52 protein-coding genes (1 of these 52 running past the window's edge) are annotated in these 57,671 nt (G+C 70.1%); 32 read left to right on the forward strand and 20 right to left on the reverse strand.

All coding sequences use genetic code 11. From position 1 onward, the window contains the following. Nucleotides 1–466: 466 nt before the first annotated feature. Both E3O32_RS12625 and E3O32_RS12630 read left to right on the forward strand, forming a co-directional pair. Nucleotides 467–1,966, forward strand: coding sequence for a sensor histidine kinase (locus tag E3O32_RS12625; protein WP_134510042.1), 1,500 nt, complete (start codon nt 467–469; stop codon nt 1,964–1,966). After that, nucleotides 1,963–2,619 carry a response regulator transcription factor gene (locus tag E3O32_RS12630; RefSeq protein WP_134510044.1) on the forward strand — a complete coding sequence of 219 codons (657 nt, stop codon included), beginning with the start codon at nt 1,963–1,965 and terminating at the stop codon, nt 2,617–2,619. The genes E3O32_RS12625 and E3O32_RS12630 overlap by 4 nt, the downstream gene beginning before the upstream one ends. Nucleotides 2,620–2,655: 36 nt before the next feature. Here the strand turns inward: E3O32_RS12630 and E3O32_RS12635 are convergent, their stop codons facing one another. Together E3O32_RS12635 and E3O32_RS12640 are read right to left on the reverse strand one after the other, a co-directional pair. Further along, nucleotides 2,656–3,162: a hypothetical protein gene (locus E3O32_RS12635; protein ID WP_134510046.1), complete on the reverse strand. Its 507-nt coding sequence runs from the start codon at nt 3,160–3,162 to the stop codon at nt 2,656–2,658. Nucleotides 3,163–3,296: 134 nt separating this feature from the next. Further along, entirely contained in the window at nt 3,297–3,806 is a 510-nt protein-coding gene (locus E3O32_RS12640) for a hypothetical protein (protein ID WP_134510048.1), read from the reverse strand. A gap of 279 nt (nt 3,807–4,085) precedes the next feature. Here E3O32_RS12640 and E3O32_RS12645 point away from each other — a divergent pair, with 279 nt between their 5' ends. From E3O32_RS12645 to E3O32_RS12720, 16 genes are all read left to right on the forward strand, one after another. Then, nucleotides 4,086–5,267 carry a 4-hydroxybenzoate 3-monooxygenase gene (locus E3O32_RS12645; RefSeq protein ID WP_134510050.1) on the forward strand — a complete coding sequence of 394 codons (1,182 nt, stop codon included), beginning with the start codon at nt 4,086–4,088 and terminating at the stop codon, nt 5,265–5,267. Between the two features lie 37 nt (nt 5,268–5,304). Then, on the forward strand, nt 5,305–6,132 hold the full coding sequence (pcaH, locus tag E3O32_RS12650; protein ID WP_134510052.1) for a protocatechuate 3,4-dioxygenase subunit beta: 828 nt from the start codon (nt 5,305–5,307) through the stop codon (nt 6,130–6,132). Continuing rightward, nucleotides 6,125–6,721: a protocatechuate 3,4-dioxygenase subunit alpha gene (gene pcaG, locus E3O32_RS12655; RefSeq protein WP_134510054.1), complete on the forward strand. Its 597-nt coding sequence runs from the start codon at nt 6,125–6,127 to the stop codon at nt 6,719–6,721. Before pcaH ends, pcaG begins: the two co-directional genes overlap by 8 nt. Beyond that, nucleotides 6,714–8,204, forward strand: coding sequence for a lyase family protein (locus E3O32_RS12660; protein ID WP_134510056.1), 1,491 nt, complete (start codon nt 6,714–6,716; stop codon nt 8,202–8,204). Before pcaG ends, E3O32_RS12660 begins: the two co-directional genes overlap by 8 nt. Further along, a complete protein-coding gene (pcaDC, locus tag E3O32_RS12665) occupies nt 8,201–9,430 on the forward strand; it encodes a bifunctional 3-oxoadipate enol-lactonase/4-carboxymuconolactone decarboxylase PcaDC (protein WP_134510058.1) in 1,230 nt (409 codons plus the stop codon). The genes E3O32_RS12660 and pcaDC overlap by 4 nt, the downstream gene beginning before the upstream one ends. A gap of 119 nt (nt 9,431–9,549) precedes the next feature. Beyond that, nucleotides 9,550–10,377 carry a CoA transferase subunit A gene (locus E3O32_RS12670; RefSeq protein WP_134510060.1) on the forward strand — a complete coding sequence of 276 codons (828 nt, stop codon included), beginning with the start codon at nt 9,550–9,552 and terminating at the stop codon, nt 10,375–10,377. Between the two features lies 1 nt (nt 10,378). Continuing rightward, nucleotides 10,379–11,059: a CoA transferase subunit B gene (locus E3O32_RS12675; protein WP_134510062.1), complete on the forward strand. Its 681-nt coding sequence runs from the start codon at nt 10,379–10,381 to the stop codon at nt 11,057–11,059. After that, complete coding sequence (locus E3O32_RS12680; protein WP_134510064.1) at nt 11,056–12,267, forward strand: acetyl-CoA C-acetyltransferase; 1,212 nt, start codon at nt 11,056–11,058, stop codon at nt 12,265–12,267. The genes E3O32_RS12675 and E3O32_RS12680 overlap by 4 nt, the downstream gene beginning before the upstream one ends. 42 nt (nt 12,268–12,309) lie before the next feature. Then, a complete protein-coding gene (locus tag E3O32_RS12685) occupies nt 12,310–12,768 on the forward strand; it encodes a molybdenum cofactor biosynthesis protein MoaE (RefSeq protein WP_241974918.1) in 459 nt (152 codons plus the stop codon). An 88-nt stretch (nt 12,769–12,856) separates the two neighbouring features. Continuing rightward, nucleotides 12,857–13,183, forward strand: a complete 327-nt coding sequence (locus E3O32_RS12690; RefSeq protein WP_134510066.1) for a DUF2249 domain-containing protein — start codon at nt 12,857–12,859, stop codon at nt 13,181–13,183. Between the two features lie 26 nt (nt 13,184–13,209). Then, complete coding sequence (locus tag E3O32_RS12695) at nt 13,210–14,349, forward strand: hypothetical protein (protein ID WP_241974919.1); 1,140 nt, start codon at nt 13,210–13,212, stop codon at nt 14,347–14,349. After that, a complete protein-coding gene (locus E3O32_RS12700; protein WP_134510068.1) occupies nt 14,346–16,958 on the forward strand; it encodes a multicopper oxidase domain-containing protein in 2,613 nt (870 codons plus the stop codon). The genes E3O32_RS12695 and E3O32_RS12700 overlap by 4 nt, the downstream gene beginning before the upstream one ends. A 344-nt stretch (nt 16,959–17,302) precedes the next feature. After that, nucleotides 17,303–19,666: a nitric-oxide reductase large subunit gene (locus E3O32_RS12705; RefSeq protein ID WP_241974921.1), complete on the forward strand. Its 2,364-nt coding sequence runs from the start codon at nt 17,303–17,305 to the stop codon at nt 19,664–19,666. Then, nucleotides 19,663–20,481 (forward strand): hypothetical protein, encoded by an 819-nt coding sequence (locus E3O32_RS12710; RefSeq protein WP_174776514.1) that lies wholly within the window; start codon nt 19,663–19,665, stop codon nt 20,479–20,481. Before E3O32_RS12705 ends, E3O32_RS12710 begins: the two co-directional genes overlap by 4 nt. Continuing rightward, nucleotides 20,478–21,338: a slipin family protein gene (locus E3O32_RS12715; RefSeq protein WP_134510072.1), complete on the forward strand. Its 861-nt coding sequence runs from the start codon at nt 20,478–20,480 to the stop codon at nt 21,336–21,338. Before E3O32_RS12710 ends, E3O32_RS12715 begins: the two co-directional genes overlap by 4 nt. After that, complete coding sequence (locus E3O32_RS12720; RefSeq protein WP_134510074.1) at nt 21,331–21,618, forward strand: hypothetical protein; 288 nt, start codon at nt 21,331–21,333, stop codon at nt 21,616–21,618. The genes E3O32_RS12715 and E3O32_RS12720 overlap by 8 nt, the downstream gene beginning before the upstream one ends. Before the next feature lie 96 nt (nt 21,619–21,714). On the opposite strand, the gene E3O32_RS12725 is transcribed toward E3O32_RS12720, so the two are convergent. Then, nucleotides 21,715–22,914 carry a TIGR04053 family radical SAM/SPASM domain-containing protein gene (locus E3O32_RS12725; protein WP_241974923.1) on the reverse strand — a complete coding sequence of 400 codons (1,200 nt, stop codon included), beginning with the start codon at nt 22,912–22,914 and terminating at the stop codon, nt 21,715–21,717. A 161-nt stretch (nt 22,915–23,075) separates the two neighbouring features. Here E3O32_RS12725 and E3O32_RS12730 point away from each other — a divergent pair, with 161 nt between their 5' ends. The 7 genes from E3O32_RS12730 to E3O32_RS12760 all read left to right on the forward strand — a co-directional run bounded on the left by E3O32_RS12730 (nt 23,076) and on the right by E3O32_RS12760 (nt 32,253). After that, nucleotides 23,076–23,879: a helix-turn-helix transcriptional regulator gene (locus tag E3O32_RS12730; protein ID WP_134510078.1), complete on the forward strand. Its 804-nt coding sequence runs from the start codon at nt 23,076–23,078 to the stop codon at nt 23,877–23,879. A gap of 7 nt (nt 23,880–23,886) precedes the next feature. After that, nucleotides 23,887–24,597, forward strand: a complete 711-nt coding sequence (locus E3O32_RS12735) for a helix-turn-helix transcriptional regulator (RefSeq protein ID WP_134510080.1) — start codon at nt 23,887–23,889, stop codon at nt 24,595–24,597. Nucleotides 24,598–24,675: 78 nt separating this feature from the next. After that, nucleotides 24,676–28,464 carry a nitrate reductase subunit alpha gene (locus E3O32_RS12740; RefSeq protein WP_134510082.1) on the forward strand — a complete coding sequence of 1,263 codons (3,789 nt, stop codon included), beginning with the start codon at nt 24,676–24,678 and terminating at the stop codon, nt 28,462–28,464. Further along, on the forward strand, nt 28,465–30,147 hold the full coding sequence (narH, locus tag E3O32_RS12745) for a nitrate reductase subunit beta (protein WP_134510084.1): 1,683 nt from the start codon (nt 28,465–28,467) through the stop codon (nt 30,145–30,147). Then, the gene (gene narJ / locus E3O32_RS12750; protein WP_134510086.1) at nt 30,144–30,836 is read left to right on the forward strand and encodes a nitrate reductase molybdenum cofactor assembly chaperone; all 693 of its coding nucleotides are present in this window, start codon (nt 30,144–30,146) and stop codon (nt 30,834–30,836) included. Before narH ends, narJ begins: the two co-directional genes overlap by 4 nt. Then, nucleotides 30,833–31,606, forward strand: coding sequence for a respiratory nitrate reductase subunit gamma (narI, locus tag E3O32_RS12755; RefSeq protein WP_134510088.1), 774 nt, complete (start codon nt 30,833–30,835; stop codon nt 31,604–31,606). Before narJ ends, narI begins: the two co-directional genes overlap by 4 nt. Before the next feature lie 161 nt (nt 31,607–31,767). Then, entirely contained in the window at nt 31,768–32,253 is a 486-nt protein-coding gene (locus E3O32_RS12760) for a DUF2231 domain-containing protein (RefSeq protein WP_134510090.1), read from the forward strand. 203 nt (nt 32,254–32,456) lie between these two features. Here E3O32_RS12760 and E3O32_RS12765 read toward each other — a convergent pair whose 3' ends face one another. From E3O32_RS12765 to E3O32_RS12810, 10 genes are all read right to left on the reverse strand, one after another. Further along, a complete protein-coding gene (locus E3O32_RS12765) occupies nt 32,457–33,782 on the reverse strand; it encodes an MFS transporter (protein ID WP_134510092.1) in 1,326 nt (441 codons plus the stop codon). Between the two features lie 147 nt (nt 33,783–33,929). Beyond that, nucleotides 33,930–34,169, reverse strand: a complete 240-nt coding sequence (locus E3O32_RS12770; protein ID WP_134510094.1) for a MoaD/ThiS family protein — start codon at nt 34,167–34,169, stop codon at nt 33,930–33,932. After that, nucleotides 34,169–34,456, reverse strand: coding sequence for a DUF6457 domain-containing protein (locus E3O32_RS12775; protein ID WP_134510096.1), 288 nt, complete (start codon nt 34,454–34,456; stop codon nt 34,169–34,171). Before E3O32_RS12775 ends, E3O32_RS12770 begins: the two co-directional genes overlap by 1 nt. Continuing rightward, on the reverse strand, nt 34,453–35,277 hold the full coding sequence (mobA, locus tag E3O32_RS12780) for a molybdenum cofactor guanylyltransferase (protein ID WP_166790849.1): 825 nt from the start codon (nt 35,275–35,277) through the stop codon (nt 34,453–34,455). Before mobA ends, E3O32_RS12775 begins: the two co-directional genes overlap by 4 nt. 2 nt (nt 35,278–35,279) lie before the next feature. Beyond that, complete coding sequence (gene moaC / locus E3O32_RS12785) at nt 35,280–35,777, reverse strand: cyclic pyranopterin monophosphate synthase MoaC (RefSeq protein ID WP_255455520.1); 498 nt, start codon at nt 35,775–35,777, stop codon at nt 35,280–35,282. After that, nucleotides 35,759–37,117 (reverse strand): molybdopterin molybdotransferase MoeA, encoded by a 1,359-nt coding sequence (locus tag E3O32_RS12790; protein WP_241974925.1) that lies wholly within the window; start codon nt 37,115–37,117, stop codon nt 35,759–35,761. The genes moaC and E3O32_RS12790 overlap by 19 nt, the downstream gene beginning before the upstream one ends. 3 nt (nt 37,118–37,120) lie before the next feature. Next, a complete protein-coding gene (locus E3O32_RS12795) occupies nt 37,121–38,332 on the reverse strand; it encodes a ThiF family adenylyltransferase (RefSeq protein ID WP_134510100.1) in 1,212 nt (403 codons plus the stop codon). Between the two features lie 366 nt (nt 38,333–38,698). Next, the gene (locus tag E3O32_RS12800; protein WP_134510102.1) at nt 38,699–38,971 is read right to left on the reverse strand and encodes a type II toxin-antitoxin system RelE family toxin; all 273 of its coding nucleotides are present in this window, start codon (nt 38,969–38,971) and stop codon (nt 38,699–38,701) included. Further along, nucleotides 38,968–39,252, reverse strand: coding sequence for a type II toxin-antitoxin system Phd/YefM family antitoxin (locus E3O32_RS12805; RefSeq protein WP_198417570.1), 285 nt, complete (start codon nt 39,250–39,252; stop codon nt 38,968–38,970). The genes E3O32_RS12800 and E3O32_RS12805 overlap by 4 nt, the downstream gene beginning before the upstream one ends. Nucleotides 39,253–39,278: 26 nt before the next feature. Further along, nucleotides 39,279–39,752 carry a DUF1877 family protein gene (locus tag E3O32_RS12810; protein ID WP_166790850.1) on the reverse strand — a complete coding sequence of 158 codons (474 nt, stop codon included), beginning with the start codon at nt 39,750–39,752 and terminating at the stop codon, nt 39,279–39,281. Nucleotides 39,753–39,950: 198 nt separating this feature from the next. On the opposite strand from E3O32_RS12810, the gene moaA reads away from it, so the two are divergent. Together moaA and fdhD are read left to right on the forward strand one after the other, a co-directional pair. Then, nucleotides 39,951–41,069 carry a GTP 3',8-cyclase MoaA gene (gene moaA, locus E3O32_RS12815; protein WP_134510106.1) on the forward strand — a complete coding sequence of 373 codons (1,119 nt, stop codon included), beginning with the start codon at nt 39,951–39,953 and terminating at the stop codon, nt 41,067–41,069. 39 nt (nt 41,070–41,108) lie between these two features. Further along, on the forward strand, nt 41,109–41,972 hold the full coding sequence (fdhD, locus tag E3O32_RS12820) for a formate dehydrogenase accessory sulfurtransferase FdhD (protein ID WP_134510108.1): 864 nt from the start codon (nt 41,109–41,111) through the stop codon (nt 41,970–41,972). Here fdhD and E3O32_RS12825 read toward each other — a convergent pair. Next, nucleotides 41,954–42,487, reverse strand: coding sequence for a dihydrofolate reductase family protein (locus E3O32_RS12825; protein ID WP_134510110.1), 534 nt, complete (start codon nt 42,485–42,487; stop codon nt 41,954–41,956). The two genes, fdhD and E3O32_RS12825, sit on opposite strands and share 19 nt — an antisense overlap. Nucleotides 42,488–42,497: 10 nt before the next feature. After that, on the reverse strand, nt 42,498–44,813 hold the full coding sequence (locus tag E3O32_RS12830) for an FdhF/YdeP family oxidoreductase (protein WP_134510112.1): 2,316 nt from the start codon (nt 44,811–44,813) through the stop codon (nt 42,498–42,500). A 233-nt stretch (nt 44,814–45,046) separates the two neighbouring features. Between E3O32_RS12830 and E3O32_RS12835 the strand changes: the two genes are divergently transcribed. Continuing rightward, a complete protein-coding gene (locus E3O32_RS12835) occupies nt 45,047–47,284 on the forward strand; it encodes a glycosyltransferase (protein ID WP_134510114.1) in 2,238 nt (745 codons plus the stop codon). Between the two features lie 30 nt (nt 47,285–47,314). After that, nucleotides 47,315–48,628 carry a nucleotide disphospho-sugar-binding domain-containing protein gene (locus tag E3O32_RS12840; RefSeq protein WP_134510116.1) on the forward strand — a complete coding sequence of 438 codons (1,314 nt, stop codon included), beginning with the start codon at nt 47,315–47,317 and terminating at the stop codon, nt 48,626–48,628. Between the two features lie 86 nt (nt 48,629–48,714). Here the strand turns inward: E3O32_RS12840 and E3O32_RS12845 are convergent, their stop codons facing one another. From E3O32_RS12845 to E3O32_RS12860, 4 genes are all read right to left on the reverse strand, one after another. Then, on the reverse strand, nt 48,715–49,263 hold the full coding sequence (locus E3O32_RS12845; RefSeq protein WP_478213461.1) for a DUF2017 family protein: 549 nt from the start codon (nt 49,261–49,263) through the stop codon (nt 48,715–48,717). Then, nucleotides 49,263–49,547, reverse strand: a complete 285-nt coding sequence (gene clpS / locus E3O32_RS12850; protein WP_241974927.1) for an ATP-dependent Clp protease adapter ClpS — start codon at nt 49,545–49,547, stop codon at nt 49,263–49,265. Before clpS ends, E3O32_RS12845 begins: the two co-directional genes overlap by 1 nt. A 76-nt stretch (nt 49,548–49,623) precedes the next feature. Next, the gene (locus tag E3O32_RS12855) at nt 49,624–50,313 is read right to left on the reverse strand and encodes a YoaK family protein (protein ID WP_338145199.1); all 690 of its coding nucleotides are present in this window, start codon (nt 50,311–50,313) and stop codon (nt 49,624–49,626) included. An 81-nt stretch (nt 50,314–50,394) separates the two neighbouring features. Further along, nucleotides 50,395–51,123, reverse strand: a complete 729-nt coding sequence (locus E3O32_RS12860) for a nucleotidyltransferase family protein (protein ID WP_338145200.1) — start codon at nt 51,121–51,123, stop codon at nt 50,395–50,397. Nucleotides 51,124–51,217: 94 nt separating this feature from the next. Here E3O32_RS12860 and E3O32_RS12865 point away from each other — a divergent pair, with 94 nt between their 5' ends. Together E3O32_RS12865 and E3O32_RS12870 are read left to right on the forward strand one after the other, a co-directional pair. Continuing rightward, nucleotides 51,218–51,703 (forward strand): SixA phosphatase family protein, encoded by a 486-nt coding sequence (locus tag E3O32_RS12865; protein ID WP_174774785.1) that lies wholly within the window; start codon nt 51,218–51,220, stop codon nt 51,701–51,703. Nucleotides 51,704–51,751: 48 nt separating this feature from the next. After that, the gene (locus E3O32_RS12870) at nt 51,752–52,000 is read left to right on the forward strand and encodes an SHOCT domain-containing protein (RefSeq protein WP_134510122.1); all 249 of its coding nucleotides are present in this window, start codon (nt 51,752–51,754) and stop codon (nt 51,998–52,000) included. A 59-nt stretch (nt 52,001–52,059) separates the two neighbouring features. On the opposite strand, the gene E3O32_RS12875 is transcribed toward E3O32_RS12870, so the two are convergent. Then, nucleotides 52,060–53,538, reverse strand: a complete 1,479-nt coding sequence (locus E3O32_RS12875) for an amidohydrolase family protein (protein ID WP_134510124.1) — start codon at nt 53,536–53,538, stop codon at nt 52,060–52,062. A gap of 382 nt (nt 53,539–53,920) precedes the next feature. Between E3O32_RS12875 and pulA the strand changes: the two genes are divergently transcribed. Further along, nucleotides 53,921–57,671, forward strand: partial view of a pullulanase-type alpha-1,6-glucosidase gene (gene pulA / locus E3O32_RS12880; RefSeq protein ID WP_134510126.1) — the 5' portion only. 1,991 nt of this gene lie beyond the right edge of the window; the window shows 3,751 of its 5,742 coding nt (coding positions 1–3,751); its start codon is at nt 53,921–53,923; the stop codon falls past the right edge of the window.

Raw genomic sequence — 57,671 nt, forward strand, 5'->3', positions numbered from 1 at the left:
TGATTATGCCGACAACATCCACTCCGATGCCAACAGCCACAAGGGACCCACCCTCAACATCGGCATAATCCGGACATCGGAATAATGCAGACCCAACCATGCGTTGAAGACACAGACCCGGTGGACCGTCTCGCAACAACCGGGCGGCATCCTCACCTGGACGTCACCGACCGGGCGGGAGTTCATCACCGAACCCGCCACGATACTGCCGACCGTGCTCCCCACCGGCCCGCCGACAGCCGGCCCGCCGACGGCCGGCCCGCCGCCAGTCGGACCACCGACGGCCGGCCCGCCGACAGCCGGGCCACCGACGGCCGGCCCGCCGACAGCCGGGCCGCCGACGGCCACTGCCCCAGACCTCCCCGACGACCCGCCATTCTGACTCATCGTCTTCTGCTCGATGCGGAATGCGTCCGCCGAAGCGCGCCGGGTATCCGGGACCAGCGGGCCGCGCCCATAATGAGGCATGCCCGCCGAACGGTCCCCGCGCCGCACCCCGTGGTTCCCGGCGGTCTCGGTGCGAGTGCGCATCCTCGCCTCGATCCTGCTGGTCGCAGCGGCCGGCATGGTCGCCGCCGGCACGACCGCCTATTTCGTGCAGCGCGACAGCACTCTCGACAGCATTGACGCCGCTTTGGTCGGAGCGGTCAACGACGCTCGCTTCATCGCCACGGACTCGAAGGGCACGACCCTGAACGCCGTGCTCGAGGCCGTGGTCCAGCAGATCCGGCCGGGCACGAATGAAGCCACCCTGGCCATCGTCAACGGCGCCGCAGCCCTCGCACCCGGCGGGGACGTCGACTTCCGCCTGGAGGAGAACCGGGGGTTCGTCGCCCGCGTCGTCGGTGAGACCGCCACCGGGAAGGTCGTGCTCGGCAACGTCCGCACGGACGGTCGCGCGGTGCGCTACGTCGCCGCACCCGTCAGCGTCGCCGGCGACCCTGCCGCCGGCGTCTTCGTCGCAGCATTCGACCTCGACGCCGCGCTGAGGCCGGTGACGGACGCTCTCCTCACCTCGCTCAGGGTCACCCTCGCCGCCCTCGTCGTGCTGGGCCTGGTCAGCTGGCTGGTCTCCGGCCGGCTGCTGAGGCCCATCCGGGCGCTGCGGGAGGCGGCAGCCCGGATCACCGCCTCGGACGTGAGCGAGCGCATCCCCGTGGTCGGCCGGGACGACGTCTCCGAGCTCACCCGCACCGTCAACGACATGCTCGATCGTCTCGACGGCGCCCTGACCGGCCAGCGACGGCTGCTCGATGACGTCGGCCACGAGCTCAAGACCCCGATCACGATCGTTCGCGGACACCTCGAACTGATGGACGAGGACGACCCGGCCGATGTGGCGGCGACCCGCGCCCTCGCCATCGACGAGCTCGACCGGATGAACGGGCTCGTGCGCGACATCTCGGCCCTCGCGGAGGTTCAGCGCCCGCTCGGCGTCACCCGCGCGCCGGTCGACATCGCGGTGCTCACCGAGCTCGTGCGCACGAAGGCGGCCGCGCTGTCCGGCCACCGCTGGGTGACGACCGAGACCGCGGACCTCGTGGTGCCGGTCGACGCCGGCAAACTCACCCAGGCTCTCCTGCAACTCGCCGCGAACGCCGTCAGCCATGGCAGCGCGGACGGGACGATCGAGATCGGGAGCGCCACCGGTCTGGACTCGACCGGCAACCCGAGACTGCGATTCTGGGTGCGAGACGAGGGGCCCGGGATCAGCGCCGACGCGCAGGAGCACATCTTCGAGCGGTTCCGGCGCGGGGCGACCGGGCGAGGCTCGACCGGATCGGGCCTCGGACTCGCGATCGTGCGGGCCATCGCCGAAGCCCACGGCGGAACGGTCTCGGTCGCCTCCGCACCGGGACGCGGGGCCACCTTCACGATCGACCTGCCGCTCCCTCCGGTCGACGGGGCACCAGAATCAAGCCGGGCCGAAGCAGGCCGGGCCGAACCGATGGAGACAACGCTGTGAGCCGAATCCTGATCGCCGAAGACGAACTGCGCATCGCGTCCTTCGTGGAGAAGGGGCTGGCCGCGGCCGGCTTCACCACCGTGACGGTGGGAACAGGCACCGACGCCCTCGACTTCGCGTTGACCGGCGGTTTCGACCTGCTCGTGCTCGACATCGGGCTGCCGGGCCTCGACGGCTACGAGGTGCTCCGCCGGTTGCGGGAACAGAAGTCGGTGCTGCCCGTGATCGTGCTCACGGCGAGGGACTCGGCCGAAGACACCCTGGCGAGCCTGCAGGGCGGGGCGAATGACTACATGGCGAAACCGTTCCGGTTCGACGAGCTGCTCGCGCGCATCCGGCTTCGCATGACGGATGCCGCGCCCGCGACGCAGCCCGACCTCGCGGTCGGGGGCCTTCGGCTCGATCTGCGCACGCGGCGGGCGCAGGTCGGGGACCGCCAGGTCGACCTCTCGGCCCGGGAGTTCGCGCTGGCGGAGGAGTTCCTGCGCAACCCCGACCAGGTGCTCAGCCGGGAGCAGCTCCTCAGCCGGGTCTGGGGCTACGATTTCGACCCCGGCTCGAACATCGTCGACGTCTATGTCGGGTACCTGCGGGCGAAGTTCGGCGCCGAGCGGATCGAAACGGTCAGAGGAATGGGCTACCGGCTGCGCTGAGCCGGTAGCCCATTCCCTGCTGCGGGGGAGTGCTCGCTAGTCGTCGCTGCCGTGGTCTGAAGAGCCGTGGTCGTCGCTGCCGGAGTCGTCGCTGCCATGTCCGGATTCGCCCTGGTCGTCGTTCACGTCGTGGGTCGCCGGCACGGCAGGGGTGGCCGGAGTGGCCGCGTGGTCTTCGCCGTCCTCGTGGTGTGCGGGGGTTGCCGGGACGGCGGGGGTGGCGGCGTGTTCGGCGCCCTCGTGCTCGGCGTCTTCGCCGTCTTCGTGCGTCGCCGCGTCATCGTCGCCGACCTCGGGAGTGGCGGTGCTGTCGTCGCTCGGGGCGTCGGTGTCCGTGCCGTCGGTGTCGTTGTCGTCCGCGTCATCGTGGGTGGCCGGATCGTCGACCGAGTTGTCGTCGACCGTCACGCTCGACGTGGGCGTCGTGGTGGGGTCGACGCCGTGACCGGGGTCGGCCTGGGCGGCGACGATGCCGATCGACATCAGGCCGGCGAGACCGAGGGAGGCAAGGACGATGGAGCGCTTCTTGGTCATCTTCAACATGAACGGGCCTTTCGTTGGCGCCGGGTGGGCCGGCGGCTGGAACTGGAGGAATCTTGATACGCCTTTTACTCTCGGGTGCCGGGATAAGGCGTGCACGAGAGATCGGTGAGAGGTCTCTTAGGTTTGCGAGGGAGTCAGTCCTTGCCGCCGGACGTGCCGTCGCCGGAGCTGCCACTGCCGGAGCTGCCGCTGGAACCGCTCGTGCCGTCGCTGCCGCCGTCGTGACCCGCGTCGTCCTTCGAGGCGTCGCTGCCGCCGTGGTCGTCCACAACGACCGGGGCCGGGGCGGGAATGAGCTCAGGCTCCGGTTCTGCCCCGGGCGAGGACGAACCCGAGCCGGAGGAACCCGACCCGGACGACGAACCCGAGTCCTCACCCGGCGTGCCCGGCAGCTCGGCCGGACCGGACGTTGCTGCGGGTGACGGTGACCCCGCTGGTGTGCCGGCGGCCGGCCCCGTGTCGAGTTCCACGGTCACCGCCGGCACCTCGAGGACCCGGCCGGGCTGGTCCGCCAGGGCGAGGGCGCTGACCATCGAGGCCGCGGCAGCCGCCGCGACCAGGATTCCCAGCCCGCCGCCGACCGCGAACAGCGCGCGGCGGCGCCGGGCGGGACGGATGCCGGGTGTCGGTGTGTTCTCGCTCATTGTGTCCTCCACGGGTCGTGTCCTCCACGGGTCGGCACGCACCTCGGCCAGTCGTGGCCGGGGTCGGTGTCTGAGCGCAAGCCTGGGCTGATCCTATGAGAAGCCGGCAAGGAGCGCATGAGAAAGTTCTTATCCGGCGCCGCTGGGGACCGGCGGGGAATGCGGCCGGAGCAGGCCGGCCCGGGCATTGCCTTCCACTGAGTGAAAACATCTGCTACCGAAGGTCGGTCGACGCCGCATGATGAGGCCATCACCTGTCATCGTCGCTAGGAGAAACCCGTGTCCCCAGAAAACACCCGTGTCGCCATTATCGGTGCCGGCCCTGCAGGGCTTCTCCTCAGCTGGGCGCTGCGCGATGCCGGAATCGACTCGATCGTGGTCGAGAACCGCTCGCAGGAGTACGTGCTGGCCCGCATCCGTGCCGGTGTGCTGGAGCAGAGCGCGGTGGAGACCCTCACCCGGCTCGGCCTCGGCGATCGCCTCGCCGCCGAAGGGCTCGAGCACGACGGCATCTACCTGCAATTCGCGGGGGGGCGCCACAACATCGACTTCAACACGCTGATCGGCCGCACCGTCACGGTCTACGGGCAGCAGGAGGTCGTGAAAGACCTGATCAAAGCCCACACCGACGCCGGCTCGACGATCTACTACGAGGCGGCGGATGTCGCGGTGCACGACGTCGAGTCGACGTCGCCCCGGGTGACGTTCCGCCACGACGGCGAGGCCCACGAGATCACGGCCGACTTCATCGTCGGCGCCGACGGGTTCCACGGCGTGTGCCGCGCTTCCATCCCCCCGAAGGCGATCACCCTGTACGACCGCAGCTACCCGTTCGCCTGGCTGGGCATCCTCGCCGACGTGCCACCCTCGACCGACGAGCTGATCTACGCGCTGCACGAGGACGGCTTCGCCATGCACTCGATGCGCTCACCGCAGGTCTCCCGCCTCTACCTGCAGGTGGACACTGCGGACTCGATCGACCAGTGGCCGGACGAGCGCATCTGGGAGGAGCTGCAGACCCGGCTCGGCGTTCCCGGCTGGACCCTGCACGAGGGCGCCGTCACCGACAAGTCGATCACCCCGATGCGCAGCTTCGTCGCGTCCCGGCTCTCCTACGGCAACCTGTTCCTGGCCGGGGACGCCGGCCACATCGTGCCGCCCACCGGCGCGAAGGGACTGAACTCGGCCATCGCCGACGTCGTGCTGCTCGGCGCCGCACTGGTCGGCCACTACGCCGGGGACGACGCACCGCTGGCCGGCTACGGGGAGGCGGCCCTCCGCCGCCAGTGGAAGGTGCAGCAGTTCTCGCAGTCGATGACCGAGATGCTGCACCGCAACCCGGGTGACCTGCAGTCGGCCGCGTTCGACTACCGCAGCCAACTCGGCCGGCTGGACTACCTCACCGGGTCGCTGCTCGCCCAGCGCGAACTCGCCGAGCAGTACACCGGCCTTCCGTTCTGACCGCCCGCCCAGCCGACTCCCGAGAGGATTCACCGTCATGACAGATGAGACAGCCCCGGCTCCGGCCGTGCACCCCCTGGCCGACCGGGCGCCGACGCAGGCCTCCCAGGCCGAGATCTCCGACGAGATCCGGGCGATCGAGGCGGAGGCGCGCGCCCGGGTGGCAGACGGCGGTCAGCCGGAACTCCACCCGCGCCGCAACTACCCGCCCTACCGCAGTTCCATCCTGCGCCACCCCACCCACGCCCTCGTGCGGGTCGACCCGGAGGAGGTCGAACGCGTCTCGCCGGCCTTCGGGCACACCGACGTCAACCCCCTCGAGAGCGACCTCACCATCCAGCACAACGCGGAACCGCTCGGCGAGCGGATCACGGTCTCCGGCCGGGTGCTCGACGGTGAGGGCCGCCCGGTGCGCCACCAGCTGGTCGAGATCTGGCAGGCCAATGCCGGCGGGCGCTACGTGCACAAGCGCGACCAGCATCCGGCCCCGCTCGACCCGAACTTCACCGGCGTCGGCCGCGTGATCACGGGGGACAACGGCGAATACTCGTTCACCACGATCAAGCCCGGCCCCTACCCGTGGCGCAACCACCTCAACGCCTGGCGGCCGGCGCACATCCACTTCTCCCTCTTCGGCACTGCGTTCACCCAGCGGTTGGTCACCCAGATGTACTTCCCGGGCGACCCGCTCTTCGCACTCGACCCGATCTACCAATCGATCACCGACCCTGCCGCCCGCGCGCGCCTGGTCGGCAGCTACGAGCACGAGCTGAGCGTGCCGGAATGGTCGCTCGGCTACCGCTGGGATATCGTTTTGACCGGCCCCAAATCCACCTGGATGGAGAGCGAAGAAGCCCATGACTGATAAGTCCGTGACTGAGCAGCCGGCACCGGGATACGTCCAGACGCCGGCCCAGACGGTCGGACCGTTCTACGGTTTCGCCCTGCCCTACGAGCGTGGCCCCGAACTCGTGCCCGGCCACCACCCGCATGCGATCCGGCTGCACGGCACCGTGACGGACGGCGCGGGCGAGCCGGTCCCTGACGCGATCCTCGAGATCTGGCAGGCCGACGAGAACGGCGTGCTCAGCCGCGAGCAGGGTGCGCTCGACCGCGACGGCTTCACCTTCACCGGATTCGGCCGGGCGGCCGTCAACCTCGCCGGGCACTACACCTTCACCACGGTGAAACCGGGCCAGGTCGGTGACGCCGCCCCGTACATCGTCGTGACGGTGTTCGCCCGCGGCCTGATCCACCACCTCTTCACCCGTGCCTACTTCCCCGAGGATGCCGCGGCGCACGCCGGCGACACCGTGCTCGGCGCTGTGCCGGCCGAGCGCAGGCAGACCCTGGTCGCCGTCGCCGACGGCACACCGGGCGGCGCCGCCTCCTACCGGTTCGACGTGCACCTGCAGGGCGACGCGGAGACCGTCTTCCTGGACTTCGATGCCTGATCCGTCCGGGCCGGACCGGCCCTTCGATGTGGGACTGCTCGACCCGCTCGGCCACGGCAGCCGCGCGGCCGAGCTGACCGGCGATTCCGCCTGGCTGCAGGCGATGGTCGACGCCGAACTCGCGCTCACCCGGGCCCTGGTGGCCGCCGGTCTGGCCCCTGAGTGGATGGGCGCCGTCTGCGACGACCTCGCCGATGCCGGCCGGCTCGACCTCGCCGCGATCGCCGCCGAGGGCCAGGGCGGCGGCAACCCGGTCATCCCGCTCGTGAAGCACCTCGCCGCCGCCGCCGAGACCCTGCGCACCGGCGCCTCCGACCACCTCCACGTCGGTGCGACCAGCCAGGACATCCTCGACACCGCCGCGATGCTGGTGGCCCACCGGGTGACCGGAGAGGTCAGCGCCCGGCTCGGCGACTACGCGGCCACCCTCGCCGGCCTGGCCGGCGCCCACCGCGGCACGGCCATGGCCGGCCGCACCCTCGGCCAGCAGGCCTCGCCGACCAGCTTCGGCTTCGTCGTCGCCGGCTGGCTCGACATGGCCCTGACCGCGATCGAGACCATCGACCGGCTGCGCGCCCGGCTGCCCGTGCAGCTCGGCGGCGCCGTCGGCAACCTCGCCGTGCTGCACCAGATCGCGACCCTCCGCGGCACCGGGGGGGATCCGGCGCACACCGTGGACCTGGTCCTGCGGCGGTTCGCGTCGGGGCTCGGCCTGGCGGCGCCGTCCATCGCCTGGCACACCAACCGGCTCCCGGTCGTCGACCTTGCCGCCGGGCTCGCCGCCGCGACCGGGGCCGTGGGCGCCTTCGCGCTCGACGTGACGGTGCTCGCCCGCACCGAGATCGCCGAGGTCGGCGAGCACCTCGGCCAGGGCCAGGGTGGATCCTCCGCCATGCCGCACAAGCGCAACCCGGTCACCGCCGTGCTGATCACGGCCGCGGCCCGGCAGGCTCCCGGCCTCGTTGCGACGCTGTTCGGCAGCCTGCTCGCCGAGGACCAGCGCCCCAGCGGCGCCTGGCACGCCGAATGGCCGGCGCTGCGCGGGCTCGAACGGCTCACCCTTTCCGCGGTGGCCGGCGCCGCCGCACTCGCGGGCCGCCTCGACGTCGACCCCGAACGGATGCTCGCCAACCTCGAGATCACCGACGGGCTCGTGTGCAGCGAACGGGTCACCACGCTCCTGGCCGAGGCGCTCGGGAAGACGGCGGCCTTCGCCCTCGTGCAGCGGGCCTCGGCGGAGGCCGTCCGCACGAACCGTCCGCTGCGGGTGGTGCTGTCCGGCCTGCTCTCCGCCGACGGCCACGACGAGCAGCTCCGGGCCGGCGTCTGGGCGGCCTTCGACCTCGACCCGGGGCAGGACGGCCCCGGCATCGACCGGGTGCTCGACCGATTCCGGCTGGCCGCCGTCGCAGTGAATTCCCACGGGCTCGGCACGGCCGCCGCGCCCGGCTCCATCGATGCCGTGAGGACACCCGCACCATGACCCAGCCCCGCATCCGTTGCACGCTCGAACCGGTCAGCGGCGATCCCGGTGCCGCCCTGGTCGTGCTCGGCCCCTCGCTGGGCACCACGACAGCGCTCTGGGACGAGGTGGCCGCGCGGCTCGCCCAGGGTTTCCGGGTGCTCCGCTTCGACCTGCCCGGCCACGGCTTCAGCCCGGCCGCCCGCGACCCGTTCACCATCACCGAACTGGCGGATGCCGTGGTCGCCCTGGTCGACTCGGTCGGCGGCGGAGCATTCCACTACGCCGGCATCTCCCTCGGCGGCACGGTCGGGCTCGAACTCGCGCTCCGCCACCCCGACCGGCTGCTCAGCCTCGCCGTGATCTGCTCCGGCGCCCGGATCGGCACCGCCGACGGCTGGCGGGAACGCGCCGCGCAGATCCGGGCGAGCGGCACCCCCTCCGTCGTCGCGGGCAGCGCCGACCGCTGGTTCGCCCCCGGCTTCCTCGACCGCGACCCCGCCGCCGGCTCCGCGGCCCTCGAGAGGCTGCTCGACGTCGACGACGAGTCGTACGCGCTCGCCTGCGAAGCCCTCGCCGGGTTCGACGTCACCGACCGGGTGGCCGGCATCCGCGTGCCCACCTTGTGCGTCGCCGGCGAACTCGACCAGGTCACCCCGCTCGCACTGCTCGCCGACCTGGCCGCGCGCATCCCCGGCGCCCGCCTCGCCACGGTCGACGGCGCCGCCCACCTTCCCTCGCTGGAGCGGCCGGTCGACGTGGCAGCCCTCCTCGCGGCGCACCTCGCCGATCGCGAACCGGCCGAGGCGCCCGCCCGCACCACCGCCGATGTCTACCGGGCCGGGATGACCGTGCGCACGGCGGTGCTCGGTGAGGCCTACGTCGACGCCGCGACGGCGAAGATCACCCCCGAAACCGCTGATTTCCAGGATTTCATCACCCGCTACGCCTGGGGCGAGGTCTGGACCAGACCGGGGCTCGACCGGCGCACCCGCAGCTTCCTCACCATCGCCTGCCTGGTCACCGGCGGCCACGAGCAGGAACTCGCCCTGCATGTGCGGGCCGCCCTGACCAACGGGCTCGGCCGGGCCGAGATCGGCGAGGCGATCCTGCACACCGCGATCTACGCCGGGGTGCCGGCCGCGAACTCCGCGCTGGCCGTGGCCAGGGACGTCTTCGAGTTGCTGGACGCCGAGCCGGCCGCCGACCCGGATGCCGCCTCCCGGGCACCGACCGACCAACCTTGAACGACCTTGAACGCCCCTGAACGACTCTGAACGACTCTGAACGACTCTGAACGACTCTGAACGACCGAACCTGAACGACCGAACCTGAACGACCGAACCGACAGTCGAAGGACGATTCCATGGACAAGAGCTTTTCCTCCGCCGCGGCCGCCGTCGCGGACATCCCCGACGGGGCGTCCCTCGCCGTCGGCGGCTTCGGGCTGGTCGGCGTGCCGATCGTGCTGATCCGGGCGCTGCTCGCCCAGGGCACCGCCGACCTCCGGGTCGTCTCGAACAACTGCGGGGTCGACGGCTGGGGTCTCGGCGAGTTGCTGCGGGAAGGACGGATCAGCCGGGTCATCGCCTCCTACATCGGCGAGAACAAGGACTTCGCCCGCCGCTACCTCGGCGGCGAGCTGGAGGTCGAACTGACCCCGCAGGGCACCCTGGCCGAACGCCTCCGGGCCGGCGGCAGCGGCATCCCCGCCTTCTACACAGCCAGCGGCGTCGGCACCATGGTCGCCGAGGGCGGGCTGCCCTGGCGCTACGGCCCGGGCGGCGAGGTCACCGTGAAGTCCCCGCCCAAGGAAACCCGGGTCTTCTCCTCGCTCGGCAGTCCGAAGGAATATGTGCTCGAGGAGGCCATCGTCACCGACTACGCGCTCGTGCGCGCCGCCCGCGGCGACCGGCACGGAAACCTCGTCTTCGAGAAGTCGGCCCGCAACTTCAACCCGGTCGCCGGGATGGCCGGCCGGATCACCATCGCCGAGGTCGACGAGCTGGTCGAACCCGGGGAGCTGGACCCCGACGCGATCCACCTCGCCGGGATCTACGTCGACCGCATCGTCGAACTGAGCCCGGACGAGGCCAGGGACCTGCCGATCGAGAAGATGACCACCCGGCCGCGGCCGGCTGCCGCGGCATCCGCTGCCCCGGCACCCGCCGGCACCGACCGGAACGAGAACTGAGATGCCGTTGACCCGGAACGAGATGGCCGCCCGCGCCGCGCAGGAACTCACCCCCGACAGCTACGTGAACCTCGGGATCGGGCTGCCAACGCTGATCCCCAACTTCCTGCCCGACGGGGTGCACGTCATCCTGCACTCGGAGAACGGGGTGCTCGGCGTCGGCCCGTACCCGTGGGAGGGCGAGGAAGACCCCAAGCTGATCAACGCCGGCAAGGAGACCATCACGGTCAACCCCGGCGCGAGCTACTTCGACTCCGCCCAGAGTTTCGGCATGATCCGCGGTGGCCTGATCGACGTGGCCGTGCTCGGCGCGATGCAGGTCTCCGCGGCCGGCGACATCGCCAACTGGGCTGTGCCGGGCAAGATGATCAAGGGGATGGGCGGCGCGATGGACCTCGTGCACGGCGCCGACACCGTGATCGTGGTGATGGAGCACACCGCGAAGAACGGCGACTTCAAGATCGTCACCGAATGCTCCCTGCCGCTGACCGGCCGGAAGGTCGTCACCCGCATCATCACCGACCTCGCCGTGATCGACGTGACTCCGGAGGGTCTCGTGCTGAGCGAGATCGCCCCCGGCCTCACCGTCGCCGACGTGCAGGCCGCCACCGAGGTGCCGCTCCTCGTGCCGGCGGAACCGGCGACCATCCGCACGATCCTCTCCGAGGACCCGGCCCGATGAGGCAGGTCGTGATCTGCGAGCCGCTGCGCTCGCCGATCGGCCGGTTCGGCGGGGTGTTCGCGGCCGTCGCCCCGGCCGACCTCGCCGCGACCGTCATCGCGGCGCTGCTCGCCCGCACCGGCATCGACGGTTCAGTCGTCGACGACGTCATCCTCGGCCAGGGCTACCCGACCGCCGAGGCTGCCTCGGTCGCCCGGGTCGCCGCCCTCAACGCCGGACTGCCCGTCACCGTCGGCGGGGTACAGGTCGACCGCCGCTGCGGTTCCGGACTGCAGGCCATCCTCGACGCGGCCATGCAGGTGCAGACCGGGATCAGCGACCTCGTCATCGCCGGCGGCGTCGAATCGATGAGCCAGGCCCCGTTCTACACCGTCGACTCCCGCTTCGGAGTCGGCGGCGGCCCGGGGATCCTGCTGCGCGACGCGCTCAGCCGCGGCCGCGAGACGGCCGGCGGCCGCAACCACCCGGTGCCCGGCGGCATGATCGAAACCGCCGAGAACCTGCGCCGCGAGTACTCCATCGGTCGCGCCGAACAGGACGAGCTCGCCCTCAGGTCCCAGCAGCGGGCATCCGCCGCCGTGGCCGACGGCCGCTTCGCCGACGAGATCGTGCCGGTCACCGTGCCCGGCCGCAAGGGCCCGACCGTCGTCACCGCCGACGAGACGCCCCGCGCCGACGCCGGCCTCGCCGCCCTCGCCGCACTGCGCCCGATCATGCTCAAAACGGATGCCGACGCCACCGTGACCGCGGGCAACGCCAGCGGCCAGAACGACGCGGCTGCCGCCTGCATCGTGACCACCCCCGAACGGGCGGCCCAGCTCGGCCTCGTGCCGCTCGTGCGCCTCGTGACCTGGGCCCGGGCCGGCGTCGAACCGTCCCGGATGGGCATCGGCCCCGTGCCGGCAACCCGGAAGGCGCTCCAGCGGGCCGGCCTGACCCTCGCCGAGATGGACCTGATCGAACTCAACGAGGCCTTCGCCGCGCAGGTGCTCGCCGTCAGCCGGGAGTGGGCCTTCACCGACGCCGACTGGGACCGCACCAACGTGAACGGCTCCGGCATCTCGCTCGGCCACCCCGTCGGCGCGACCGGTGCCCGGATCCTCGCCACCGCCGCCCGGCACCTGCACCGCACCGGCGGCCGCTACCTGCTCGAGACCATGTGCATCGGCGGCGGCCAGGGCCTCGCCGCGATCTTCGAACGGGTGTAGCGGCGCGGCCGTCCTCCGCCCGCCCGGGCGTACTCTGGTCCTGTGGATTCAGGACAATCGATCGAACCGGCCCCCGCGGCAGTGCGGATCAACGAGGTCACGGGGGAGCCGCTCGACCTCCCGGCGCATGTGGCCGCCGTGTCGACCGGCTCGTGCGGGGCCGTGGTCACCTTCATCGGCCAGGTCCGCGACCATGACCCCGACGCGGCCGGCCAGGTCACCGGGCTCGACTACAGCGCGCACCCGGATGCCGGGCGCATCCTGGCCGGGATCGCCGACCGGTTCCGCACCGAATTCCCCCAGGTGAACCTCGCGGTCAGTCACCGGATCGGCCACCTCGACGTCGGCGACCTCGCCCTGGTCGCCGCCGCAGCGAGCGCCCACCGCGGCGTGGCCTTCGAGGCCTGCGAACGCCTGGTCGAGGCCGTCAAGGCCGAGGTTCCGATCTGGAAGAAGCAGTACGAGGTCGACGGTTCGCACGCCTGGGTCGGACTGGCCTGAGCGGGCTGCCGGCGCATCCACTTATTAAAAGTACGTGTATCCTCTAAAATAGAGTCGTGGCAATGCCACGCCGATAAGGAGGACCATCATGACCGCCGAGCCGATCACCCTAAGCGACCTGCGCCCCGGACACCCGGAAGCCGCCGCCGCACCGGGGCATGACTGCCAGTGCGGCCACGATGACGCCGAGACGATCGTGCTCGACGGCCGCACGATTCCGCACGCGGTGCGCCACGCGGCCATCTTCGGTGCGCTCGAGGCGATCCAGGTCGGTTTCGCGCTCGACCTGATTGCCCCGCACGACCCGCTGCCGCTGATCGCGCAGTTGGAGACGGCCCGCCCGGGCGCTTTCGCCGTGTCCTATGTCGAACGCGGGCCGGAGGCCTGGCAGGTGCGTTTCACCCGCGTCGCCTAGCCGACACCTCTCGACCCGACACCACAGTGACACGCTCCACCCTCGCACCGACGGATGCCGCACGCCCCGCACGCCGGGCAGGCGCGGTCGCTCCGCGGCGCACCGCCGGCCGGCTGGCCCTGCTGCTGGCCGGCGGGATCGCCCTGCTGGCCGGGCTCGACGGCGCCCTGCTGCTGCTCGGCCTGTCCGCGCCGATCATGAGCGCGCGCCTGGCCGATGTGCACGGCCCGCTGATGGTCTTCGGCTTTGTCGGAACGGTCGTGGTGCTCGAGCGGGCCGTCGCCGTGCGGAAGAAATGGGCCTTCCTGGCCCCGGCTCTGCTCGGCGCGGGAGGGTTGGCCCTGCTCTCGCCGCTGCCGCTTCCGGTCGGCCAGCTCTGCTTCGTCGCCGGCTCGGTCGCGCTGCTGCCGATCTACCGGGTGATCTGGCGCCGGGCGCCCTCCACCTCCACCGCGGTGCAGGCCCTCGGAGCGATGCTCGGCCTGATGGCCGCCGTGCTCTGGTCGGCCGGGGTTCCCGTTCCGCACCTGGTCCCGGCGATGACGCTCTACCTCGTGCTCACCATCGCGGGGGAGCGGCTCGAACTGGCCCGGATCTCGCCCTCGGTCGATCAACGCGCAGAGACCCGGCTGCTCGGGCTGTCCCTCGCGCTGGTGGCCGGCGCCGTGATCGCCCTGTTCTGGCCCCCGATCGGTTACCCGCTGCTCGGGATCGGAACGCTGGGCCTCGTCGCCTGGCTGCTCCGGCACGACGTGGCGACCCGGCTCATCCGTTCGCACGGACTGCCCCGGTACATGGCCGCCTGTCTGCTGGCCGGTTATGGCTGGCTGGTCGTCGCCGGTGGCTGCTGGCTCATTCTCGGCCCGATCGTCTCGGGACCGGCCTACGACGCCGTGCTGCACGCGGTGTTCCTCGGTTTCGTGATGTCGATGATCATGGCGCACGCCCCGACGATCCTGCCCGCGGTGCTGCGCCGGCCGCTGCCCTACCGCGCGGTGATGTACGCCCCGGCGGCGCTGCTGCACACGTCCCTCCTGGTCCGCATCATCGGCGATGCCCGCGGCGTGCCCGGGCTGGTGGAGTGGGGCGGCGTGTTCAACATCGTTGCCGTGCTCTCCTTCGTGCTCGTCGCCGTGGTGTCGGTGCTGCGGGGAGCATCCCGATGAGCCGCAGGCTGTGGCACATTCTCACCGGCGTCCTCGTTCCGGCCTGGCTTTTCCTCACCCTCGTCGCCGTGCTCATCCACCGTTTCCTTCCCGTGGCTCCCTGGCTGATGGTGCATCTGCTGCTGCTCGGTGCCGTCAGCAGCGCCATCCTGATCTGGAGCCAGCACTTCGCCGACACCCTGCTCCGGCGCCAGGCCCTCGGCGGGCGCACCTCACTCGGCGCCCGGCTCGCGGCGCACACCATCGGGGCGATCCTGGTGATCACCGGCATCGTCGGCGGATGGTGGCCGGTGGTGCTGGCCGGCGGCATCCTGGTCGGCGGCAACGCACTCGCCCACGCGGCGATCCTCCTGGCCCAGTCGCGGGGGGCGCTGCCGGCCCGGTTCGCGCCGCTCGTGCGCTACTACATGGCCGCCGGCGTCGCGCTGGCGCTCGGGGTGACGGCGGGAGTGCTGATGGCCCGCACCGACATCGACGGCGAACCCTTCGAACGGCTCTTCATCGCGCACATCGGCCTCAACCTGCTCGGCTGGGTCGGGCTGACCGTGGTCGGCACGGTCGCCCTGCTCTGGCCGACCGTGCTGCACGCCCGGGTGCAGAGCACCAGGGCCGCCGCTCGCGGAACCCTGACCCTGTTCATCGCCGGTCTCATCCTGCTCGTGGCCGGTTGCCTGACCGACCTGCGCCTGGTCACCGCGCTCGGCGTCGCCGTCTACCTCGTCGGCCTCGGCCTGGTCCTGATCGAGGTCGTGAGCCTCGGACGCGCCTCCCCGCCGGTGACCTTCGCCGGTTGGAGCCTCGGCGCGGCCCTGGCCTGGTTCGCCCTGTGTGTGCTCGGCTTCGGCCTGCTCGTCGCCCTCGCACCCGACTGGGTCGGCGCGGCGGACCGGCTCGAGCAGCTCGTCCCCGTCTTCGCGGTCGGCTTCGCCGCCCAGATCCTGCTCGGCGCCCTGAGCCACCTGCTGCCCGTCGTGCTCGGCGGCGGCCCCCGGGTGGCGAAGGCCACCGCCCGCGAGCTCGATCGCGGCGCACTGTTCCGGGTGATCGTGACGAACCTGGGCCTGGTCGTCTATCTGCTCCCGGTCACCAGCCTGGTCAAGGTCGCCCTCTCCCTCCTCGTCGTCGGCACCCTCGCCTCCTTCCTGGTGCTGATGACCCGCGCCATGAAGGTGAACCGGCGGCTGCGGGCGGATGCCGTCCCGCCGGTCCCCGGCCGGCCTGCCCCGGCCACGACACCACCCCCGCGACGCACCGGTGCCGTCCTCGCCGCGACCGCCGCCCTGCTCCTCGCGGTCACGGGCGGGGTGGCCCTCGACCCCGCGGCCGTCGGCCTCGCCGGCGCAGCGGCATCCGTGCCGGCGACCGGCCACACGACCACCGTCGACGTGGTGATGAAGAACACCCGGTTCACCCCGGACACCGTCAGGGTGCCCGTCGGCGATACCCTCGTGCTCCACCTGAGCAACGCCGACCAGATGGTGCACAATCTCGTCTTCGAGAACGGTGTCGTTTCGGGATCGGTCGCCCCCGGGGCCGCCACGACGATCGATGTCGGCGTGATCGGCGCCGACATCGACGGGTGGTGTTCGATCGCCGGGCACAAGCTGCTCGGCATGGTGCTGGACGTCGTGGCGGTCGGTGCCCCCGCAGCGGGCTCCACGGACGCGGCGGCATCAAAGGGACAGGGGACGATGGGCCACTCCGCGCCCGGCGCGCCGTCGGCGGCCGGGGACGTCGACCTGATGAAGGCGCCTGCTGCCTCGTTCGCCGCCCGGGACGCAGCCCTGCAGCCGGCGCCCGCCGGCACGGTGCACACCCTCACCCTGACGGTGAAAAACGTGGAGACCGAGGTGTCACCCGGGGTGCGCCAGACGCTGTGGACCTACAACGGCAGCGCTCCAGGGCCGACTCTGCACGGCCGGGTCGGCGACGTGTTCGACATCACCTTCGTCAACGACGGCACGATGGACCACTCGATCGACTTCCACGCGGGTGCGCTCGCCCCGGACAAACCGATGCGCAGCATCCGGCCGGGGGAGAGTCTGTCCTACCGCTTCACCGCCACCCGCTCGGGCATCTGGCTCTACCACTGCTCCACCATGCCCATGTCGGTGCACATCGCCAACGGGATGTTCGGTGCGGTGGTCATCGACCCGCCGGGCCTCGCCGCGGTCGATGAGGAATACGTGCTGGTGCAGTCGGAGCTCTACCTCGGCGCGCGGGGCGGGGAGGCAGACGCCGACCGGGTGGCGACCCGGAAACCCGACCTCGTGGTCTTCAACGGCTACGCCAACCAGTACGCGTCCCGGCCCCTCACGGCCAGGGTCGGCGAGAAAGTGCGCATCTGGATCCTCGATGCCGGCCCCAACGTCGGAAGCTCGTTCCACGTCGTCGGAGGCCAGTTCGACACCGTGTTCAAGGAGGGCGACTATCTCCTCCGCGACGGCGGCAGCACCGGAACGGGCGGCTCCCAGGTGCTCGACCTCGGCGTCGCGCAGGGCGGATTCGTCGAGCTCAGCTTCCCCGAGGCCGGGCACTACCCCTTCGTCAGCCACATCATGTCCGACGCCGAGAAGGGCGCTCGCGGTGTCGTCTCCGTGCAGCCGTGATCTTGCCCGAAATTCGCTGGGAGAACCTTGACTGCGGCGTGTCGCACGCGTCGGTGAAATAGTCGCACCTTGGGCCGGTCGATCGATTTCCCCTGCAGAATGTCGCTCTCGCCTGCATCTTTCAGTTTCTAATAGGCGGCGCGAGCGGCGCTCATCCATATTTAAGATGAGGATCATAATTTTTAAACTGTGGTAGCTTTCAACCACCCCGCGTGACCCATCTGGGGGAGGAAACCCGGCCGCGTCCATTCGGCAGCCACGGTGACTTTGAACCACGCAACATGGAAAAGAGGCCCACCGTGGTCCGATTGATATCCAGTGCACAGAACCTGCGTTCGGAGCTGATGGTTTCCAAGGGGTGGCTACAGGGCGTCGCCCTGGTGATGATCTTCGGCTTCGCCGTGATGGGGTTCCTGGCGGCGATGACCTACACAGACTCGATGCCCCAGCCGAAGCAGGTGGTCGACGAGCAGGGTGCGGTCCTCTTCAGCGGCGCCGAGATCACTGCCGGCCAGCAGACCTTCGTGGGACGCGGCCTGCAGGAATACGGCTCCATCGTCGGGCACGGTGGCTATCTCGGTCCCGACTACACCGCCGATTACCTGCGACGATCCGCGACCTTCGTGCTCGACGCCCTTACCGAATCCGGCGTCCAGGACCCGCACGGAGCGCTTGTCGAGATGATGCGCACCAACCGCTACGACCCCGCCACGGGAACCCTGGTCTTCACCGACCTGCAGGTCAAGGCGTTCGACTCAGTGCAGCAGCACTACGCGGACTTCTTCGGCACGCCGACCACCAAGAACGGCCTGCTGCCGAGCGTGATCACCGACCCCGCGGACATCCACAACCTGACCGCGTTCATCGCGTGGACCTCGTGGGGTGCCTCCGCTGACCGGCCGGGACACGACTACTCGTACACCAACAACTGGCCCGCCGAGCCCCTCGTCGACAACGGCCCGACGGCCGACATCATCGTCTGGAGCGGGCTGTCCCTGATCTCCCTGATGGTCGCCCTCGGCGCCCTCTTCGCCCTCTATGGACGCTGGAGCAAGAGAATGGGCTGGCAGCACGGCGAGGAAACCCCGCCGCTTTCATTCCGCCAACCCGGGACCGTCAAGGTGACGCCGGCCCAGTCGGCGACCGCCTGGTTCTTCCTCGTGGTCGCGCTGATGTTCCTCGCGCAGGCGTTCCTCGGCGCCGCCGTCGAGCACTACCGGGTCGACCTGGAGGGCTTCTTCGGGCTGGACCTGGCCCAGCTGCTGCCGATCAACCTCGCCCGCACCTGGCACGTCCAGCTCTCGCTTCTCTGGACCGCCGCCTCGTTCCTCGCCGCCGGCATCTTCCTGGCCCCGTACATCTCGGGCCACGAACCGAAGCGGCAGCACTGGCTCGCGTACGCGCTGCTCGGCGCCCTGGCTCTCGTCGTTGCCGGGTCGCTGACCGGCGAGGCCCTGAGCATCTTCGGATTCCAGGCCGGAAAGGACTCGCCGTTCTGGGGCATGCAGTGGGAGTACATCGACCTGCCGAAGTTCTGGCAGGGTTTGCTCACCGTGGGACTCTTCCTCTGGATCGCGATCATCTACCGGGGCATCCGCGCCCGACTGAAGAGCGAACACCGCTTCAACCTGCCGTGGCTGTTCTTCTACTCCGGTCTCGCTATCCCGGCTTTCTACGCCGTCGGCATGCTCGCCGGCACCGAGGTCACCCTGAGCGTCGCCGAGTTCTGGCGCTTCTGGGTCGTGCACCTCTGGGTCGAGGACTTCCTCGAGTTGTTCACCACCGTGATGGTGGCCTACATCTTCGTCATGCTCGGGGTCGTGCACCGCAAGATCGCAATGCAGATCATTTTGCTCGACGTGATCTTGTATTCCGCCGGCGGAATCCTCGGCACCATGCACCACCTGTACTTTTCCGGCACGCCGGTCGAGCACATGGCGCTCGGCGCGTTCTTCTCCGCCCTGGAGGTCATCCCGCTGACCTTCCTGACGGTCGAGGCCTGGAGCTTCCTCCAGCTCGGGGCGCGGCAGCAGTCGCGCAGCTCCGCTCCGTTCCCGCACCGGTGGTCGGTCATGTTCCTGGTGGCCGTCGGCTTCTGGAACTTCCTCGGCGCTGGCGTGTTCGGCTTCCTGATCAATCTGCCGATCGTTTCCTACTACGAGATCGGCACGGCGCTCACGGCCAACCACGCCCATGCCTCCATGATGGGCGTCTACGGCATGATGGGGGTCGGCCTGTCGCTGTTCGCCCTGCGCTACCTGATTCCCGCCGACCGGTGGCCGGACAGGCTCGCGAAGATCTCGTTCTGGTCACTGAATATCGGGCTGGCCTGGATGACCTTCGCCACCCTGCTGCCCCTCGGCGTGCTGCAACTGTGGCACTCCGTCAGCGACGGCTATTTCGAGGCCCGCAGCATGAACTTCATCACGGGCACGGGCAACACCGTACTTGAATGGCTGCGGATGCCCGGAGACCTGGTCTTCATCTTCGGCGGCGTGGTCCCGTTCGTTTGGATCGCCTGGCTCGGTGTGCGCTACCGGATCAAGGGAACGACCCAGGACGTGCCGATGGAGGCATTGTTCGTCGAGGCGCAGCCGGTACCGGCATTCGGCGCCGACGACCCGGCGCCGGATGCCGGCTACGGGACGGGCTACCGGCCGCGCGCCACGGACGAGGGCGACGGGACCGGCAGGATCGGAGGCGCATGATGGGCCCGATCGATCCTGAGGTCTGGTTCGCGCTGGCCTACGGCGGGTTCCTGCTGCTCATCGCCCACGTGCTGGACATCCTCGCCCGGCGCACGGCGACCAGCACGAGCAACGCGCGCTCCGGCGGGTTCAGCTACCACGAAGACCACGACGCGTGGACGTGTTCGGAGGACCAGTGGCTGTGGCCGATCTCCTTCGACCCCGACAACCGGGTGACCCGCTACCGCGCGTCGCCCACGGTCTGCAACCCGTGCCCGGTGAAGCACAACTGCACCACCGGCCACTCCGGCCGGGAGGTCGTGCGCAACATCGACTCATGGCCCAGTTCGGAAGCCGAGCGTTTCCACCGCGGCATCGCCTGCGCCGTGGTGGTGCTCGGGTTCGTGTGGCCACTAGCCGTCATGCTCCAGGGCCGAAGCATCCTGGAGCTCGCGGTGCTCGGATCGGCATCGGCGGCAATCGCCGCGGGAAGCTGGCCGCTCTGGTCTCACCTGCGCCGCGCCCCCGCGCGCTTCCCCGACCATCTCAAGTCCGAGGGCCTCGACGAGAGCGTCGCGGCCCGCGCGGTCACGGCGGCGGCCGAGCTCGCCCGGCAGGGCGGCTACGGCAGCATCCGAAAGACCGGACCCCGGCCGGTGCAGATCGAACCCTATGCGAGCTCCCGGCCGGCGCCGGAAGTCGATTCCGCCCCAGGCACGACGAAAGGAAACACCGTGCGCGCCTCATTCTCGGCCCGATGGGCCGAACTCGAGAAGGAAGCCGACCCGGGCGGCACGTCACCCGGCGACGGCTGGACCCGACGGGTCAACCCATGACGGCCTGGCTGATCGTGCTGGTCCTCCTCGTGGTGCTCGTGGCCGTCTGGCTGCTCGCATCCGTCAAGATCCTGCAGGAGTACGAACGCGGAGTCAGCTTCCGCCTGGGCCGCCTGCGGCCCGTGCTGGAACCCGGCCTGCAGATGATCTTCCCCGGAATCGACAAAATGGTGCGGGTCGACCTCCGGATCGTCACCCTGACGATCCCGCCGCAGGACGTCATCACCAAGGACAACGTGCCGGCCAGGGTCAACGCGGTGGTGCTGTTCCAGGTCACCGATCCGGTCCGGTCGGTGATGGCGGTCGAGAACCACGCCGTCGCCACCTCGCAGATGTCGCAGACCACTCTGCGCTCCGTGGTCGGCCGTGCAGACCTGGACACGCTCCTGGCGCACCGGGCCGACCTGAACGAGGACCTCGCCCGCAGCATCAACGCCCAGACCGAACCCTGGGGGGTTCAGGTCAAGGTCGTCGAGATCAAGGACGTCGAGATCCCCCAGGCCATGCAGCGGGCCATGGCGCGTGAGGCCGAGGCCGAGCGCGAACGCCGGGCCAAGATCATCAACGCGCACGGGGAGCTCCAGGCGTCGGAGGAGCTCGGCCAGGCCGCGGAGATCCTCAGCCGCAACCCGGCCTCGCTCCAGCTCCGCTACCTTCAGACCCTGCTCGAACTCGGCGCCGACCACAACTCCACCGTGGTCTTCCCGCTGCCGATGGACATCATCGGCCCGTTCTTGAACAAGGTCCCGCAATGGCTCGACCAACAGGGTGCCTCCAGGCAAGGGCCCGGCGCCGACCAGAACGCCACCGACCAGAACGCCACCGGCCAGAAAACGGATGTGAAGACCCATGACTGACACCTCGGCCCGGAACGGCCCGCGCAGGGAGACCGCGCCCGCTGCGTCTGCAGACCGCACCCGGTGCATCCGCTGGATGCTCATCGGAGCCTTCGTGGGCATTTTCGGCCCCATCGCCGGCTTCCTGGGTGGCACCATCGTCGACGCCGACCAACTCATCGGCGGCCTCGAACCGCTGTTCGTCTGGCTCTTCCTCGGCATGATGGTCGGGGGAGTGGGCGTCTGCGTCGGCATCATCGGCGCCCTGCGCTGGGTGAAGGGCAACTACCACCTCGAGTGAGCCGTCCCGCCCGTCGAATTCGACGGAGATTTTCGCATTCTGTTGCTGCATGGCCCGGTTTCGGGCTGGAAACGGGAAAATGTCCGTCGAATTTGACTAGGGGGAGGGGGAAACCGCCCGGTCCTGGACCGTCGCGGGGATGAGGCCGGCAACGGGCTGGTAGCCGCAGCTGGGGTCCTCGGCGAGGGGATCCCCGGTGACCGCGTAGGCGTGCGACCGGGAGCCGCCGCAGACGGTACGGAATTCGCAGTGACCGCACCGGCCGCCGAATAGATCGGGAGAGCGCAGCTCCTGGAGTAGCTGCGCCTCCCGATAGATCTCCGGGAAGGGCCGCTCGTGCACGGAGCCCACCGAGACGGGCAGGAACCCGCTCGGATAGACGAGCCCGACATGGTCGACGAAGGCGAACCCACGACCGGAGTTCACGTCGATCGGGGGCCGGGGCATCCGTCGCCGGGGCTCATCGCCGGTGAGCAGACACGCCGTGGCCTCCCGCAGGGCGGCGCGCAGCGGACCGACCGGGAACGCCGAGTCGAGGTCGACGACGCCGGCACGCTGCAGGGCGATGCGCCGGTAGTGCGGCGCCTCAGTCGTCTTGATCGCGACCAGCTCGGAGACGTCGTGCAGCCAGTGCAGCACTTCCTCCTCCTCGTCCGCGGTCAGGGCGTTCAGGAGCTTGCCGCGGCCCGTGGGCACCAGGAAGAAGACGCTCCACAGGGTGGTGCCCAACTCGAGCACGGTCTTCAGGATGCCCGGCAACTCATGCACGGTGTCGCGGGTCACGGTCGTGTTGATCTGCAGCCGGTAGCCCACCTCCCGCACCATCCTGGCCGCGTCCATGGTGTCATCGAAGACGCCGGTGACCCCCCGGAACGCATCGTGGGTGGCAGCGGATGCGCCGTCGAGCGAGAGCGAGACCGCCTTGGCGCCGGCGTCGTGGAGTTCGACCAGCACCTCCCGGGTGAGGCGCGGAGTGACGGAGGGGGAGAGGGCCATGCTCAGGCCGAGGGACGCGCCGTGGGCGACCAGTTCGGGCAGGTCGGGCCGTTCGAACGGGTCGCCGCCAGTGAGTACCACCAACGGCCGCGGAGTGCCGAACGAGGCCAGGTCGTCGAGCAGCTTGCAGCCCTGCTCGGTGCTCAATTCGAACGGGTTACGGCTGCGGATGGCGTCCGCCCGGCAATGCGTGCAGACGAGCTGGCAGGCACGGGTGACCTCCCAGATGACGATGAAGGGACGTTCGCCGGCGTCGTGGTGCATGAGCCGGATCGGGCGTTTTGCTGGTGACAAGGTCACGGATGTCCTCTGCTCTGGGCCGGCCATAACGGCCGGCGGTGCTGCGTGCGGAGGAGAAATGGGTGGTTTCGAGCGACGTCGGGGTCTCCTGACAGGTCTGTGCCCGGGGCGGTCTACGGCCCACATTTGTTTTTACCATAGTTATAGGGAAAACTAATTCCATGCCCACCGACGCGATTGATCCCCGCAGTCATGCCGTGCTGTCCGGGATCAGCCGGGTCGCCGTGCTCGAGGTGCTGAGGGCAAGCAGCGAGCCGCTCACCGCTGATACCATCGCCGCCCGGGTGGGGCTGCATCCGAACACGGTGCGTTCCCACCTCGATCGGCTGACCGCGGCCGGGTTCGCCACGGGAGCCGCGGAGGCGCTGGGCAGGCCCGGCCGGCCGCGACTTCTATTCCGCGCCGCACCATCGCCGGAAGACGCCCCCGAGGACTCCTATCGTGTGCTGGCGGGCATCCTCGCCGAGGGCATGGCCGCCGGTGCGCCGGATGCTCGGTCGGCCGCACTGAGCGGTGCCGACGCGGCCGCGCTCGCCGGCAGTCGCTGGGGACGCCGGCTCGCCACCGCCTGCAACGAGGCCGACACGACGGCCCCCGCCAATGCGGCCGCCCCATCCGGCGGTCGGGCCGACGCGCTCGCACGCGTGGTCGCGGTCCTGGACGAGGTCGGCTTCTCGCCTGTGCTCGGCGGGCCGGACCACGGCGCGCCCACCGGGATGGCATCGCTCGCAGACGACGCCCCCGTCGTCATCGAATTGCACCGTTGTCCGTTCATCGACGTGGCGCGCAGCCAGGCCGACATCGTATGTTCGGTGCACCGCGGCCTGATCCAGGGCGCACTCGAGCGCCTCGACGCGCCGTTCGGCCGGGTCACCCTCGAACCGTTCGCCCGCCCCGGCATCTGCCTGGCCCGCCTCGAGCCCGAACCGCCGGACGCTTCCCTTTCGGCCGCCCACGTTGAATGATTGACCAATGACGTCACGGCCGCCGCCCGGCTATCGCACGCTCGCCTCGTTCAGCAGGATCCAGCTGCTGCACTTCCTCCAGCAGCGCGGCACGATGACCGTGGGTGACCTCGCCGAGGCAACCGGGCTGCACCACAACACCACCCGGGAACACCTGCAACGCCTGATCGGCGATGGTTTCGTCACCTGCGAGCCGGAGATCACCGAGACGAAGGGCCGCCCGCGGATGCTCTACAGCGCCGCCGGCGGCGCCGACCACCAGTCGGGCTGCATCCGTGAGGCGAAGGCCGACGCCGCCGAACGCCGCGGCGACCTGGTGCGGCGGATGCTGCCCCTCCAGGCCATCCTGCACTCGCCGTTGCAGCGGCAACTCGACGCCCTCGACGACCACCTCGACCAGACCGGGTTCGACGCGACCCTCGACCCCGACGGCGATCACGTGCACCTGCACGACTGCCCGTACAGCGAGATGGTCAAGGCGCACCCGGAGGTGTGCCGGGTGCACTTTGGCCTGATCAAGGGCCTGCTCGAACAGGCGGAGGGTCCGCTCGCTGCCGAGGCGCTGCATCCGCTGGTCGAAGCGAACCTGTGCACACTCGACCTGCATCGCGCCGAGCCGGGTCCGGGCACCGAACCCGAACGTGAATCCGAGCGTGAATCCGAACGTGAATCCGAACGTGAACCCGCAAACATTTATCACGGTGTTTTCGGCTTGTAGCCCCCGATCGCGCCCGTGAGACTCGGATGCGAGGTTGTCGCTGACTGCGGCGACGCCCGGCACAGCAAGGGGTACGTCGTGAAACCAGCTCAGACCTCCGCCTTCTCGAAGCCCGCCCGCGGCAAGCCGGCCGGCAAACCCGGCACCGACGGGCCCCTCACCGACACGATCCTGAACCTCGGCCGGTTCCTCCGCCGGGGTGAGACCTCGCCCGACCTGCGCTCCCTGTTCCTGGAGGGCGGCCGCGACGCCGACAGCTTCTACCGAGACCGCTGGACCCACGACAAGGAGGTACGGTCCACCCACGGGGTGAACTGCACCGGCTCCTGCTCCTGGAAGGTGTACGTCAAAGACGGCATCATCACCTGGGAGACCCAGCAGACCGACTACCCGAGTGTTGGCCCCGACTCTCCGGAGTACGAGCCGAGGGGATGCCCGCGCGGCGCGGCCTTCAGCTGGTACACCTACTCGCCGACCCGGGTGAAGTACCCCTATGTGCGCGGTGTGCTGCTCGACCTCTACCGGGCCGCCAAGGCGAAGACCGGCGACCCCGTGCTCGCCTGGGGCGAGGTCACCGGAAACCCGGAGAGCGCCCGCGCCTACAAGAGCGCCCGCGGCAAGGGCGGCCTGGTCCGGGCGAGCTGGGACGAGGCGGCCGAGATCGTCGCCGCCGCCCACGTGCACACCATCAAGGAGTACGGCCCTGACCGGATCGCCGGCTTCTCGCCCATCCCGGCGATGTCGATCGTGTCGCAGGGGGTGGGCAACCGGTTCATCTCGATGCTCGGCGGCACCATGCTCTCCTTCTACGACTGGTACGCCGACCTGCCTGTCGCCAGCCCGCAGGTGTTTGGCGACCAGACCGACGTTCCGGAATCCGCCGACTGGTGGAACTCGTCCTACCTGATCATGTGGGGCTCCAATGTGCCGGTCACCCGCACCCCCGACGCCCACTTCATGGTCGAGGCCCGCTACCGCGGCCAGAAGGTCATCACCGTCTCGCCCGACTACGCCGACAATTCCAAGTTCGCCGACGAGTGGCTCGCGGTGCACCCCGGCACCGACGGCGCGCTCGCCCTCGCGATGGGCCACGTCGTGCTCACCGAGTTCCTCGTCGACCGGCGCACGCCCCGCTTCGTCGACTACCTGAAGCGCTACAGCGACTCCGCCTACCTGATCAGCCTCACCCCGCGCGGCGACGCATACGTGCCCGGCAAGTTCATGACCGCGGATGCCCTGCCCGCCACCGCATCGACCGTCGCCAGCGCCGCGTTCAAGCCCGTGCTGCTCGACCAGGCCGGCCAGGTGGTCGTGCCGAACGGGTCGATCGGACACCGCTTCTCCGAAACCGACGTCGGCAAGTGGAACCTCGACCTGGAGGGCGTGGACCCGCTCCTGTCCATCGCCGACGCGCCGGACTACGACCAGGCCTCCGTCGCCATCGACCTGCCCCGGTTCGATCTGGCGCCGGGCACCGACGAGGTCGGTGAGCAGCACGCGGGAGGAGCGGGCGTCATCCGTCGCGGCGTCCCGGTGCGGATGGTGGCCGGCCAGCTGGTCACCACCGTGTTCGACCTGCTCCTGGCCCAGTACGGCGTCGGCCGGCCCGGCCTGCCGGGGGAGTGGCCGACCGGTTACGACGACGCGTCCTCGCCGGGCACCCCGGCCTGGCAGGAGGGCATCACCTCGGTGCCGATGCAGGCCGCCGAACGGATCGGCCGGGAATTCGCCCAGAACGCCGAGGACTCCGGCGGGCGTTCGATGATCCTGATGGGCGCGGGCACCAACCACTGGTTCCACTCCGACACCATCTACCGGGCCTTCCTCGCCCTCACCACGATGACCGGCTGCCAGGGTGTGAACGGCGGCGGCTGGGCCCATTACGTCGGCCAGGAGAAGGTGCGCCCGCTCACCGGCTACGGGCAGTACGCGTTCGGCCTGGACTGGGTGCGGCCGCCCCGCCAGATGATCGGCACCGGCTTCTTCTACCTGGCCACCGACCAGTGGCGCTACGACGGTCTCTCCGCCGACACCCTCGCCAGCCCGCTCGGCGCGGGCACCTTCGCCGGTCGCACGACGGCCGACTGCCTGGTCGAATCGACCAAGCGCGGCTGGATGCCCGGCTACCCCACCTTCAACCGCAACTCGCTCGACCTCGTCGACGAGGCGGAGAGGGCCGGCGTCGACCCTGCCCAGTACGTGGTCGAGTCGCTCGGCGACGGCAGCCTGGCCTACTCGGTCGAAGATCCGGACGCCCCGGAGAACTTCCCGCGGGTGCTCGTCGTGTGGCGCGCGAACGTGATCGGCTCCTCCGGCAAGGGCAATGAATACTTCCTCAAGCACCTGCTCGGCACGGACAGTGCGGTGCGGGCGCCGGAGTCGCCGCCCGAGAAGCGGCCGAAGACGATGAAGTGGCACGAGACCGCGCCCGAGGGCAAACTCGACCTGATGGTCACCAGCGACTTCCGGATGACGTCGACCACCATCTTCAGCGACGTCGTGCTGCCGCCGGCCACCTGGTACGAGAAGAACGACCTCTCGACGACGGACATGCATCCGTTCATCCACTCATTCAACCCGGCCATCACGCCGCCGTGGCAGGCGAAGACCGACTTCGACATCTTCCACATCCTCGCGCAGAAGATCTCCGAATACTCGGTCGAGCACCTCGGCGTGCGGAAGGACATCGTGGCGGTGCCGCTGCTGCACGACACCCCCGACGCGATGGCCACCCCGCACGGCACCGTCGAATACGACCAGCCGCTCATCCCCGGCATCACGATGCCGAAGCTCGTCGTGGTCGAGCGCGACTACCCGGCCTTCTTCGACCGGCTCGGCGCTCTCGGCCCGCTGACCGAGAAGCTCGGCATGGTCACCAAGGGCGTCAAGTTCAACCCCGACGTGGAGGTGGAGTACCTGGGCCGGAAGAACGGCCTCGTCGAAGGCGGCCCGACCGCGGGGCGGCCCCAGCTGAAGACCGCGATCCAGGCCTGCGAGATGGTGCTCGCCCTCTCCGGCACGACCAACGGCCGGCTTGGAACCCAGGGCTTCCGCCGGCTGGAGGAGCGCACCGGGATGAAGCTGGCGCACCTGGCCAGCGACAACGAGGGCCGCCGCTTCTCCTATCCGGATGTGCAGGGCGCGCCGGTCCCGGTGCTCACCTCCCCGGAGTGGTCGGGCAGCGAGCACGGCGGCCGCCGCTACAGCGCCTTCACGATCAACGTGGAACACCTCAAGCCCTGGCACACCCTCACCGGGCGGCAACACTTCTACCTCGACCACGACTGGATGATCGAATTGGGCGAGCAGCTGCCGATCTTCCGGCCGCCGCTGGACATGCACCGCCTGTTCGACGACTCGATCGTCGGCTCAACCGCCGCGACGGGCGCCGCCGGCTCGAAGGGCCGCGCCGAGGTCGCCGTGCGCTACCTCACCCCGCACTCGAAGTGGTCGATCCACTCCGAGTACCAGGACAACCTGATGATGCTCTCGCTCTCCCGCGGCGGCCCCACCATCTGGATGTCCCCGCTCGACGCCGACAAGATCGGCGTGCGCGACAACGAGTGGATCGAGTCCTACAACCGCAACGGCGTCGTCGTCGCCCGGGCGATCGTCTCGCACCGGATGCCGGAGGGCACGGTGTACATGTACCACGCCAAGGACCGCACGATCAACGTGCCGATCGCCGAGACGAGCGGGATGCGCGGCGGCACGAACAACTCGCTCACCCGGATCCTGCTCAAGCCGAGCCACCTGATCGGCGGCTACGCCCAGCTGTCCTTCGCCTTCAACTACCTCGGCCCGACCGGGAACCAACGCGACGAGGTCACCGTGATCCGTCGACGCAGCCAGGAGGTTGAGTACTAAATGCGCGTAATGGCTCAAATGTCGATGATCATGAATCTCGACAAGTGCATCGGCTGCCACACCTGCTCGGTGACCTGCAAGCAGGTCTGGACCAACCGCACCGGCGTCGAATACGTCTGGTTCAACAACGTGGAGACCAAGCCGGGCGTCGGCTACCCGCGTCGCTACGAGGACCAGGAGAAGTGGAAGGGCGGCTGGATCCGCAACAAGCGCGGCCGGCTGAAGCTGCGCTCCGGCGGCCGGTTGAAGCGCCTGGCCACCATCTTCAACAACCCGGACCTGCCCGTGATCGACGACTACTACGAGCCGTGGACCTACGACTACGACATGCTCACCAAGGCGCCGCTCAGCACCCAGAGCCCCGTGGCGCGCCCCAAGTCGCTGCTCACCGGCAAGAACATGGACATCAAATGGTCGGGCAACTGGGACGACAACCTGGGTGGCTCGCAGGAGACCGCGGCCGAAGACCCCATCCTCGCCACCATGAGCGAGCACGTGAAGATGGAGTTCGAGAACACCTTCATGTTCTACCTGCCGCGCATCTGCGAGCACTGCCTGAACCCCGCCTGCGTCGCGGCGTGCCCCTCCGGGGCCATGTACAAGCGCGAGGAAGACGGCATCGTGCTCGTCGACGAGGACGGCTGCCGCGGCTGGCGGATGTGCGTCTCCGCCTGCCCGTACAAGAAGGTCTACTTCAACCACAAGACCGGCAAGGCGGAGAAGTGCACGCTCTGCTACCCGCTGATCGAGCAGGGCAAACCCACGATCTGCTCCGAAACCTGCGTCGGCCGGCTGCGTTACCTCGGCCTGATGCTCTACGACGCCGACGCCGTGCTCGCCGCCGCCAGCATCGAGAACGACCAGGACCTGCTCGAGGCTCAGCGCGGAGTGTTCCTCGATCCGTTCGACCCGGAGGTCATCGCAGCGGCGAAGGCCGAGGGGATGGAGGACGACTGGATCCTCGCAGCCCAGAACAGCCCCATCTACAAGCTCATCTCCGAGTACAAGGTGGCCCTGCCGCTGCATCCGGAATACCGCACCATGCCCATGGTCTGGTACATCCCGCCGCTGTCCCCGGTGGTCGACGTGATCTCGACCACGAACAACGATGGGGAGGATGCGCGCACCCTCTTCGCCGCGATCGACAAGCTCCGGATTCCGGTCGAGTACCTGGCCGGCCTGTTCTCCGCCGGCGACGTCGTGCCCGTCGAGTCCTCGCTGCGCAAGCTCGCCGCGATGCGCTCGTACATGCGCGACATCAACCTGGGTCGTGACCGGGACGAGTCGATCCCGGAGGCGGTCGGCATGACCGGCACCGAGATCGAGGCGATGTACCGTCTGCTGGCCATCGCCAAGTACGAGGACCGTTACGTCATCCCCAAGGCGCACGTCGAAACGGCGCGGGAACTGGAAGAACTCGCCTGCTCGCTCGACACCGACGGCGGCCCCGGCATGGGCGGTCCCACCGCCGCCACGGCCGCGGGACCGTACGGGAAGACCCCCGGCATGCCCCTGAACGGGACCGTGGACAACTACAACGAGATGGTGGGAAAGGGCGGCGAACGCACGAAACCGACAACCCCCGGCCGGGTCAACCTGCTCAACTGGACCGGTGGCGGCGTGCCCGACGGCATGTTCCCGCCGATCGTTCCGCCCGCCGGGGCCGCCGGGAGCCCCGCATGAGACTCCCGAAACTCCCGGGGCGCACGGTGGCGGCGATCGGGCTGTCCGCGGAGGACGGCCGGATGGCGCACATGGCCGCATCCATCCTGCTCGACTACCCGACCGTGTCGCGCCGCGCGCGGTTCGCGGCCGTCGCCGACTCGGTGACGCTGTTGCCCGACCCGCTCCGGCACGCCTTCGAGGCCTTCCTGTTTGCGACGGATGCGATGGGCCAGCAGGAACTGGAAATCCACTTCACGGCCACCTTCGACCTCAAGCGCAAATGCTGCCCCTACCTCAGCTACTACGCCGCCGGCGACACCCGGCGCCGGGGGATGGCGCTCGTTCGGTTCATCGAGGCCTACCGCGCGGCCGGCTGGGAGGTCGCGGCGGACGAACTGCCCGACTACCTGCCGATGGTGCTGGAGTTCTCCGCGCGCAGCGACTCGCCGATCGCGCAGGAGCTGCTCGCCGCGCACCGGGACGGGATCGAGGTGCTCCGCTCGGCACTCGAGGCTGCAGCAAGCCCGTACGCCCACGTGGTGGAGGCGGTGTCCCTGTCGCTCCCGCTGATCGACGAGGAAACCCGCCAGCGCTACCTCACCCTCGTCAACGAGGGCCCGCCGACCGAGACGGTCGGCATGACCTTCCTCGGCAATCTCAAACCGTTCTCGCCGTCCGGCGCCTCCAGTGAGGAACTCAGGGTATGAATCCGATCGACTTCCTGCTCTGGGTGGCGTTCCCGTATGCGGCCATGGCGGTCTTCGTCGTCGGCCACATCTTCCGCTACCGGCACGACCAGTTCGGCTGGACGTCCCGGTCGAGCCAGACCTACGAGAACCGGCTGCTCCGCTGGGGATCGCCGATGTTCCACTACGGCATCCTGATGGTGCTCGGCGGACACGTCGTCGGCCTGCTCGTGCCGAAGGAATGGCTGGAGTTCGTCGGCGTCACCGAGCAGATCTACCACCTCGGCGCCACCTGGCTGGGCAGTGTGGCGGCGGCGCTGACCCTGGCCGGCCTGGCCATCCTGATCTACCGCCGCCGGCTGAACTCACGGGTGCTGCTGGCCACCACGGTGATGGACAAGATCATGTACCTGCTGCTCGGGGCCACGCTTCTGTTCGGCACGACCGCGACCGTGCTCTTCCAGGTGCTGGGCGCCGGCTACGACTACCGGGGGACGATCTCGCCGTGGGTGCGCGGGCTGCTCTCCGCACAGCCGGATCCCTCACTGATGAGTGACGTGCCGTTCTTCTTCCAGTTGCACGTGCTGAGCGCGACTCTGCTGTTCATGCTGTGGCCGTTCACCCGGCTAGTGCACGTGTTCTCCGCTCCGCTGGCGTACTTCGTGCGGCCCTACATCGTCTACCGGTCGCGCGATCAGCACCGCGGCTCGGGCTCCCGCAGGCCGCGCCGCGGCTGGGAGAAGAGCGAACTGCCGGGCACCGGGCGGGAGCGCCAGGGCACCCGCCGGTAACCGGCCTTGCACCGGTGCGGGGCCGGCCGGGAGCCTCCCGTTGCCCGGTCGGTCACGCTTAGCGGAGGCTGTCCTTCATGGACCGCGGGGGCGAGGCTGCCTAGCATGAGTGTCGTGGGCGGCGCCGGACGGCGTCAGCCCGGACCTTCCAAGGAGTCTCAATGCTGGACACATTTTTCGGCCTGCCGACGCATCCGCTGATCGTGCACGCGACCGAGGTCGTCGTCCCCACCGCCGCCGTCGTGATCGTCCTCGCGGCGCTGTGGCCGCGGTTCCGCCGGTGGGCCGGGTTCCTGCCGCTCGGCCTGGCGCTGGCGGCCGTCGTGCTCGTTCCGCTGTCCACCGAGTCGGGCCAGAGCCTCGAGGAGCGGGTGGCGGAAACACGGCTGGTGGAGACCCACGCCGATCTCGCCGAGGGTCTGCTGCCCTGGGTGATCGGCCTCGTCGTGGTCGCCGCGGTGCTGCTCTGGTGGAACTACCAGGAACGCAAGGAGAGTCGTTCGCCCCGCTGGATCGCGGTTGCCCTGATCGCGGCAGCCCTGCTCGCCTCCACCGGAACCACGATCCAGGCCATCCGAATCGGTCACAGCGGCGCCGCCGCCGTCTGGTCGGACAGCGTCGCACCCGGCTCCGGCGACAAGGGCTGACCTTTCGCGCACACCCAGGACCGCGCAGCCGCCCGGCATCCGTCGTTCACTCGGTGGCTAACTCAGGAAATACGGTCGGGATCGGATGCGCATGCCCGGGTTTCCGGGGTGGCCGGGGCTGCAGCCGGCGGATCTCCTGAGTTAGCCACGAGGACAGCACCCGTTGGCGGCGTGGTGCCGGCCGGGCGGGCGGGACGGCCGGGTCAGCCGGGGAACGGCGCCCCCGGGCGGGCGTAGTAGTGCCAGGCGAGCCAGGTGCAGAACACGCTGAACACGGTCACGGCGATGAAGAAGGCGGTGGGGCTGATCATGGTGAGCGAGATGCCCACGATGAAGGGACCGAAGGCCGCGATCGCGGAGGTCCAGGCGATGGCGCCGCCGGCCTGACGCTTGGGGAAGATCATCGGCATCTGCTTGAAGGTGCCGGCGTTCGCCAGGCCCGCGAAGAAGAAGATGGTGATCATTCCGGCGAGGAAGCCCCAGAACTGGTCGACGCTCGTCGGGTTCAGGAAGAAGGCCGTGACCGCCGTTCCGACGACCATGCCGGCCCCGCCGACGAAGGTGAAGATGGCGCCGCCCCATTTGTCGCAGAGCGGGCCGCTGGCGGCACGGACGAGGGCGCCGACGATCGGGCCGATGAACGCGAACGCGAGGGGGTTCGGGGCGTTCGGGAAGTCACCGTAGACGTTGAGGATGATCAGGCCCATCTGGGCGGCAAGCCCACTGTAGGCGCCGAAGCTCATCAGGTAGATGGCCGTCATGATCCAGGTGTGCTTGATCTTGAAGATGTCCATCTGTTCACGGAAGTTGGCCGTGACGGGAACCCGACGCAGGAAGACCGCAGCCAGGACGACTGCGAGCAGCGCCCAGGGGATGAGCACCAGGCCGCCGTTGTGCAGCCAGACCAGGTCGCCGTCCGCGCTGCTCTGCGGAGTGAGTGCGGCGGTGCCGAGCAGTCCGAAGCCGACCACCCACGGCAGAATCAGCTGCATGAGTCCGATCCCGAAGTTTCCGAGACCGGCCTGCAGGCCGAGCGCGGTGCCGGCGAGGCGCTTGGGGAAGAAGTAGCTTGTGGACGCCATGAATCCAGAGAAGGTGCCACCGCCGATCCCGGCGGCGAACGCCAGGGCGAGCAGCACCCAGTAGGGCGTCGTGGTGTCGCGGGCGGCGAGGGTCCAGCCGAGCATGGGCAGCACGAGCAGCGCCGACGACATGGCCACGAGCGCGCGAGTGCCCATGATCGGCGGGAGGAACATGAATACCAGGCGCAGGAGCCCGCCAGCCAGTCCGGGGATGGCGACAAGCCAGTACAGCTGCCCCGGGGCGAGCGTGTAGCCGATGTCATTGAGGCGAGGTGCGATCGCGCTGACCAGGTACCAGGTGGCGAAGCTCAGGGTGAGGCTGAAGGTGGTGATCCAGAGGGTGCGCCAGGCGAGCCGGGAATCCCAGGTTTCTTCATGCTCCGGATCCCAGTTGGACAGGTCCGGGTTGAGCTTCGAGGCGACGAGTGCGGAAGAGGCGGCTGACATGTGCTTCCTTGGCCTGGGTGTGCGGTCGGGCGCCTGTGCGGCCCGCGTCCTACCACCCTGACCGTGCACGCGGCTCGTGACAACGAGGGAACACCGTGAAAAATCGGCACTTCGCGCTCGGCCCGACTGGCGGCCGCCGCCCGAGCGTCAGCCGCCGGCGAAGGGCGGAAGCACGTCGACGGTATCGGTCGCAGAGAGGGTGACCGCGTCATCCGTCGCCCGGGTCCCGTTGACCAGGAGTGAGCAGAGTCCGAGGATGCGGGTGAACTCGGCCCCGAACTGCGTGCCGAGCAGGTTGCGCAGTTCGCCGATCGTGCCGGCGTCGATCGCGGCTCCGTCGCTGGCGGCGGCCTCGGCGGCGCCGGCGAAGAACCGCACGGTGGCCATCAGCGACCGTCCTGAGGGTGGTCTTCGCCCCAGGCCAGGGCCAGCCCGCTCGCCAGGGCGGCGGCGCGTTCGATGTCCGCGGCGGTGCCGCCGTTCCGGGCCGCGGCGAGCCCGACCAGGAAGGTGCTCAACGGTGCCGCCGGCCGGGCCACACCGTGGGCCACATCGCGGGCCAGGTCGAGCAGCAGGCCGACGGGAATGTCGGCCGGGTCGAGGTCGAGGGCGGCGGCGAGAGCGGCCAGCCAGTCGTCGAGGGCTTCCGGCGGAAGCGGTGCCTGCGTGCTCATGGGATGAAACTCCTCGATGGATTGCTCCGCGGTGGATTGCTCCGCGGTGGGTTGCTCCGCGACGGGTTCAGGAGCGCGGTGCTCTCCCGAACATCCTGCCACGTGTCCACGTCACGCCCGGCCTGACCTGGGTCACGGATGCCGCGCAGCGAGAACCCGGAGAGCAACTGTCGCACGCTCGCGCCCCGCGCTTCGCTCCCGAGCCGTCGCACGCTCTGCCGGAGCGCCTCGGCACGGTAGATCCCGGCGAGCCACTGTTCCCGGCCGTCCGCGTCGACGAGGTGGAACCCGTCGGGTTGCGGCGAACCGGGCGCCTTGTCGGCGACCGCCGCGACCAGCAGCCGAGCGGCATCCGTCGCCCAGGGCAGGTCGCATGCGAGCACGAGCAGCCAGGGGCTGCCGGTCGGGCCCGGATTCCCCTCGGCGGTCTGGTCGGGCGTGGGCTGGTCGGGCGCGGCCTGGTCGGGCGTTGTCTGGTCGGGCGCGGCTTGGTCGGGCGTGGCCTGGTTCAGCGCGGCCAGGTCGAGCGCGGCGAGCCCGGCGACGATGCCGGCGACCGGCCCGCCGAACGGCGGATCCTCAAGCGCCCAGATCAGTGGCACCGGCTGCGGGCCCGCAGCGTCGCGCGCGGCATCCGGCCCGACGACGACGACGCGGCGGGCGAGCGCGCGGGCGTCCAGCACCCGGGCGAGCAGGCTGCGGCCGGCCACCTCGACGGCCGGCTTGAACGTGCCGCCGAGCCGGCTGCCGCGGCCGCCGGCGAGCACGATCAGGTCGACGGCCGGCGCGGCGTTCTCTGGCTGCGGGGCGGGGTTCGGCACGGTCAGCCGTTGCTGCGGTGCCAGTCGCCCGACTTGCCGCCGGTCTTGGTGATCAGGCGCACGTTCTCGATCAGCACCGACTTGTCCAGGCCCTTGACCATGTCGACGACGGCCAGCGCGGCGATGGAGACCGCGGTCAGCGCCTCCATCTCCACGCCGGTGCGGTCGGCGGTGCGCACGGTGGCGATCACCCGCACTCCCTCGTCCTCGATCGCGAGATCGACGGCGGCGCCGTGCACGCCGATGACGTGGGCGAGGGGGAGCAGGTCGGCGCACTTCTTGGCGCCCTGGATGCCGGCGATCCGGGCCACCGCGAGCACGTCACCCTTCGGGGTGCTGCCGTCGCGGAGCGCGGCGACCACCTTCGGGCCGCAGCGCACGAACCCGGCCGCGGTGGCGCTGCGCACGGTGGGCTGCTTGTCGGTGACGTCCACCATCCGGGCCTGGCCGGCCGAGTCGAGGTGGGTGAAGGGCTGCGGGGTCACGGGAGTTGTGGGCACAGCAACAGCATGACAGTCAGGAGGTCACCCTCGTCAATCCGGGTCACGTCCTCCGGAACGAGGGCGAGCCCGGTGGCCTGGCCGAGACCGGCCACCAGGTGGGAGCCGGAGCCCCCGGCCGCCGCCGGGCGAACCCGGGAGTCCGGGCCCGTGCGCTCGACGGTCACCGGCATGTACTGCGCGCGCCCCGGCGGCGAGTTCCAGCCGGTGGCGGCGGAGGCGGTGATCGTCGGCCGGTGCAATTCGGTGTGGCCGGCCAGCCGGCGCAGGGCCGGCCGCACGAACACCTCGAACGACACGTAGGCGCTGACCGGGTTGCCGGGGAGCGCGAAGATGACCGGTCCGGGGGCTCCGTCGTCGCCGGCCGGCCAGCGGCCGAATCCCTGCGGCTTGCCCGGCTGCATCCTGACCGGGCCGAACGTCATGCTGGGCAGCGGAGCGAGCACGGCCTTGACCACGTCGTAGGCTCCCACGCTGACCCCGCCGGAGAGCACGATGGCATCGACGGTGTCGGCGAGGGTGGCCAGCAGGTCACGGAGGGTGTTCTCGTCGTCGGGCACCGCCCCGATCCGGATCGGCACAGCACCGGCCTCGGCCACGGCGGCGGCGAGGAGGTAGGAGTTCGAGTCGGGGATCTGGCCGCGCCTGGGCACATCGCCCGGGGTGACCAGCTCGCTGCCGGTCGAGATCACGGCGACCCGCGGGGCCGGATGCGCGAGCAGCGAGGATCGCCCGGCGCTGGCGGCGGCGGCGATCCGGGTCGGCCAGAGCACCGATCCGGCGGTGAGCACGGTGTCGCCCGCCTGGGCGTCCTCACCGGTGCGACGGATGTGCGCGGCCGGCTCGGGCGCGCGCAGCACGGTGGCGAAGTAGAGACCGCCCCGGTCGGTGTCCTCGATCGGCACCACGGCGTCAGCGCCGTCGGGCAGCGGCGCGCCGGTCATGATCCGGGCGGCCTGGCCCGGTTCCAGGGCCGGGTTCTCGCTCGTGCCGGCGGCGAGGTCGGCGATCACCTGCAGGGTGACCGGGTTGTCCTCTGAGGCGTCCAGCAGGTCGTCCCGGCGCACGGCGTACCCGTCCATGGCCGAATTGTCGAACGGGGGCGTTGCGGTCGCACTCCGGATGTCCTCGGCCAGCACCAGCCCGCGCGCCGCGTCGAGCGAGGCCAACTCCGGTGCCAGCGGGGTGGCCACCGCGAGAACGGCGGCCAGGTGCACGGCCACGGTCTCGGCGTCGACCGGGGCGGCGCAGGCATCCGCCGCGTGGCGGTCATCGTGCCCGTGCGCCTTCCGGTGACCGTGCGCTCTACCGTTGCCGTGTATCGTCCCGTTGTCGGGCACCGGTCAGCTCCCGGCCGGGCGGGCGTCGGCCGCGGCCCACTTGCTGCCCTCGCCGGGCGCGTCGCCGGCGGCCACCGCGGCGTCCCAGGCGACGATCCCGCCGGAGAGCAGGGACAGCCCGGTGAAACCGGCCCGGTGCAGGGCGAGCGCCGCGGCCTCGGCGCGCGAGCCCTGGTGGCAGTGCAGCACGAGTGGCACGTCCGTCGGCAGGGTCGTGCGGCCTTCCGCGGTGAGGAGACGCCCCAGGGGCAGCAGCACGGCGCCGGGCACCGCGCTCTCGGCGTGCTCGTCGGGTTCCCGCACGTCGACGACGAGGAACGGGGCGCCGCCCGCGTCCCGCCCGGCCAGGCGGGCGGCGAGCTCGGTCGCGGTGAGCAGCGGCCAGTCCGGGACCGGCTCCGGGCCGGCCGGGGCCGGCCTGGGGTCGGCTGCTGCGACGCCGGTGCCGATCAGCGGAACCTCACTGAAACGCCCCGAGAGGGCGTCGATCACGAGGATGCGCCCGATCAGAGGGGTGCCGATCCCGGCGATGAGTTTGATCGCCTCGGTGGCCATCAGCGAGCCGACCTGGCCGCAGAGGGCGCCGAGCACTCCGGCCTCGGCGCAGTTGGGCACCTCGCCGTCGGCGGGAGGGTTGGGGAACAGGTCGCGCAGGTGCACCCCGACCAGGCCGCTGCCCTTCGGGGGTGTGGCCCAGAACACCGACAACTGGGCGTCGAAGCGCAGCACGGACGCCCAGACCAGCGGCAGTCCGAGCGCGGCGCAGACGTCGTTGACCAGGAACCGGGTCGGGAAGTTGTCGGTGCCGTCGATGACCACGTCGTAGCCGCCGATGATCGCCTCCGCGTTGTCCGCGGTGAGCCGTTCGGCGTGCTGCACCACGGTCGCCTCCGCCGCGATCGCCGCGATCGACTCCGCCGCGCTGACCACCTTCGGCCGGCCGACGTCCTGCGTTCCGTGCACGATCTGCCGCTGCAGGTTGCTGGGCTCCACGTCGTCGCTGTCGACGATGCCGATGGTGCCGACCCCCGCGGCGGCCAGGTAGACCAGGGCGGGGGAGCCGAGACCCCCGGCGCCGAGCACGAGCACCCTCGCGTTGGCCAGGCGGCGCTGGCCGAGGTCGTTCAACTGGGGGAGGCGGCGTTGACGGGCGGTGCGCGCGGACTCGGCGGTGCTGAGTTCTGCGACCGGCTCGACGAGGGGAGTGAGGGCCATGGAGACCACGCTAGGCGCACTTCGGGGTGCGCACACGCAGACCCGAACTGCGGTCAGCTGGTTCCCAGCCCGCTCTCGGGTGCTGAGGGGTCCCGAATCGACCGTCCCTGGGCTCGCGAAGTTCGATTTCGGACCCCTCAAGGCTGGTAGGTGGCGCGGCCGGCCGCCGCCGGCATCCGTCGAACCGGGAGATCGCGCCCGTGAAGGGTCAGGATGTGTGCAGTCGAGCGGGAAGTCGGGGGAAGTGATCCTGCACGGCTCGGTCCTGGCTGTCGCCGCGACCGTTCAAGCCTGGGCGGCGTCGAAGGGTCAGAGCGCGGCGGATGTCGTCGCTCAGGCTCTCGGTCAGGGTGTCGTGAGCGCTCGTTACGACCGGTAAGCGTCACGGCGATGTGCGATGGCGACGATGTCGATGACGAGAAGTCGGTCGAGCACGCGATAGACGATGCGATACTCGCCACGACGGGCGGAGTACAACGGGAAGAGTGGTTCTTTGAGCTGCTTTCCCACCCGTTTCGGGTCCGTGCGCAACGCCCCCATGATGAATTCGAAAGCCGCTACAGCAACGTTTTCCGGCAGCGTGTCGGTGAGCGCACGTCGGGCGGATGCGGAGAACGTAACTTCGAAGGTGACGGTCACCGAGCCATCCGGCCGGCGGTGCGAAGCGCGGCTCGAACGTCGTCGGCGGTGGCCGTGTCGCCGACTGCGATCTCGTGAAGACCTTGATTCACGGCCGCGACGGTTTCGGCGTCACCGAGAATGGCCAGCGTCTCCAGGAGTGCGTCGTAGTCATCCGCGCCGAGGATGACCGCCGCGCGGCTGCCGTTGCGGGTGACTTCGAATCGCTCGTGGGTGGTGCTGGCCGATTCGACAAGCTTGGAAAAGTTTGCGCGAGCCTGAGCTATCGACAGCGTGGTCATGTACATAATTGTAGTGCGTTCCACGCTCAGCCAATCAGGTAGACGAGGCCACGGCCGTCACCCGCCAGGCGGGCCGTGAAGTTTTGGGCTGCGGCGAGATAGTGCGCCACGTAGCGATGCTCGGTGTCCGGTTGGTTCCGAACCGGGTAACCCGCCAGCAGGCGCACGACGTCTGCGTCGTTGACTGTGGCCAGGTCCGACGCGACGTCCTTGACCTGGTCGGGGCTGAGGGCGCGCTCGTAGGGTATCCACCCGGTCTCGACGTGAGTGACCTGCCCTTCGACCAATTGGTACGCGGCGCGGGCCGGTTGGACGGACCATGGGCCGAGCAACGCCTGAAGCTCCTGCCAGCACTTATCGAGATAGAGCATCTCCGGTCTGGACGAATCGGGACCCCACGCATCCATCAGCGGATCGGCGCCATGAAAGGGGCACGGGTCCGCAACGGCACGGAGGTAGTCCTCGGCGGGGATCGGATAGGCGTAGTAGCGAATTCCCATTCCTCCAGAGTCGAGCATCGGGGCTGAACGGTGCGGCTCGCGTGACAGGTCGTGCAGTCGGCGCCGTTTGGTCGGGCTGGTGAGGAGTGGCCGGTGGTCGAGTCCCGGCTACCGCACGATCGACCACCGGCGGGTTCGTACCTGGATGCCTCGGCCGTGCGGCCTTCCCTTCCCGGGCTGGGAGATTAGGGTGGTGAAATGACCGGCGCCGAAGTACAGGAACCCGTCCCCAGGTTCTATCGCTCCCTGGCGGACCTCCCCGAGGTGACCACCCCGCCGACCGGCCTGGTCACCGACACGATGAACCGGCCGCTGCACGACCTGCGCATCTCCGTCACCGACCGCTGCAACTTCCGTTGCGTCTACTGCATGCCGAAGGAGGTCTTCGGCAAGGACTTCGCCTTCATGGAACGCGACGAGCTGCTCTCCTTCGAGGAGATGACCCGGCTGGCCAGGATCAGTGTCGCCCACGGGGTGGAGAAGATCCGCCTCACCGGCGGTGAGCCGCTGCTCCGCAAGGGCCTCGAGGAACTCGTCGCCATGCTCGCCGCCCTCCGCACCCCCGACGGCCGGCCCATCGACATCGCGCTGACCACGAACGGCTCGGCGCTCGCCGTGAAGGCGCAGGCGCTGAAGGATGCCGGGCTCACCCGGGTCACCGTGTCGCTCGATTCGCTCGACGACGCCACCTTCCGAGCGATGAACGACGTGAACTTCCCGGTCGCGAAGATCCTGCACGGGATCGACGTCGCCCACGAGGCCGGGCTCGGCCCGATCAAGATCAACATGGTGGTCAAGCGCGGCCAGAACGAGCACGACATCGTGGCCATGGCCCGGCACTTCCAGGGCACGCCGTACATCCTCCGGTTCATCGAGTTCATGGACGTGGGCTCGAGCAACGGGTGGGAGATGGGCGCCGTGGTGCCCTCCCGCGAGGTGATCGACCTGATCAACGCCGAGCTGCCCCTGGACGAGGTGGCCCCGAACTACGACGGCGAGACCTCGAGACGCTGGCGGTACCGCGACGGGAGCGGCGAGATCGGCGTGATCTCCAGCGTCACCCAGTCGTTCTGCCAGTCCTGTTCCCGGGCGAGGGTCTCCACCGACGGCAAGCTGTTCACCTGCCTGTTCGCGACCGAGGGCCACGACCTGCGCGCCCTGATGCGCGGCGGCTGCACCGACGAACAGCTCGCCACCGTGATGGCGCAGATCTGGCGGGAACGCACCGACCGGTACTCGCAGCTGCGCAGCGCGAAGACGATCCAGCTTCGGGCCGCCGGCAAGAAGAAGATCGAGATGTCCTACATCGGTGGCTAGGAATCGACCGGCAGCACGACGAAGAAGGGGCAACGGCTCATGAGCAGAATCACCGCGCGACGCAAGGTCGTCCGCCTGACCGTCGGACACCCGCCCACCACCCGCGAAGACGTGCTCGCCGTCGAGGAGCCGCTGGAGATCCGGGTGAACGGCCGTTCCCTGGCCGTGACCATGCGCACCCCGGGCAACGACTACGACCTGGCGGCCGGCTTCCTCGTCTCGGAGGGTGTCATCACCAGGGGCGAGCACTTCGTCACCGCCCGGTACTGCGCCGGCGCCACCGACGAGGGCCTCAACACCTACAACGTGCTCGATGTCTCCCTCGCGCCCGGGGTCAGGCCCCCCGACCCGAGCCTGGAACGGTCGTTCCTCACCACCAGCTCCTGCGGCCTCTGCGGCAAGGCGAGCATCGACGCCGTGCGCACCAAATCCTCCTTCCCGGTAATGGATGACCCGGTGCGGGTCGACGCGGAACTGCTCACCTCGTTCCCCGACCGGTTGCGCACCCGGCAGACCGTGTTCGAGAAGACCGGCGGACTCCACGCCGCCGCGCTGTTCGACGGCGTCACCGGGGAGATGCTCGTGCTGCGCGAAGACGTCGGCCGGCACAACGCGGTGGACAAGGTGATCGGCTGGGCGCTGAAGGAGAACCTGCTCCCGTTGACCGGCACGGTGCTGATGGTGTCGAGCCGGGCCAGCTTCGAACTGGCCCAGAAGGCGATGATGGCCGGCATCCCGGTGCTCGCCGCCGTGTCGGCGCCGTCCTCTCTGGCGGTCGAATTCGCCGCCGAGGTGGGCATGACGCTCATCGGCTTCCTCCGCGGCAACTCGATGGTGATCTACGCCGGGGCCGAGCGGATCGTCGAGGGTGCCCGGGCCGAGGCTCAGCGCACGACGGTGTAACGTTCCTGGACCATGCCGCCGCCGATCGGCGCGACTCCCAGGGTCTCCAGCTGGACATCCGCCGGGAGCGCTCCGAACAACGAAATGCCCTCGCCCAGCAGCACGGGCACCCGGGTGATCACGAGGTCGTCGATGAGGCCCGCCGCGAGGCAGGACTGGATGACCCGGCCGCCGTCGATGTACACGCGGTCGGCACCCGCGGCGGTGAGGACGGCGATCGCCTCGGGGAGGCTGCGCACCACCGTGACGCGGTCGTCGAGCGTTGCGAGGGTGCTGCTGAGCACGATCACCTTCATCCGGGTGTACGGCCATGGATCGAATGCCGCCACGGTTTCATAGGTGCCGCGGCCCATCAGCAGGTGGTCGATCGTGGCCGTGAACTCGGTGTAGCCGCCGTCGCCGGTGGGTCCCGGCCGGTCGGTGAGCCAGTCGAGGCTTCCGTCCGGCCGGGCGATGTAGCCGTCGACGCTCGTCGCGATGAAGACGTGGCCGGTCCAGGGCCGTTGCTCGGTCATGGGCGACACCTCAGCTCGGCTGCGGCACGCCGGCCGGCTCGTGCGCGATGAACCGCACGGCCATCGCCTTGTAGCCGGGGGTGTTCGACTCCCGGGCCACGAGCTCCCGGTGCATCAGGGCGTTCGCCTCGGGGAAGTATGCCGCCGCGCAGCCTCGCGGGGTCGGGTAGACCACCAGGCGGAACTCGTTCGCCCGGCGTTCCTCGCCCCGGAATGTGCTGATCACGTCGACCAGGTCGCGGTCCGTGAACCCCAGCTCGGTGAGGTCGTCCTCGTGGATCAGGATGACCCGGCGGCCGCCCGAGATGCCGCGGTAGCGGTCGTCCAGGCCGTAGAAGGTGGTGTTGTACTGGTCGTGGCTGCGGATGGTCTGCAGGATCAGGTGCCCAGGCGGCGGGGTCAGATACTCGAGCGGGCTGACCGTGAACCGGGCCCGGCCGATGTCGGTGGCGAAGCTGCGGGTGTCGCGCGGGGGATTGGGCAGCACGAAACCGTTCTTCGTCTTGAGCCGCCTGTTGAAATCGGAGAAGCCCGGGATCACCCGGGAGATGCGGTCACGGATGACGTCGTAGTCGTCGGCCATGGCCTTCCAGTCGATCACGTGGTCCTCGCCGAGGGTGGCGCTGGCCATCCGGGCCACGATGACCGGCTCGGCGAGCAGGTGCTCGGAGACCGGGTCGAGGCGCCCCTGCGTGGTGCGCACCACCGACATCGAGTCTTCGACCGAGAGCACCTGGCGGCCGCCGGGATGCTTGTCATCGGTGTCCGTGCGGCCGAGCGTCGGCAGGATCAGCGAGGTCTTGCCGTGCATGATGTGCGATCGGTTGGGCTTGGTCGACACGTGCACGGTCAGGCCGACCCGCTGCATCGCGGCCTCGAGGGCCTCGGTGTCGGAGCAGGCAAGGGCGAAATTGCCGCCCATGGAGACGAACACGTCGATGTCGTCGTTCTCGAAGGCCTCGACCGTGTCGACGGAGTCAAGACCGTGCGCCCGCGGGGACTGGATGCCGAACTCAGCATCCAGCGCGGCCAGCAGCGACTCCTTCGGCTTCTCCCAGATGCCCATCGTGCGGTCGCCCTGCACATTGGAGTGGCCGCGCACCGGGCAGGCGCCCGCGCCGGGCTTGCCGAAGTTGCCCTGCAGCAGGAGCAGGTTGATGATCTCCTTGAGCGTGTTCACCGAGTGGGGCTGCTGGGTGAGGCCGAGCGCCCAGCAGATGATGGTGGCCTTCGAGTCGACCAGGAGGCGGGCGACCGTGGCGATCTGCAGCCGGGACAGCCCCGTCGCCTTCTCGGTCTCGTCCCAGTCGATCACCTTGCGGGCTGCCCGGTATTCGTCCAGGCCCGCGGTGTTGGCTTCGACGAATGCGTGATCGACGACGGAGCCGGGCACGCGCTCCTCCTCCTCGAGCAGCAGGTGGCCGAGCGCCTGGAACAGGGCCAGGTCGCCGCCGACCTTGATCTGCAGGTATTCGTCCGCGAGGGCGGTGCCGTCGCCGATCAGGCCCGACACCGACTGGGGGTCCTTGAAGTTGAACAGCCCGGCCTCCGGAAGCGGGTTGACGGCGACGATTCTGCCGCCGTTGTCCTTGCATTCCTTGAGGGCGGAGAGCATCCGTGGGTGGTTGGTGCCGGGGTTCTGGCCGACGACCAGGATCAGCTGGGCGTTATGGATGTCGTCCAGGGAGACGGTGCCCTTGCCGATGCCGATCGTGGGGTTCAATGCCGAACCCGACGATTCGTGGCACATATTGGAGCAGTCCGGCAGGTTGTTCGTGCCGATCGAGCGGGCGAACAACTGGTAGAGGAACGCCGATTCGTTGGCGGTGCGACCGGAGGTGTAGAACACGGTGCGGTCCGGCGTCGTCGCCCGGATCTTCTCGCCGATCAGCTCGAAGGCGTCGTTCCAGGTGATCTGCGAGTAGTGCGTGTCACCGGGACGGATGACCACCGGATGCGTGATCCGGCCCTGATTGCCGAGCCAGTACTCGGTCTTCGTGGCTAGTTCCGCGATCGAATGCTCGGCCCAGAAAGCGGGCGTCACGGTGCGCACGGTGCTCTCCTCGGCGACGGCCTTGGCGCCGTTCTCGCAGAACTCCGCCGTCTTGCGGTGGCCCTGCGACTCCGGCCACGCACAGCCGGGGCAGTCCGTGCCGTCGCGCTGGTTCAACCGCAGCAGCGCGCGGGCGGTGCGGGTGACGCCGGCCTGGGCAATCCCGCGCTCGAGCGCGACCGCCACCGCCTCGAGCCCGGCTGCGGAATTCTTCGGCTTCTTGACGCGCAGGTTGCTCTCGTTGATGTCTTCGATCGGTGCACGACGTGTCATGCATCCATCCTGCCCCCTGTGACCGCCAAGTAAACCCGTCGGCGGAGTCTCGGCTGATTCCCAGCCGATATCTGATTGCTGGTCAGGCCAATAGCGTTGAATCGACCGGGAGCGGATTCGCCACCGGCAATCCGAGCCGTTTCCCGTTCCGAAGTATCATCGGCAGCACCAGACCGCATCCGACGCCATCCCGCCCCGACGACAGCCCGCCCCGACGACAGGGAGAACACTCCGTGGGAACCCATACGACCCTGGACACCATGCGCCAGACGCGTTCGATCCTGGACGGCATCCGGGCCGCCGACGACCTGACCGTCGCCGCGAGCAGGGACGGCGGCGTGCGGGCCGTTCGCCTGCTCGCCCAGGCCGCGGTCGACCCGGGCGACCAGCTCACCGCGATCGCGGCGATGCACTCGCTCGCCCAGGTCTTCGACGAGTCGGCGGACGATGTGCTGGTCACCCTGCTGGGCCATGACACCCTGTTCATCCGTGAGCACACGGCCTGGGCCTTCGGGGCCCGCCTGCCCCGCCTCGACGCCATCTCCGGGCTCGTTGCCATGGTCGTCGCCGGCGGATTCCCCGGGATGATCGCCCAGCGCACCCTGGAACAGTGGGCGTCGTCGGTGCCGGAGCACGTCGGGCTCGCCCTCGAGGGTGCCCTGGTCGGCGTCGTCGAACCCGGGGCACGGTCCCGTCTGGTCGAGACGATCGGCCTCGTCACCGGCCGCATCCCGGAGCGCCTGCTGCGCCGCGTCGCCGTGGACCCGGCCGAGCCGACCGAGGTGCGTGTCGCCGCGATCGCCGCCCTCGGCGACCTCGGCCCGAACGACGCCAACATCGCGATCGTCACCGAGCTTGCCCGGGGCGACGACGTGCTGGCCGAGGTGGCCAGGCTCGCCCTGGTCGACCTGACCGTGCCGAACTATCCGCGCGCGCCGTGGAGCCAGGGGGCCACCATCGCCCAGCTCTTCCTGCACGCCGACATCGACCGTGACCTCAGCCAGGTCGGCGCGGGCGACAACGGCGGCATCGCGACCCTGCTCGTGCGCCTCGGCGACGCCCTCGTCGCCGGCCCGACGCCGGGGGAGGACGCATTCCTGTCCCGCGGCGAGGATGCTCCGAGGGGGCAGCGGGTCGAACGGGTGCTCACACTCTCCCGGGGCGGTTTCGCCGATGCCCTGGACTGCCTCTCCGAGGTCGGCTCGACCCTGGCCGGGCACGCCTTCGCGACCGTCCCGTTCCTCGGCGAACCGGTCGCCTCGGTCGACGCCTGGCCGCGCCGGATCGCCACCCAACGCGGCATCCGGCGCATCCTCCGCGCAGCGGGAACGGTCGATGCGATCCACCTGAGGATGGCCGATGTCGGCACTCTCGCCGCTTCCACGGTCGCCCGCGAACTGGACATCCCCATCGTATTCACGGTGGCACCCGACCCGCACAGCGTCATCCACTCGCTGGACGCGACCGGCGCCCTGACCCGCGCGAACTTCGGCACCGTGGACGAGGCCGAGCACTTCTGGTTCCGGGTGCGGCTGGTGCAGCGGCTGGCAGCGGATGCCGCGCACACCGTGCTCTTCCCCCGGCCCGACCTGCAGCGCGACATGCGCGAGCTCGTCGGAATCGACATCCGGCAGCACCCGGAACGCCACTCGGTGATCGCGGAGGGAATCGACCTGGCCGTGATCGAGCGTTCCCTCGCGGACGCGACGGCGTCCCTCGACGGGTCCGCCGCCGTTGACCCGGGGCGGCTGAACGCGGCCGGTGCGGTGGCGTTCGTCGAGCTCGACGACCTGCTGGCGGCCCTCCCGCCCGAGCGACGCGGGCTGCCGCTCGCCGTCACGGTGGGCCGGCTGCACCGGGTCAAGGGCATGGCCGCGCTCGTCGAGGCCTGGTCGGCGGACCCGGCACTGTCCGCGGCCTGCAACCTGCTCATCGTCGGCGGGGACCTTCGCACGCCATCGGCCGACGAGCGCGCACAACTGGACCGGATGGCCGCGGCCGTTCCGCTCGACGGGGCCAGCGAACGGGGACTGCTGCTCGCCGGGCACCGCAATAACGACACCGTGGCCCGCTGGCTCGCGGCCGCGCGCACCGGCCGGCCCGGCCTGGCCGGTCCGAACGGCGTCTATGTCTGCGCCAGCGTGAAGGAGGAGTTCGGGATCGCCCTGCTCGAAGCACTGGCCACCGGCCTCGCCGTGGTCGCGCCGCACTCGGGGGGGCCGGCCACCTACGTGGAAGAGGGAGTGACAGGCTTCCTCGTGGACACCGGCAACCCGGCCGCGCTGGCCGGCGGGATCGCCGCTGCCCTCACGGTCGCCGCCGGCCCGTCCGGACCGGAGTTCGCCGACCGTGCCCGCGAGATGGTGGCCCGAGGTTTCACGATCCAGGCCATGGCGTCCACCCTGGCCGCCGTCTACCGGGAGGTCGCCGTCACCGACGGGCCGAACGCCTGGGCGATGAGCCTCTCCTGATGAGGAACCCGACCTGATGAGGAACCTGACATGACCCTGCTGATCATCAGCCCCGACTACGCCTCCCACCTCTTCCCCCTGGCCACTCTCGGCACCGCCTGGCAGGAGGCCGGTGAACGCGTCGTCGTGGCCAGCGGACCGGCCACGGCCGACATCGTGCGGGCGTTCGGTTTCGAACGGGTCAACCTGCAACTGGGCCGCGGCTCGAACCCGGGCACGATCCGGGCCGAGCAGCAGCCGAGCGGCGAAGACGACGCCCTCCGCGGGTTCTTCGCCGCGACCCGCCGCGGCATGGTGGAGACGCTCCTGTTCCAGGCCGAGGCGCGCAGCAACGACCTGCTCTGGAACCCGGTCGAGGTTGCCCGGGAGGTGCAGCGGATCGTCGCCGAGGTGCAGCCCGAGCAGGTGATCGTCGACCACCTCGCGTTCAGTGCGAGGCTTGCGCTGCAGAGTGCGGGCATCCGTCACGCCGACGTCGTGCTCGGGCACCCGTCCGCGCTGCCGGTGGGCGACGAGGTCTACGGCTACCCGCCGGAATGGCCGGTGGCGTTCCGGCCCGGCCCGGCCGCGCTGGAGGCCCTGCACCTGGCCTGCGACGAGGTGAGTGCCGCGTTCACGGCCCAGTGGAACGCGGCCCTGTTCAGCCTGGACCCGGCGGCGATGCCCAGCCGCGACGCCTTCATGGAGGCGGGCGATGTGCTCCTGCTCAACTACCCGGCCGAACTGCACGACCCGGCGCGAACCGCCCTGCTGCCCCCGCACGCCTTCCTCGGCTCCGCGGTGCGCGAGGAGGCCGCCGACGACGAGGTCGACCGGTGGCTGGCCGCCGCCGACCGGCCGGTCGTCTACGTGAGCTTCGGCAGCTTCCTCTCGGTGCGCGGCGACGTGCTCGCCCGGGTGGCGGAGGCGCTGCGCGGGCTCGACGTGCGGGTCGCCATCGCCACCGGCGCGACAGACCCGGCCGAACTCGGGCCGATCCCCGGCTCCTGGCTTGTGCGCGGGTTCCTGCCCCAGGTCACCCTGCTCCGCCACGCGGCACTCGCCGTCACCCACGGAGGCAACAACAGCGTCACCGAGGCGATGACCGCCGGGGTGCCGCTGCTGGTGCTCCCGTTCTCGACCGACCAGTTCGCCGGTGCAGCCGCCCTGGAGAGGGCCGGTTTCGGGCTGTCCCTCGACCCGAATGCCGTGACGGCCGACGAGTTGCGAGTGGCGGCCGAGGCCCTGCTCGCGCTCGACGGCGCGGCCAGGCTGCGCCTGGACCGGCTGAGCGCCTCCCTCGCCGACGGCGAGGGCCCGCGCCGCGCCCGTGCGGCACTGCTGGCCGTTCCCGTGGTCGGTTAGGCGCTTCGGCGCCGCGCCCCGTCCAGACGTCGCTCGACTCAGACGTCGCTCGACTCAGACGTCGCTCGGCTCAGACGTCGCTCGACTCAGACGTCGATGGCGTAGACCAGGGACTCCTGCACCATGCCGAACCATTCGTAGACGTCCCGCAGGAACGGGGCGTCCTCGTCCTCTCGCTGCGGCCGGCCGTCCGGCCCAATGTCGAGACGCTCGGCCAGCGTCAACCGCAGGTCGGTGAGGGTGCGCAGCCAGGACTGCACGTCGGGCGGGTCAAGCACGATCGCCAGCGGGGCGTCGTCCGGCAATTCGTGGAGCAGCGCCTCGTCCGGTTCGTCGGAGATCGGGTCGAGCGGCTCCTCGCCCAGGGTCGTCAGGACCACCTTCGCATTGAGCACCTTGCGGTCGAGGAGATCGCCGGCGGTGAACCGGCGGAACTCCGCCGCGGCCTCAGGGTCGTCCAGGTAGGCATCCGGCAGCAGTCGTTTCAGGGCCGGGTCGGCGGCCGTGCCTGGCGCGTGGGCATCGGCGGCCTCCAAAAGTTCCACCAGCTGGCTGGTGGCGAGTCGGAGCAGCCCCACCTCGACCAATTCGAAGTGCGCGGACACGCGACCTTCCGTGGACGGCTCGAATTGCATCACGAGTCGGCCCTGGCCAGCGTCGCCCACAGGCCGTAGCCGTGCATGGCCTCGACATGGCGTTCCATGGCCTCACGGTTGCCGGTGGCGACCACGGCCCGGCCGGTGTTGTGCACCTGCAGCATGAGGCGCTCCGCCTCCTCGGCGGTGACGCCGAAGTAGCTGCGGAAGACGTAGGCCACGTAGGACATCAGGTTCACCGGGTCGTCCCAGACGATCGTGATCCACGGACGATCCAGTGACACCGTCTCCTGCAGATCGGGGCGTTCGACAGTCTTCGGCACCCCTCAAGGCTCCCACGACGGGCACCGGAATTCCACCGGGTCCGTCGCGGTCGTCCTCCGCAGGGTCCGGGCCCGGTCAGGGCGCGTGGTGCGGGCGGCCGGCCGCGTGCCCGAGCGCGGTGACGACGAGGGTGATCGCCGCCGACAGGGCGACCCCCCAGCCGATGTGCGTCATCAGCAGCAGCGCGCCGACCGCGGCGCCGGCGCCGATCAGCACGATCGCGGCGAGCCGGCGGAACCAGGGCTGGCCCTTGCCGCCGCCGAGCCGGGAGTCGGCGGCGAAGCCCGTGATGGTCGAGGTGACGACCACCGTGGTCACGTCCTTCACCCCGATGTGGCGGGCGATCGACGCCTGCAGGCCCATCACCGCGGCGAGGAAGCCGGTGATCACGAGGTCGAAGGGTGCCGGTGGGCGGCCACCGCCGAGGAACAGGGCGATCGAGAGGGCAGCCATCACCAGTCCCTGCAGGCCGAAGAGCACACTGGCGTGCGTCGTCCAGCCGATCGCGACCGGGCGCAGCACCCGCCCGCCGACGGCGGCGCCGAGCATGAACGTGAACAGCGCCAGCAGTGGGCCGGCGACCGGCAGGTTGTTCGCCCCGGCCAGAGCCATGCCGAGGATCACGACGTTGCCGGTCATGTTGCCGGTGAACACCCGGTCCAGGCCGAGGTAGCCCACGGCATCCGCCACGCCGGTGGAGAAGGTGAGTGCGAGCATGAGCCCCAGGTGCAGGTTCGCGGGGTGGCGGCGGAGTGTCTCGAGCACGGGATCCTTCGGGAACGGTGACGGCCGGGTCGGCGGCGGCGGGCGCGGAAACCCCATGATTCCATGGATGCCGCGCGGGAGTCACCGATCGGGCGGATGCCCGGGCGTCCCGCCGGTCTCCCGTTCGACGCCGGCGTTGATGTCCACGTCGATGTTCACGTCGGTGTTCACGTCGATGTTCACGTCGATGTCGGCGCCGGTCTCCAGGTCGCCGCATTCCACCGGCACGGCCTGGTGCGCGAACAGGTAGGGCCTGGCCCCGGTGTCCCCGCTGACCGAGGCGATCAGGCCGGCCCAGTGCGCGCGCCCGATCACGACCGGATGCCCCGGCCTCCCCTCGAAACAGGCCTGCCTCAGGGTGTCGGGACCGAGCGCTGCCGGACCGAGCGCTGCCGGACCGAGCGCTGCCGGACCGAGCGCTGCCGGGCCGATCAGCCGCCGGACGGTGGCCTCGCCCAGCCCGGGCACGTCGACCGGGACGACCGCCACCGCCAGCGGACCGGGGCCGAGCGCCGCCGCCGCCCGCAGCCCCGCCCTGAGTGACGCGGAGAGCCCGTCCGCCCAGTCCTCGGCCCGGGTGACCACCAGCTCGCCCGGATGGAAGTCGCCGAGCAGCGCCTCCGCTGCGTCGGCGCCGGCCCCGAGCACGACGATCACCGGGTGGCAGCCGGCGGCGGCCAGAGTATGCACGGCCCTGACCAGCCAGGACGTGCCCTCAGGGGTCGTGGCGAGCGCCTTCGGGCGGCCGTAGCGGGAGCCCGCGCCGGCCGCGAGCACGAGACCGGCAACCGGGGGAGCGAGGGGCATCATGCCTGCCATCGTAGGGCGACCTGCCCGTCGCCTGCCCGGACCGCGTCCGGACCGCGTCCGGACCGCGCCCGGACAACCGTGGCAGACTGGGGTCATGCCTGAGCGCACGCTGATCCTGTTGCGGCACGCCAAGTCCGACTGGTCGGGTGACGAGGCCGACGTCGACCGCCCCCTGAACGGTCGGGGCCGCCACCAGGCGCCGCGCGCCGGGAAGTGGCTGGCCCGCAGCATCCCGGGCATCGACCTCGCCGTCGTCTCGTCGGCGAACCGGGCGCGCAGCACCTGGGAACTGGCCTCGGCGGAACTCGACGCCGTGCCGCCGACCCTGGTGGACGACCGCGCGTATGCCGCCTCGGCCGGGCAACTGCTCGGCGTGCTGCGCGAACTCCCCGACGACGCCGGCACCGTCGTGCTGGTCGGCCACAACCCGGGGATCGAGAACCTCGCCGCGCTGCTGACCGGGGAATCCGTGCCGATGCCGACCTCGGCCATCGCGGTGATCGGCCTGGCCGGCCCGTGGTCGGACGCCGGTCGTACCCCGGCGGTGCTGCGCGCCTCGGGCAGACCCCCGGCGGACTAGAGTCGGCACCAGCGTGGGCGGTGGCCGGCGCAGTCGAAGGGGGAACACATGCTGAACAACCTCACCGGTTGGCACGTCCTGATCATCCTCGCGGTCCTGGTCGCCCTGGCGGTCGTCGTCCTGCTGATCGTTCTCGTGGCCCTGCGTCTTGGCCGAGGATCGTCGCGGGCGGGGCAGCCCGCCCCCGGCACTGATCCGGTCGCCGCACTGCAGGCGCTGGCCGGGCTCCGGGACCAGGGCCTGCTCTCCGAGACCGAGTACCAGGCGAAACGGCAGGAACTGCTCGGCAGGATCTGAGTTTCAGGATCTGAGTTTCAGGAGCGGGGCCTCCGGCGCTGAGCCTCACACCCTGAGCCTCAGGCCCGTTCGGAACGCCCGGTCAGGCGCGCGGACACCGGCGACCGGTGCTCGGGTTCCGGTGCCTGGACCCGGCGGCCGCGCACGAAGACGCCCGTGATCGCCGGCTGGCGCAACGCCAGCAGCAGGGCGAACAGGGTCTGGTCGGTGGCCATCTCCGCGTCGTCGGCGCGGATGCCCCGCTCGAGCACGCTCGCGAGCGGCTCCCAGCGGTCCGGTTCGATCAGCAGGAAGTCCGCGTCCTTGCCGACGTCGAAGTTTCCGAATCGCGCCTCCATGTCGAGGGCGCGGGCTCCGGCCAGGGTGCCGGTGAAGAGCAGGGCGGCCGGGTCGATCGACAGCCCGGCGTCGCCCGGCTCGGACAGGTGCACCTTGAAGCAGTCGTTGAGCACCCGGGAGACGAGCCACTCGTCGCCCGCGCCGATGTCCGATCCGATCGCCACGTTCACCCCGAACCCGGTGGTGCGCAGCCAGGGCATGGTGCCCGAGCCGAGGAACTGCTGCGAGGTCGGGCAGTGCGCGACGGAGGTGCCGGTTTCGGCCAGCCGGGCGAGTTCGGCATCCTCGCAGTGCACGGCGTGGGCCAGGATGCTCCGGCGACCGAGCAGGCTCGACCCGCCGCGCACCGAACCGGGCAGGAACCGGCCGTCGTAGGTGTCGAGGTAGGTGTCGACCCGGTAGATCGCCTTCACCGCGTCGATCTCACCGGTGCCCGGCCGGTTGTTCTCGTTCAGGTGGCTGTGGAAGTACACGCCCCGGCCGCGCACGTCATCGTAGAGCTCGCCGAGCCCGGCGAGCGTGGTCGGCGTGACGGACAGGCTGAACCGGGGAACGACCGCCACCTGCAGCAGCGCCGTGGCCGGGTCGCCGGTGTCGACCGCGTGCCAGCGGTCGATCTCGGCCGTGACCAGGTCGAGGGCCTCGGTCTCTCCGGTGAGCAGCGCCCGCGACGACTCGGAGCCGATGGTCTGGATGCCGCGCCCGCTGACCAGGCGCAGGCCGGCCCGCTCCGACTCGGCGAACAGGGCGTCCTGCGCGGGCGGGAACGCCGACCCGAAGACCAGGGCGCTCATGGTGCCCGCCGCGATCCGCCGGCGGGTGAAGTCCCGCGCGATCCGGGCGCCGAACTCGGGGTCTTTCAGTTTGGATTCGGCCGGGAAGACGCAATTGTCGAGCCACTCCAGCAGCTGCCCGCCGCCGTAGGCATCCGTGGAATAGGTCTGCGGGAAGTGCAGGTGGGTGTCGACGAAGCCGGGCAGGATGAAGCCGCCCCGGTTGTCGGTCACCGGCAGGTCGGCGAACTCCGCGGGGAGAGCGGCGAAGTCGCCGACCCAGTCGATCTGGCCCTCCCGGCCGGTGACAAGGGCGCCGTCGGGCAGGGAGACGAGATGGCGCCTCGCCTCCGACACGGTGGGCGAGCCGGCAATGTGGAAGACGTGACCGCGATAGACCTGCGCGGCTCCACGAATCGAAGTCATGATCCTGTTTAGCATCCCCGGCTTGGAGTGAGCCGGTCCCGGCGACCGCTGATCACTCCGTGCGGCGGGCTGCCGCGATTGGCGTCGAGCGCGCCACTTCCGCCGCTGCGCTCCAGGCGCGCCTGCAGCGCAGCGGCGCATTTGGCGCGGTCGGTCTCCGTCGGATGGCCGCTGCTCACGGCGGGGGTGCAAACGTTTGCAGACTCCCGTTGAGCCGGAAAGCGTCGTTTTGGCTCTCCGATGAGGGGCAAATCGGGGTGATCCGGCCCAAGCGCACCAAATCCCGAGGAAATTCCTGTAAACGCTTGCATGATCGGCGCGGCGCGGAGTAGCGTCTGATCCGTTGTCCGTTGCGCTGCAACGGGCCGAACGGGGAGAGTCAATGCTGACCGAACGCACCGCCGCACGCCGCATCCTGGCCACGATCGGATCAGGGGCGATCATCGTCTCCGGCCTCGTCTTCGCCCCGATCGCCGCCGCGGCAGCCACACCGACCGTCGCCCTCGTCGGCAGCCTCCAGAACGAGCTCGGCTGCACCGCCGACTGGGCGCCGGACTGCAATGCCACCGACCTCGCCCCGACCGGGGTCGACGGGGTGTGGGCGGCCGAGTTCACCCTGCCCGCCGGCAGTTATGACTACAAGGTGGCGCTGAACGACAGCTGGGATGTCGCGTACGGGCTCGATGGCGGGGCCGACAACATCCCGTTGACCATCGCCGGCGACAGCACCCTGCGGTTCACCTTCGATCTCGCCAAGAAGCGGGTCGGGCTTGAGGCGCTCAGCCTCGCCGGACCGTACTCCGCGGCGGATGCCCCGCTCGCGACCGCCCCCATCCGTGAACCCGGCAGCAACGAGCAGTTCTACTTCGTGATGACCGACCGGTTCAGAGACGGCGACCCGACCAACAACACGGCCGGCCTCGGCGCCGATCCGCAGGTCTCCGGCTTCGACCCGACCAACAAGGGCTTCTACAACGGCGGCGACCTCGCCGGCCTCCGCTCCTCCCTCGACTACATTCAGGGGCTCGGCACGAGCGCCCTCTGGCTCACGCCCTCGTTCATGAACAACCCGGTTCAGGGCGTCGGAGTGAACGCCTCGGCCGGCTACCACGGCTACTGGATCACCGACTTCACGAAGATCGACCCGCACCTCGGCGCCAACGCCGAACTCGAGGCGCTGATCGCCGACGCGCACGCCCGCGGCATCAAGGTCTACTTCGACATCATCACCAACCACACCGCCGACCTGATCGACAACGCGGAGAAGAAGTACAGCTACATCGACAAGGCCACCTCGCCGTATACGACCGCGGCCGGCGTCGCCTTCGACCCCGCCGACTATGCCGGAAAGACCGACTTCCCGGTGCTCGACACGACCTCGTTCCCGTACACGCCGACGCTCAGTGCCGAGAACGCGAACCGCAAGGTGCCGGCCTGGCTGAACGACCCCACGCTCTACCACAACCGCGGCGACTCGACCTTCGAGGGGGAGAGCGCCCTCGACGGTGACTTCTCCGGCCTCGACGACCTGATGACCGAGAACCCGACCGTCGTGAACGGCTTCATCGACGTCTACAAGACCTGGGTCGACCTCGGCATCGACGGTTTCCGCATCGACACCGTCAAGCACGTGAACCTCGAGTTCTGGCAGACCTGGTCCACCGCCGTGCGCGACTACGCCCGGGCCAACGGCAAGCCCGACTTCTTCATGTTCGGCGAGGTCTATGACGCGGATGCCGCCAAGACCTCTCCCTATGTGCGGAAGACCGACCTCAGCTCTGTGCTCGACTTCGGCTTCCAGTCTCAGGCCACGAGCTTCGCGGCCGGCAACTCGGCCAAGGGTCTCAGCCAGCTCTTCGCCAGCGACGACCGGTACACCACCCCCGACTCCAACGCCTACGCCCTGCCGACCTTCCTCGGCAACCACGACATGGGCCGGATCGGCTCGTTCCTGAAAAGCACCGATTCGCCGGTGCAGCGCGACAAGCTCGCCCACGACCTGATGTATCTCACCCGCGGCCAGCCCGTCGTCTACTACGGCGACGAGCAGGGCTTCGCCGGCACCGGCGGCGACAAGGACGCCCGCCAGTCCCTGTTCGCCAGCCAGGTCACCGACTACCAGAACCAGCCGCTGATCACGGGCGAGACGGCCGGGTCGGTCGACCGGTTCGGCACGGACGTCCCGCTCTACACCCACATCAGCGCCCTCTCCGCACTCCGCAAGAACAACCCGGCCCTGGCCACCGGCGCCCAGATCGAGCGCTACACCGACACCGGAGCCGGCATCTACGCCTTCAGCCGGGTCGACCGCACCGCGAAGATCGAGCACCTCGTCGCCGTCAACAACTCGGCCACCGCCAGGACCGTCACCGTGCCGACCCTCACGGACAACGCGGCCTTCTCCGTGCTCTACGGAGCCGGAACGCCGGGCACCACCTCGGCAACGGGTGACCTCTCGGTCACCGTGCCCGCGCTCGGCTCGGTCGTGCTCGTCGCCGACCGCCCGGTCACCGCGCCTTCCGCGGCCACCGCGATCACCGTCGCCGCCCCGAAGGCCGGCGCCGGCGTATCCGGAGTCTCACCCGTGGCCGCCACGGTCGACGAGGGCACCTGGGCCGAGACCGGCTTCGCCTGGCGCGTCGTCGGTTCCCCGGACTGGAGCGCCCTCGGCACCGCGGAGGACACCACCCCCCGGGTCTTCCACGACACCGCAGGGCTGGCCACGGGCACCCTGGTCGAATACCGCGCGGTGACCACGGATGCCGCCGGCCAGCGCGCCGCCGCCTCCACCTACGCCTCGGTGGGCAACACCGTCTCCCTTGCCGACACCGCGCCGCCGACGCCCGCCATCGACCTGGTCACCGTCGCCGGCAGCCTCGACTCGGAGATCGGCTGTGCGGGCGACTGGCAGCCCGGCTGCGAGGCCGCGAAGCTCACCAAGCGCGCCGACGGCGTCTACGCCGGCACCTTCGACCTGCCGGCCGGCGCCTACGAGTACAAGATCGCGATCAACGGCTCCTGGGACATCAACTACGGGGCAGGCGGGGTGCCGAACGGCGCGAACGTCGCCTTCACCGCACCCGGCGGACCGGTGACGTTCTACTTCGACCCGCGCAACAACTTCTTCCAGAACACCGCGCAGGGCCCGATCGTCGTCGCCGCCGGCTCCTTCCAGGAGGAGGCCGGGTGCCCCGGAGACTGGAAACCCGACTGCCTCGCCACCTGGCTGCAGGACGTGGACGGTGACGGCATCCTCAGCTGGAGCACCAGCACCCTGCCCACCGGCAGCTACGAGGGCAAGGTGGCGCACAATCTCGGCTGGGACGAGAACTACGGCGCGAACGGCGTGCCGAACGGCGCCAACATCGGCTTCAGCGTGACCGAAGGCAAGCAGACCACCTTCAACTACAACCTGGCCAGCCACGTGCTCACCATCGAAGCCACCGACCCGCCGCTCGCCGGCACCGGCCAGCAGCGCGCCCACTGGCTGAGCGAGAAGACGCTGGCCTGGCCGCGCGACCTGCTGCCGGTGAACACTGATCCGGCCGACCTCGTCTACGCCCTGCACTCCTCGCCGAATGCGACCCTTGCCCTCGTCGACGGCGCCGTGACCGGCGGCGACACCGTGAAACTCGCCTACGACAAGGCCGGGCTGACCGACGCCCAGAAGAAGGTGTTCCCCGCACTGGCGAACTCCGTCGTGCTGCGCCCGGTCGGCACCGACCGTGCCGCAATCGAGCGGCTGCTCACCACCCAGCTGCAGGTCAGCCAGGCCGGCGCCGGCGACGTGCTGAGCGCGCTCACCGGGGTTCAACTGCCCGGCGTGCTCGATGACCTCTACGCGGATGCCGCCACCGCCCGGCCGCTCGGCGTCACCTGGTCGAAGAAACGGCCGACCGTCTCGGTCTGGGCACCGACCGCGCAGAAGGTGGACCTGCTCGCCTGGACCGCCGGGGACGCCGCCGAACCCGAACGGGTCGCGCTGAAACGCCAGACCGACGGCACCTGGACGGCGACGGGCCAGAAGAACTGGGCCGACGCATCCTTCGCCTTCGAAGTCACCGTGTTCGCACCGACCACCGGCAAGATCGAGGTGAACCAGGTCACCGACCCCTACTCGGTGGCCCTGACCA

It is taken from the genome of Cryobacterium mannosilyticum (assembly GCF_004402705.1).
Taxonomy (GTDB): Bacteria; Actinomycetota; Actinomycetes; order Actinomycetales; family Microbacteriaceae; genus Cryobacterium; species Cryobacterium mannosilyticum.

Coding starts and splice junctions, on each gene's coding strand:
- E3O32_RS12625 (WP_134510042.1), top strand. CDS start 467: ATGCCCGCCGAACGGTCCCCGCGCCGCACCCCGTGGTTCCCGGCGGTC.
- E3O32_RS12635 (WP_134510046.1), bottom strand. CDS start 3,162: ATGTTGAAGATGACCAAGAAGCGCTCCATCGTCCTTGCCTCCCTCGGT.
- E3O32_RS12640 (WP_134510048.1), bottom strand. CDS start 3,806: ATGAGCGAGAACACACCGACACCCGGCATCCGTCCCGCCCGGCGCCGC.
- pcaH (WP_134510052.1), top strand. CDS start 5,305: ATGACAGATGAGACAGCCCCGGCTCCGGCCGTGCACCCCCTGGCCGAC.
- pcaG (WP_134510054.1), top strand. CDS start 6,125: ATGACTGATAAGTCCGTGACTGAGCAGCCGGCACCGGGATACGTCCAG.
- E3O32_RS12660 (WP_134510056.1), top strand. CDS start 6,714: ATGCCTGATCCGTCCGGGCCGGACCGGCCCTTCGATGTGGGACTGCTC.
- pcaDC (WP_134510058.1), top strand. CDS start 8,201: ATGACCCAGCCCCGCATCCGTTGCACGCTCGAACCGGTCAGCGGCGAT.
- E3O32_RS12670 (WP_134510060.1), top strand. CDS start 9,550: ATGGACAAGAGCTTTTCCTCCGCCGCGGCCGCCGTCGCGGACATCCCC.
- E3O32_RS12675 (WP_134510062.1), top strand. CDS start 10,379: ATGCCGTTGACCCGGAACGAGATGGCCGCCCGCGCCGCGCAGGAACTC.
- E3O32_RS12680 (WP_134510064.1), top strand. CDS start 11,056: ATGAGGCAGGTCGTGATCTGCGAGCCGCTGCGCTCGCCGATCGGCCGG.
- E3O32_RS12690 (WP_134510066.1), top strand. CDS start 12,857: ATGACCGCCGAGCCGATCACCCTAAGCGACCTGCGCCCCGGACACCCG.
- E3O32_RS12700 (WP_134510068.1), top strand. CDS start 14,346: ATGAGCCGCAGGCTGTGGCACATTCTCACCGGCGTCCTCGTTCCGGCC.
- E3O32_RS12705 (WP_241974921.1), top strand. CDS start 17,303: ATGGTTTCCAAGGGGTGGCTACAGGGCGTCGCCCTGGTGATGATCTTC.
- E3O32_RS12710 (WP_174776514.1), top strand. CDS start 19,663: ATGATGGGCCCGATCGATCCTGAGGTCTGGTTCGCGCTGGCCTACGGC.
- E3O32_RS12715 (WP_134510072.1), top strand. CDS start 20,478: ATGACGGCCTGGCTGATCGTGCTGGTCCTCCTCGTGGTGCTCGTGGCC.
- E3O32_RS12720 (WP_134510074.1), top strand. CDS start 21,331: ATGACTGACACCTCGGCCCGGAACGGCCCGCGCAGGGAGACCGCGCCC.
- E3O32_RS12730 (WP_134510078.1), top strand. CDS start 23,076: ATGCCCACCGACGCGATTGATCCCCGCAGTCATGCCGTGCTGTCCGGG.
- E3O32_RS12735 (WP_134510080.1), top strand. CDS start 23,887: ATGACGTCACGGCCGCCGCCCGGCTATCGCACGCTCGCCTCGTTCAGC.
- narH (WP_134510084.1), top strand. CDS start 28,465: ATGCGCGTAATGGCTCAAATGTCGATGATCATGAATCTCGACAAGTGC.
- narJ (WP_134510086.1), top strand. CDS start 30,144: ATGAGACTCCCGAAACTCCCGGGGCGCACGGTGGCGGCGATCGGGCTG.
- narI (WP_134510088.1), top strand. CDS start 30,833: ATGAATCCGATCGACTTCCTGCTCTGGGTGGCGTTCCCGTATGCGGCC.
- E3O32_RS12760 (WP_134510090.1), top strand. CDS start 31,768: ATGCTGGACACATTTTTCGGCCTGCCGACGCATCCGCTGATCGTGCAC.
- E3O32_RS12765 (WP_134510092.1), bottom strand. CDS start 33,782: ATGTCAGCCGCCTCTTCCGCACTCGTCGCCTCGAAGCTCAACCCGGAC.
- E3O32_RS12770 (WP_134510094.1), bottom strand. CDS start 34,169: ATGGCCACCGTGCGGTTCTTCGCCGGCGCCGCCGAGGCCGCCGCCAGC.
- E3O32_RS12775 (WP_134510096.1), bottom strand. CDS start 34,456: ATGAGCACGCAGGCACCGCTTCCGCCGGAAGCCCTCGACGACTGGCTG.
- E3O32_RS12795 (WP_134510100.1), bottom strand. CDS start 38,332: ATGGCCCTCACTCCCCTCGTCGAGCCGGTCGCAGAACTCAGCACCGCC.
- E3O32_RS12805 (WP_198417570.1), bottom strand. CDS start 39,252: ATGACCACGCTGTCGATAGCTCAGGCTCGCGCAAACTTTTCCAAGCTT.
- E3O32_RS12810 (WP_166790850.1), bottom strand. CDS start 39,752: ATGGGAATTCGCTACTACGCCTATCCGATCCCCGCCGAGGACTACCTC.
- moaA (WP_134510106.1), top strand. CDS start 39,951: ATGACCGGCGCCGAAGTACAGGAACCCGTCCCCAGGTTCTATCGCTCC.
- fdhD (WP_134510108.1), top strand. CDS start 41,109: ATGAGCAGAATCACCGCGCGACGCAAGGTCGTCCGCCTGACCGTCGGA.
- E3O32_RS12825 (WP_134510110.1), bottom strand. CDS start 42,487: ATGACCGAGCAACGGCCCTGGACCGGCCACGTCTTCATCGCGACGAGC.
- E3O32_RS12830 (WP_134510112.1), bottom strand. CDS start 44,813: ATGACACGTCGTGCACCGATCGAAGACATCAACGAGAGCAACCTGCGC.
- E3O32_RS12840 (WP_134510116.1), top strand. CDS start 47,315: ATGACCCTGCTGATCATCAGCCCCGACTACGCCTCCCACCTCTTCCCC.
- E3O32_RS12845 (WP_478213461.1), bottom strand. CDS start 49,263: ATGCAATTCGAGCCGTCCACGGAAGGTCGCGTGTCCGCGCACTTCGAA.
- E3O32_RS12860 (WP_338145200.1), bottom strand. CDS start 51,123: ATGATGCCCCTCGCTCCCCCGGTTGCCGGTCTCGTGCTCGCGGCCGGC.
- E3O32_RS12865 (WP_174774785.1), top strand. CDS start 51,218: ATGCCTGAGCGCACGCTGATCCTGTTGCGGCACGCCAAGTCCGACTGG.
- E3O32_RS12870 (WP_134510122.1), top strand. CDS start 51,752: ATGCTGAACAACCTCACCGGTTGGCACGTCCTGATCATCCTCGCGGTC.
- E3O32_RS12875 (WP_134510124.1), bottom strand. CDS start 53,538: ATGACTTCGATTCGTGGAGCCGCGCAGGTCTATCGCGGTCACGTCTTC.